Source organism: Streptomyces sp. NPDC048295 (assembly GCF_040652135.1).
Lineage (GTDB): Bacteria > Actinomycetota > Actinomycetes > Streptomycetales > Streptomycetaceae > Streptomyces.
This window is the reverse complement of record NZ_JBEZLL010000001.1, coordinates 517090-557935: the sequence shown is the minus strand read 5'-3', so window position 1 is coordinate 557935 and position 40846 is coordinate 517090. Positions and strand designations below refer to the sequence as shown.

Here is a 40846-nt window from a genome sequence, read left to right as displayed (position 1 = left end):
TCACCGTGCACGGCAGCGAATGTGGGCCGCGCCGCCCCGGTCTCGCGCTCCGCCTCCACATAACTCGCCAGCCGGGCCAGGTCATTGGCCGGGCACCCCCTCCACCACCGCCCCGTCACTCCGTACGCAGGCCCTCCGGGCGCATCATGCGCCACAGCGGCGGCAGCGACACCAGCGTGACCAGCAGGATCAGTGCCGCGCCCGCTCCGGTCATCGGCAGGAACAGCCACCAGTCGGTGACCTCCTTGCCGAGCATGGCGATCAGCGCGGCGCCCAGGCCGAGCCCGCCCGCCACGGCCACCGCCAGTCCGATGACCACCGGCACGGCGGTCTGCCAGAGCACCGACCAGGCGAGGGTGGAGCGCCGGGTACCGAAGGCGACCAGCACCGAGAGCAGCCGCTTGCGCTCGCGCAACTGCTCCAGCTGGGCGACCAGCATCGCGGCGGCGATCAGCAGCAGCGTCGCGGTCGCACCGACCTGGAGGCCGCGCTGCACACTGGCGTACTTCTCGTCACGCGCCACCGACTTGAGGGACGAGACCCGCATCGCGGGGTCGAGCCTGGCCGCGGTGTTGCGTACGTACTCCGCGACGTCCTCGACGCTCTCGTCGACCCGGATCTGCGACTGGGTGGTCGCGCCCGGCAGCGTGCTCGGGTCGATCGCGCCGGTGGTGGCCATGATGCCCCAGGAGTCCTCGCCCAGCGGATCGTGGCGGGCGACCACCGTCGGGGAGTCCGCGGGCAGGGTCCACCGCATCGTCTTCCCGCCGGGAGCGCTGCTGATCTCGACCTCCTTCCCCTTGCGGGCCGTCTGGTCGACCCAGTCGGACAGCTCCTTGTCCTTCCTGGGGTGGACCACGAAGGTGTCGCCGTCCGTGCAGGAATCGATCCGGGCCAGCTCGCGCAGGGTCCCGCAGTCGCCGACGATCAGACTGGTGGTGGGCTGGACGTCGTTCTCCGCGTACTTGCCCGGCCGGGTGACGTACACCTCGACCTTGCCGATGACGGCCTCGACCCCCTTGGTGGCCTTGAACTCCTTGATGGTCCGGGCGGCCGCCTCCGGGGTGACCTGCGCGGAGAACGTGTAGAACTGGGCCCGCGACGGGTCCTGCCCGGTCATCCTGTTGAACTCGTCGCCCACCGCCGCGAACAGCATCTGCAACGCCACCGCGCCCGCGACCGCGACCGTGATGCCGCTGACCGCGCGGGAGGCCGCGCCGCTGCTCAGCTGGAGCCTGCGGGTGGCCAGCTGCCAGGGCACCGGACCGCCGTGCAGCCGGTTCACGCACGCCTCGACCAGCCACGGCAGCAGCAGTGCGAGCCCGACCAGGACCAGCACGGCACCGGCCGCGATCGGGTACGGATCGACCGGGGTGAACTCGTCGACCCTGCCGGTCATGCCGAGCACCACCAGGCCCGCGACCGGCATCACCAGCCGCCACCAGAACCGGCGCCTGCGGTTGCGGCCGCCCCGTACGACGCCGAGCGGCTCGATCACCACCGAGCGCAGGGCGCCCAGCGTGACCACCAGCGCGGTCAGCGGTACGGCGACCACCACCAGCGCCGTCAGCCGGAGGTCGGGCACCAGGTCGGACGGGAAGACGCTGACGTCCCACATCTCGATGCGACCGACGAACCGACGCCCCACCAGGAAGAGCACCACACCGGTCAGCAGCCCGAGGAGCGCCCCGAACACGGCCTCGCCGGCCGCGATCCGGCGGGTCATCCGGATGTCCGTGCCGACCAGGCGCAGCGCGGCGAGCCGGCGGTCGCGGCGGTCGCCGCCGAACCGCACCGCCGTCACGATGAAGATCGCGACCGGCACCAGCAGCACCACGCAGATCATGATGATCAGCACGATGAGGACGGGCGGCATCTCCTCGCCCTCGCCCGGATTCCCGTAACCGGCGATCCGGTGACCGCCGTTGGCGGGGGTCAGGGTGTCGCTGCCCGCGTAGTAGACCAGGTCCCCCGGCGAGACCAGGCCGGAGTCGGCGATCGTGCCGGTGATCCGGAACGGCAGCCGTTCCCTGAGAAGGCTGCCCTCGGAGGAGTCCAGCAGCTCCTTCAGAGCGGGGGAGACCACCATCTCGTCCGCGCCGGGGAAGCGCGCGATGCCCGGCGGGACGACCGGACGCGCACCGTCCGGGCGCATCAGCCAGCCCTCGACAGTGCGGCCGCGGTACTCGGTCTCCGCATTGACCCGGAGCACCGAGGTGTCGGACTTCTTCGCCTGCGCGTCCGGCCCGCCCGGGACGGCGCTCTCGGCGCGGGCCTGGCTGCGCGCGGACCGCTCCTGGAGCAGATGCGGCGCGGAGGCGGCGGTCAGGAGCAGCGCCACACCGAGACCGACGCCGACGGCGGTCAGCACGGTGCGGATCCAGCCCTCGCGCCCGCCGCCCGCGGCGAACCGGATGCCGAGGCCGAGGTCGCGGAGCCAGGCGGCGACACCGGTGGGCGGAGCGGGCCGCGGCGGGGTCTCGGCCGGTGCGTTCTTCTGGTCGAGCAGGGTCATACCGCGTGCTCCAGGTCGCGGGTCCGGCCGTCGCGCACGGTGACGTCGCGGTCGGAGTACGCGGCGACCCGTGCCTCGTGGGTCACCAGGACCACGGCGACATTGGTGGACCGGGCGGCCTCGGTGAGCAGCTCCATGACCCGCTCGCCGTTGAGGGAGTCCAGGGCGCCGGTCGGCTCGTCCGCGAAGATCACCTTCGGGGAGGCGGCCAGCGCGCGGGCCACGGCGACGCGCTGGCCCTGGCCGCCGGAGACCTCGCCGGGGCGCTTGGAGGTCACGTTGTCGACCTCCAGGCGTTCCAGCCAGTGGCGGGCGGTGCGCTCGGCCTCCTTGCGCCTGGCGCCGGCCAGGCGGAGCGGCAGGGCGACGTTCTCGACACAGGTCAGCTCCGGGACGAGCTGGCCGAACTGGAAGACGAAGCCGAACTCGGTGCGGCGCAGGGCGCTGCGCTCGGCGTCCGACATGGCGGAGAGCTCGCGGCCCGCGTACGTGATCGTGCCCCGGTCGGGCGTGACGATTCCGGCGAGGCAGTGCAGCAGGGTCGACTTGCCGGAGCCGGAGGGGCCCATCACGGCGACGACCTCACCGGGGTGGATGGAGAACGAGGCGCCGTCGAGGGCGGGCGTCTGACCGTACGTCTTGTGCAGGCTGTCGGCGCTGAGCAGGGAACCGGCGAGGATCATGCGCCCACCTCCGCGGCGAGACGGTCGAGCCGTGCGGCGGTCAGTTCCAGCCAGCGCAGATCGGCTTCGAGGTGGAAGAGCGCGTGGTCGCAGATCAGCTGATCGGCGAGGTCGCCCTTGCGCTTGCGGTCGGTGAGGATGCGCATGAGGCGCAGGTGCTCGGTGCGCTGGGTGTCCAGCAGGGCCTCGGCGCTGCGGCCGGTGAGCAGGGCCAGGACGACCTTGGTGTAGAGCGTCGACTGCAGGTACGGCTCGGGCTTCTCCGGCTGCGCCAGCCAGGCGCCGACATCGGTGATCCCGGCCTCGGTGATCGCGTACCGCTTGCGCTCGGGGCCGCCGCCGCTCTCCACGCCGTCGACCTCGACGAGGCCGTTCTTGAGCAGCCGGGACATGGTCGAGTAGACCTGGCCGTAGTGCAGGGGGCGGTCGTGGCCGAACTTCTCGTCGAACGCGCGCTTGAGGTCGTAGCCGTGGCGGGGGCCGGACTCCAGGAGTCCGAGCAGGGTGTGGCCGATAGACATGCCGAGCACTGTACACGGCGTGTATACCTCTGGTGTATACCGGGCTCTCGCCCCCGGAATCCCCGGTGCTCAGCCGTCGGACGGGCCCGACGCGTCCTTCGGCGGCCGCCCCCGGCGGGGGATCGGCCGCGCCGTACCCGGTAGGCGGCCCGCCTCCGCCAGCGCCCTGCGCAGCAGGAACTCGATCTGGGCGTTCGCGCTGCGCAGCTCGTCGGAGGCCCAGCGGGCCAGCGCGTCGTGCACCGCCGGATCCAGCCGCAGCAGCATCTGCTTGCGCTGCGGCGGGGTCCGGCGGGCCGGGGTCTGTTCGGTCACTGGTAAAGAGTGCCCGTGTTCAGGACCGGCTGCGCCGCGCGGTCACCGCACAGCACCACCATCAGATTGCTGACCATGGACGCCTTGCGCTCCGCGTCGAGCTCGACGATGTCCTGCTCGGCGATCCGGGTGAGCGCCATCTCGACCATGCCGACCGCGCCCTCGACGATCTGCTGCCGGGCCGCGACCACCGCGCCGGCCTGCTGGCGCTGGAGCATCGCGGAGGCGATCTCGGGGGCGTACGCGAGATGGCTGAAGCGCGATTCGATGATCCGAACGCCGGCCGCCTGCACCCGGGCGGTGAGCTCCACGGCCAGCTTCTCGGTGATCTCCTCCGCGTTGCCGCGCAGTGAGAGGCCGCCCTCCTCGTGGGCGTCGTACGGGTACTCGATCGCGATGTGCCGGACGGCCGCCTCGGTCTGGGTGGCGACGAACTCCAGGAAGTCGTCGACCTCGAAGAGCGCCTGCGCGGTGTCCTCGACCTTCCAGACGACGATCGCCGCGAGCTCGATCGGATTGCCGTAGGCGTCGTTGACCTTCAGGACCGCGGTCTCGTGGTTGCGGACCCGGGTGGAGATCTTCCGGCTGCTGGTGAGCGGGTTGATCCAGCGCAGCCCGTCGGTGCGGATCGTGCCGACGTAGCGGCCGAAGAGCTGGATCACCCGGGCCTCGCCCGGTGCGACCATCTTCACACCCGTCATGCAGAAGAACGAGGCGATGACGAGCAGGACGCCGAAGATGCAGACCGGGATGCCCAGGCCGTTGTTCCCGTTGGAGCCGACGACGCCGCCGACGATCGCGAGACCGATGCCGGCGATCACCCCCAGCACGGTCAGCAGCAGGCCGAGGCCGCCGGGGATGCTGTGCGCCGTCACCTCTCTCACCTGCGGTTCGGGCATCTGCGGGGCGTCGGGTGCGAGGTCGGCCGCAAGGGTGGCCACATCGTGCGGATTGCCGTGGTCGGGCATGGGATCCCCCGTTTCGAAAGACTGACTCGGTGCTAGCAATGTGATTACACATTACCTGGGTTCGCAACCTTGGGCACCTGTCATGAGTCGGTTCCCTTGGGAACGGGTGCTGATTGTCACGTCCGCAAAAGACCGCATCGCTCGCTTTTTGTCCTTGCCGACGGTGTTAGCTGGTTCGGCTGAGCGGATCTGGTCGAGCAGAGAAACAGGAGCGAAACAGCGATGGGTCGAGCGGATGCGCGACGAGCCCAGCGGCGCGGAGCGCGGCGGGCCGCGAAGAGCGGCGGCATACGCAGACTCTTCACCTGGAAGAAGATGGTGGGCGCCTTCTTCGGACTCTGCCTGCTGATCATGGGCGCCTTCGTCGCGCTCTACATGTACGTGGACATCCCGAAGGCCAACGCCCTGGCCGAGCGGCAGAGCAACGTCTACCAGTACAGCGACGGGTCACTGCTGACCCGCACCGGCAACGGGGTCAACCGCCAGAACGTGGACCTGGCCGAGGTGCCCAAGGATGTGCAGCACACCTTCGTCGCCGCCGAGAACAAGTCCTTCTACGACGACAAGGGCGTCGACCTGAAGGGCACCGCGCGCGGCCTGATCAACACCCTCAGCGGCAAGGGCAAGCAGGGTGGCTCGACCATCACCCAGCAGTACGTCAAGAACTACTACCTGACGCAGGACCCGACGATCAGCCGGAAGCTCAAGGAACTGGTGATCTCGCTCAAGATCGAGAACAAGAAGGGCAAGGACTACATCCTCGCCGGGTACATCAACACCAGTTACTACGGGCGGGGCGCCAGCGGTATCCAGGCCGCAGCACAGGCCTACTACGGGGTCGACGCCAAGGACCTCAACGTCTCCCAGGGCGCCTACCTGGCCTCGGTGCTCCAGGCCCCCAGCCAGTACGACTGGCAGACCGCGAGCGAAACCGGCAAGAAGCTGGTCAAGGCGCGCTGGGGCTACACGCTCGACAACATGGTCGAGATGCACTGGCTCGGCAAGGCCGAGCGCGACAAGCTCACGTTCCCGTACCCGGACAAGGCCAAGCCCGCCAAGGGCATGGAGGGCCAGACCGGCTACCTCGTCGAGGCGGCCAACAAGGAGCTGGAGAAGCAGGGCATCACCGCGGAGATGCGGCAGGCCGGCGGCTGGACCTTCACGCTCAACATCGACAAGAAGCGGCAGAAGCAGCTGGAGCAGTCCGTCGACCGCCAGCTGGAGTCGAAGCTGGACCGCAAGAACAACAAGGTCGACGCGACCGTCCAGGCCGGCGCCACCTCGGTGGACCCGAAGACCGGCGCCGTCGTCGCGCTCTACGGCGGCGTGGACTACGTCAAGCACTACTACTCCAACGCCACCCGCCGGGACTACCAGCCCGCCTCCACCTTCAAGCCGCTGGTGCTCGCCTCCGCGCTGGAGAACGGGTCGAAGACCCAGGACGGCGACCTGATCGGCGTCAACACCCGCTACGACGGCACCAGCAAGCGGCCCGTGGTGGGCAGCGACACCCCGTTCGCCCCGGAGAACGAGGACAACCAGAGCTACGGCAGCGTCACCGTGCAGAAGGCGATGAACGCGTCGGTCAACTCGGTCTTCGCGCAGATGGTCGTCGACGTCGGCCCGCCCGCGGTGAAGAGGACCGCGCTCTCCCTCGGCGTACCGGACGAGAACTTCCCCGAGCGCCCCGCCATCACGCTCGGCACCATGAACGCCTCGACCTGGGACATGGCGGGCGCGTACGCCACGCTCGACAACCACGGCAAGAAGGTCACCCCGTTCATCGTGAAGTCGGCCAAGCACCGCGACCGGACGGTCGAGCCGGTCAAGGGCATCGGCAGCCAGGTGATCAGCCGCAAGTCCGCCGACACCGTGACCTCCGTCCTGACCGGCGTGGTGGACAGCGGCTCCGGCCGGGCGGCCAACACCTCGGCGTACGAGGCGGCGGGCAAGACGGGCACGTCGGAGAACAACAAGTCGGCCTGGTTCGCCGGCTACACCCCGGAGCTCACCACGGTCGTCGCGCTCTTCGGCGAATCGCCCAAGGACGGCGGCGGCCAGGTCAGCCTGACCGGTACGGCCAACTCCGGCCGGGCCAACGGTGGTGGCTTCCCGGCGCAGATCTGGGCGGACTACACCCTCGGCGCCCTGGGCGGCGGCTCCAGCGCCCGGTTCGACCTGGAGGACGTCGAGCGCGGCGAGGTGACCATGCCGACCACCCCGCCGACCACCCCCTCGCAGTCGGCGAGCACCGAAACCAGCCCGTCCCAGTCGCCGGACGTGCCCTCGCAGAGCCCGAGCCAGTCGCCCGACGTGCCGCCGAGCCAGTCCCCGGACGTGCCGCCGCCGAGCCAGTCCCCGGATGTGCCGCCGAGCCAGTCCCCGGGCCAGCCGGGCGGCGGCGTCCCCGGCAAACCGGCCGACGGCAACGAGAACAACATCGTCAACAACGCTCCCGCGCGGTGAGCGCCTGAGCCGGCGGTGAACACATGAGTCAGGGGCGGTGCCGGCCGGCACCGCCCCTGATCTCTGTCCCGCGTGTCAGCCGCCGTTGACCTTCTTGGCGATCCGGTCGCCGAGATCCTTGTCCACGTTGCGCCAGTACTGCAGCGCACGCTCCAGGACCGGAGCGCTCACACCGTCCAGCAGATGGCCGGAAATGTTCCCCACCATCCGCTCGCGGGCCGCGTCGTCGAGCACCTTGCGCACCATCGTGCCCGCCTGGCCCCAGTCGTCGTCCTCGCTGTGCAGCTTGTACGCCTCGTGGACCATCTCGCCCGCCGTGGCCCAGCCCGCCGGGTCGCCGTAGCGCGCGGTGTCCGCCGCCGGGCCGCCGTAGGAGTTCGGCGCGTAGACCGCTCCGGTACGGCTCGGCTCGTACCGCATCGGGCCGTCCTTCGCGTACGAGTTCCGGCCGAACCGCGGGCGGTTCGGCGGCAGCTGCGCGTAGTTCGGGCCGATCCGGTACCGGTGGGTGTCCGGGTACGAGAAGAGCCGGCCGAGCAGCATCTTGTCGGGCGACGGACCGATGCCGGGCACCAGGTTCGACGGCTCGAAGGACGCCTGCTCGATGTGGACGAAGAAGTCCTCCGGATTCTCGTTCAGCGTCATCCGGCCGACTTCGATCTCCGGGTAGTCGCCGTGCGGCCACACCTTCGTGAGGTCGAACGGGTTGAACCGGTAGTCCGGCGCGTCGTCGAACGGCATCACCTGGACATACAGCGTCCAGCTCGGGTGGTCACCGCGCCTGATCGCCTCGAACAGGTCGCGGCGGTGGACGTCGCCGTCCACACCGGCCATCCGGTCGGCCTCGTCCTGCGTGTAGAAGTCGATGCCCTGGTCGGTCTTGAAGCGGTACTTCACCCAGAACCGCTCGCCGCCCGCGTTGACCCACATGTAGGTGTGCGAGCTGTAGCCGTTCATGTTGCGGTACGTCTTCGGGATGCCCCGGTCGCCCATCAGCCACGTCACCATGTGCGCGGACTCGGGGGACAGGGTCCAGAAGTCCCACTGCATGTCGTGGTCGCGCACCGCGCTGTCCGGACGGCGCTTCTGCGAGCGGATGAAGTCCTGGAACTTCATCGGGTCACGTACGAAGAAGACCGGCGTGTTGTTGCCGACCATGTCGTAGTTGCCGTGCTCCGTGTAGAACTTCAGGGCGAAACCGCGGGGGTCCCGCCAGGTGTCCGGGGATCCCTGCTCACCGGCGACCGTGGAGAAGCGGGCGAGCATGGCGGTCTGCTTGCCCGGCTGGAACATGTCGGCCTTGGTGAACTGGCTGACGTCATTGGTCACCTTGAAGGTGCCGTACGCGCCGGATCCCTTGGCGTGGACCACTCGTTCGGGGACCCGTTCACGGTTGAACTGGGCCATCTTCTCGATGAGGTAGTGGTCCTGGAGCAGGATCGGTCCGTCGGCCCCGACAGTGAGCGAGTGTTCATCGCTCTCCACCGGGATTCCGGCGTTGTTCGTGGTGTAGGGGGTGTTTCTGGTCTTGGGTTCCTCGGACACGAGCGTCCTCCCGTCGGTGGGGGTTTCGGTCAGGTCGTCTCGTTCACGACTGAAGTCAAACCCGCCGACAGGAGGTCGGCAACATTTCGCTACCCTGCGTACAGGGCTCTGCCCCGTGCCCGTTCCGGACCCGCTCGCCCGGCCCTGTTACTGGCCCCGCGTCGGCATCTCGAACCAGACCACCTTGCCGGTGGAAAGGCGCGTCGCCCCCCACCGCCTGGCGAGCCGGTTCACCAGGAACAGTCCGCGACCGCCCTCGTCCATGTCACGCGCCCGGCGCTGCCGGGGCAGCTGCGGGGAGTCGTCACCGACCTCGCAGCGCAGGGTGTCGGTACGCAGCAGCCGCAGCGTCACCGGTCGCTCCGCGTACCGCACCGCATTGGTCACCACCTCGCTGACCAGCAGTTCCACCGAATCGGAGAGATCGTCGAGGCCCCAGCGGCCGAGCGCGCGGCGGGCCAGCCTGCGGGCCCGGCCCGGTGCGGTCTCCTCCGGTTCGAGGTGCCAGTACGCGACGTCGCTCGGCGCGATCCCGTCGAACCGGGCGGCGAGCAGTGCGATGTCGTCGTCCCGGTCGCCCGGACCGAGCATGTCCAGGACGTCGTCGCACAGCGCCTCCAGCGGCGGCGAGTGGTCCGGGCCGGTCAGCCGGGCGGTGGCGGCGAGCCGCTCGCGCAGCTGCTCGATCCCGGTCCAGACGTCCCGCAGCCGGGACTCCACCAGACCGTCGGTGTACAGCAGCAGCGTGGCGCCCGCGGGCGCGTCCAGCTCGACGGCCTCGAAGTCCACCCCGCCGACACCGATGGGGGCGCCCGGCGGCACCCGCAGCACCTCCGCACGGCCGCCCAGGTGGAGCAGGACGGGCGGCGGATGTCCGGCGTTGGCGATGGTGATCCGGTGCGCGACCGGGTCGTACACCGCGTACAGGCAGGTCGCCATGCGGTCGCTGCCGAGCCGCTGCGCCTGCTCGTCGAGGTGGTGCAGCACCTCCTGCGGCGGCAGGTCGAGCCCGGCGAGGGTCTGCGCGGTGGTGCGCAGCTGCCCCATGATCGCCGCGGACGTCATGGAGTGGCCCATGACGTCGCCGACGACCAGGGCGACCCTGCTCCCGGGCAGCGGGATCGCGTCGTACCAGTCGCCGCCGACCCGGGCCGTCTCGGCGGCCGGCAGATAGCGGGAGGCGAGCCGGACGCCGGTCGGCTGCGGCAGCGAGTCGGGCAGCATGGTGCGCTGGAGCTCGTCGGCGATGTACGCCTCGCGTCCGTACAGCACGGCCTTGTCGATGCCGAGCGCGGTGTGCGTCGCCAACTGGGCCGCGACCAGGAGGTCGTTGGACTCGAAGGGCGGCCGTTCCGTCCCGCGCAGGAAGACCGCGGCGCCGATCACCCGCCGCCGGCCTCGCAGCGGGGCGAGGATCGCGCGGTGTCCGGTGGGCACGGTCCGGCCGTTGCCGAGCAGCTCGGGCAGCGCGGCCCGGGCCGCCGCGGAGTCCCCGAAGACCGGCCGCACCCCGCGCAGCACCTCGGCCAGCGCGCCGCCCGAACGGACCTCGCACAGCTCGGCCGCGGGCGTCAGGTCGCCGTGCGGGTCGATGACCGGCAGCCGCAGGCGCTCGGTGTCCGGCGCGCTCTCCGTCTCCTCCTCGCTCAGCCGCAGCCGGTCGGACCGGCGCAGCCGCAGCACGAAGGGGGAGACCGGCCGCTCGTCGCCGACCGGGAGCGGGTCGCGGAGGTAGACCAGTATGGCGTCGGAGAACGTGGGCACGCTGGCCCGGCACAGGCCCAGCACGATCTCGTCCAGGTCTATGCCGCGGGCGATCCGCCGGGTGGCTGCCCCGACGAAGCGCAGCCGGTCGCCCTCGCGACGGGCCGCGGCCTGTGGATCGAGTCCTGCGGGGGCGACGCTCGCCGCCGGGCCGGCTCCCGCTCCCGGCGCCACGGCCGGGTTGGGGATCGCGGCGGAGGCAGGGGAAGCGGCCGGCGCGGCGTCCTGCTGCCGCGGCCGGGTGCGTTCCTGCGACCGGGCGGCGAGAGGCTGCCGGCCTTCGTGGGAGGTGGGGTGCTCCGTCACGCGTGGGGTTCCGTCCGTCCGGGCCGGTTGTATGAGGCAATCACCTGTTGGGGCGTTACTGTGCCCCGGCAGGAGCGGCGATAACAACGGCTGTCACCGGATGCCCCGGAACGAGGGGCTGAAACCGGATGCTTGCGGGGCGGGTCGGTGACAACGTTTCCGGCGACGGGGCGGGCAACAGCGAGCACGTCTCCACCCCCTGGTAGTGGTTCATACGATTCATACGACTGACGCGGCTCATACAGCTCATTCAGTGCGTGGTGCTCGTGCGGTGACTTGTGGTCAGGTCCGGTGCCGCGCATTCCGGTTGGAGTGGAGCGGCACTCCGGAGGACGATCCTACGTTTGTCCCCCTGGGGTGCATCAAGGGTCTCACGACGGCATACGCGCGGGGGTGCGGTCCCAGTCATCCGGAAGCGCGGGAACCCGCCATTGTGGATCGGGCCGCCAGTTCTCCCAGCCGTCGCGGAACGGGGCGCCCCAGTCCTGGATCACCTCGACGGCGGCCCGGCCCGCCTCCCGCACCCGCTGCGCGGTCCGCGGGGCCATCAGACCGGCGCGCTGCGCCATGGCGAACTCGTCCTCGTCGTGCCAGACCCAGCTGTGGTCGGGGCGGACGGAGATGTCGAGAAAGTGATCCTCGGAGTCGACGCCGCCCTGCCAGCGGGCGTGCGGTTCCTCCAGATTCACGTACCAGTTGCGGAACTGCCAGACCGGATCCCAGAACAGCCAGACGGACCAGGGCTCGCCGGGCCGGGCGAGCTTCAGCACGCCGTTCCCCAGCCAGGTGGAGCGGGCGGTGGTGCGCGGGGCGGTGTAGCGGGTGGCCAGCGGCTCGGCGTGCACGTCCCCGCCGTCCGCCAGCACCGGCTTCACGCACTCGGTGCCGGGCGCCACCCACACCGCGAGCAGTTCGTCGGTGTCCTGGACCACGGTGACGGGGCGGCAGATGTGGAACGGGTCCGGAGCACGCTCCGGCGCCCCGGCCCCGTCCGACACGCCGTTGCGGCGGTAGCGCCACAGGATCTGATCACCCGGCGCCCAGTGCTCGATGTCTCCCTTGCCTGCCATGGACGGATCTTAGAGGCCCCCGGAACCCCGCTGCCGCGCCGCAGGTCACGGGTGGGTCATGCGCAGCACGTCCAGGGCCTCGTCGAGCTGTTCCACGGTGAGGTCGCCGCGCTCGACGTATCCCGAGTCCAGGACCACCTCGCGGATGGTCCGGCGCTCGGCGAGGGACTTCTTGGCGACCTTCGCGGCCTCCTCGTAGCCGATGTACTTGTTCAGCGGGGTGACGACGGAGGGCGAGGACTCGGCGTACTCCCTGGCCCGTTCCGCGTTGGCCGTGATCCCGTCGACCGTGCGGTCCGCGAGCAGCCGGGAGACGTTGGCCAGCAGCCGGACCGACTCCAGCAGGTTCTTCGCGATGACCGGAAGCATCACGTTCAGCTCGAAGTTGCCCGCCGCGCCCGCCGTGGCGACCGTCGCGTCGTTCCCCGTCACCTGGGCGGCGACCATCAGCACGGCCTCGGGGACGACCGGGTTCACCTTTCCCGGCATGATCGACGAGCCCGGCTGGAGGTCGGGGAGGCTGATCTCGGCCAGTCCGGTGCGCGGTCCGGACGCCATCCAGCGCAGATCGTTGGAGATCTTGGTGAGCGAGACGGCGATGGTGCGCAGCTGGCCCGAGGTCTCCACGAGCCCGTCCCGCGCGCCCTGCGCCTCGAAGTGGTCGCGGGCCTCCGTCAGCGGCAGCCCGGTGGTGCGGGCGACCTCGGCGATCACGGCGGCGGAGAAGCCGGGCGGGGTGTTGATGCCGGTGCCCACGGCCGTGCCGCCCAGGGGCAGCTCGGCGAGGCGGGGGAGGGAGGCGCGCAGCCGCTCGACCCCGTATCTGATCTGTGCCGCGTAGCCGCCGAACTCCTGGCCGAGGGTGACGGGCGTGGCGTCCATCAGATGGGTACGCCCCGACTTCACGACCGTCGCGAACTCGGCGGACTTGCGCTCCAGGGCGGTGGCGAGATGCTCCAGCGCCGGGATCAGGTCGCCGGTGACGGCCGCCGTCGCGGCGATGTGGATGGAGGACGGGAAGACGTCGTTGGACGACTGCGAGGCGTTGACGTGATCGTTCGGATGGACCTCGCGGCCCAGGCGCTCGGTGGCGAGCGTGGCCACCACCTCGTTGGTGTTCATGTTGGACGAGGTGCCCGAGCCGGTCTGGAAGACGTCGACCGGGAAGTGGTCGTCCCAGCGCCCCTCGGCGACCTCGGCGGCGGCCTCCTGGATGGCCGCGGCGATCTCCGGGTCGAGCACCTTCAGCTCGGCGTTCACCTTGGCGGCGGCGGCCTTGATCCTGGCCAGGGCCTCGATGTGGGCCCGCTCCAGGCGCTGCCCGGAGACCGGGAAGTTCTCCACCGCGCGCTGTGTCTGGGCCCGCCACTTGGCGTGCGCGGGCACCCTCACCTCACCCATCGAATCGTGTTCGACACGGAAATCCGCGGAGCCCGCGGGGGTTCGTGCGCCGGCCTGTGACTCGTCCATCTCGTTCAACCTCCTGAAAAAGTTGAGCACTTGTCTTGTTCTGTCTATTCCCAAGTCGCCTACCGACCAGTAAATACCGGGGGTAACCACAACCCGGGGAGGCGCAATGAGGCGCACCAGGCACAGACTCCGCTGTACGGTCGCGGCCGCCGCGGCCATGGCGGCGGCACTGGGCGGCATGGCCGCCGCCGGACCGGCCGGCGCGACGGACCGGTCCGGTTCCAGCACTACCGCATCCACCCCCCTGTCGCCCGAACTGGAGGCCGTCCGCGCGGCGGAAGCCACCAAGCTGTACGGCGACCCGGCCGAGCGGCCGCTCGCGGAGCGCAAGACCGGGCTGATCTCGCTCGGCGACAGCGAGATCTCCGGCGAGGGCGTCGGCACGTACGAGGCCGGCACCAACGGCCCCGACAACTGGTGCCACCGCTCGCCCGACTCGGCCATCCACCGCACCGGCATCCCGGCGGACGTCACGTACAACGTCTCCTGCTCCGGCGCGTACACCGGCAACATCGTGATCGGCGGCTCGAAGCAGTACGCCGACGAGCTGGTGCAGAGCGACAACCTCGCCATCAAGGCCCGCAACACCCGCATCAAGATGATCGTGCTCGTCGCGGGTGCCAACGACGACCTCCAGTTCGGCCCGGTCATGACGGACTGCGTCACGCGCTGGGTGCTCTCCCAGGGCACCTGCGAGCCCAAGTACGACGGCGGCTGGCAGGCGCGCGTCGACGGGCTCGTCCCCAAGGTCGAGAAGACGGTGCGCGACCTGAAGACCGTCATGTCCGGGGCCGGCTACGCCGACAGCGACTACAAGCTCGTGGTCATGGGCTACCCGAGCCCCATCGGCCCGGACTTCTACGACAACCCGAACTTCCCCGGGAAGCTTCCCGGGGGCTGCGCCGGATACGACTCCGACGCCGCCTGGGGCCGCAACACCGCCGTGCCCGCCTTCGAGCGCGGCATGCGCAGGGCCGCCGCGGACACCGGGGCCGTCTACCTCGACAACTCCCGGCTCTTCCACGGCCACGAGGTCTGCAGCGAGTCCACCTGGGCCCGCGGTCTCTACATCGACCTCGGGCACTTCCCGCCGGACTCCAACTCCCTGCGGCAGTCCTACCACCCGAACGCCAGCGGCCACGGTGCCTTCGCGTCCTGCCTCACCCAGATCTACAACTCGAACCTGCGCGAGGCCGGCTGCGCCGACCCGGCGAGCACCGGAAAGCCGGTCCTGCAGGCCGGGGCGTGGGACGACCTGTTCAAGCCCCTGAAGAACGAGGCCACGGGCACCTGCCTGGACGCTCCCGGCTCGGTGACCCGCAATGACACGAAGGTCGGCGGCTGGGACTGCCACGGCGGCCGCAACCAGGGCTGGTGGTACGACTCCGGCACCAGGACCCTCCGTACGGCGCTGAGCCACGACCGGTGCCTGGACGTACCGGGTGCCGACTACAAGGCGGGCGCCACGCTCATCCTGTACAACTGCTCGGGCGCGGCCAACCAGCAGTTCGTGATGCAGTCGGGCACCGTGCGCCCGGCGGCCTCGACCGGGCTGTGCCTGACGCTGGCCGGTGCGAAGGAGCCGCTGAAGCTGCAGAGCTGCGACGGCGGCGCGCAGCAGCGGTTCGCGTGACGGGACCGTTCCACCGGCGTGTGGAGGGGCGGGGCGGCCGAGGCCGCTCCGCCCCTCCGGCCGTTCGGCGCGGATCAGCCGGACGTCATGAACGCGCCCAGCGCGGCGGCCAGATGACCGGGGTCGTCCGCCCCGCACAGCTCGCGCGCCGAGTGCATGGACAGCCCCGGCACCCCCACGTCGACCGTCGGCACACCCAGCCGGGCCCCGGTGATCGGGCCGATCGACGTGCCGCACGGCATCGCGTTGTTGGAGACGAAGGGCTGCCACGGTACGTCCGCCCGCTCGCACGCCGCCGCGAACACCGCCATGCCGGTGCTGTCGGTGGCGTACCGCTGGTTGACGTTGACCTTGAGCGCGGGGCCGCCGTTCGGCAGCGGACGGTGCTCCGGGTCGTGCCGCTCCGCGTAGTTGGGGTGCACCGCGTGGGACATGTCGGCGGAGACGCAGAAGGCACCGGCCAGGGCCCGCGACCAGTCCTCCGGGCTGCCGCCGCGGGCGGTGACCGAGCGGCTGAGGACCCGCTCCAGCAGCGGTCCCTGCGCGCCCGTCTCCGAACCGCTGCCGACCTCCTCGTGGTCGAAGGCGGCCAGCACGGGGATGTGCGCGGTCGCCCCGGCAGCGGTCGCCGCAGCCGTCAGGGCCGTGACGCCCGCGTGCACGGACACCAGGTTGTCCAGCCGCGCCGACACCACGAACTCCCGGTCCGCGCCCAGGTATCCGGGCGGCTGGATGTCGTGCAGCATCAGGTCCCAGCCGAGCACCTCGTCCGGCTCCGCCTCGGCGGCCGCCGCGACCCGGCGCAGCAGCGCACCCTCCTCGCGCTCGCCGAGCGCCCACACCGGGGCGAGGTGGCGCTGCCGGTCCAGCGCGAGCCCCTCGTTGACCGAATGGTCCAGATGGATGGCCAACTGGGGCACCCGCATCAGGGGTTCGTCGATCCGGACGAGCCGGGAGCCGGTGCCGCCGCCCGGGGTGCGCAGCGCGAGCCGCCCGGAGATGCCGAGGTCGCGGTCGAGCCAGGTGTTCAGCGGAACGCCGCCGTAGATCTCCACACCGATCTGCCGCCAGCCCGCGGAGGAGGTGTCGGGGGCGGGCTTGACCCGCAGGTTCGGGGAGTCGGTGTGGGCGCCGGCGATCCGGAAAGGGGTGTGCGCCGGGGCGCCCTCGGGGACGTACCAGGCGATCAGCGCACCACCGCGGGCGACGAAACTGCCGCCGGTCGTGCCCGTCCAGTCGTCCGTGCCCCGCAGTTCGCGGAAGCCGGCCTTCTCCAGGCGCTGGGCGGCACTGGCCACCGCGTGGTACGGGGAAGGGCTGGTGCTGATGAAGGACAGCAGGTCGTCGCTGTGGCTGCGGTGGGGAAGCGGCGTCATCGGGCGTCCGCCTTTCCGGTGATTCGACGGTGAGGGTGGAGGTGCCCGTGCCGGGCCGCCGGGTGCGGCGCGGTGCGGGTGGTGTTCGAGGCGGGGGCGGAGCGCTCCAGGAACGTCCGACAACCCACCAAAGCCGCCTGGTACGCCGCAAGTCCGCCGCGCGGTCCGCTGCGTGAAAGCGGCGGTGGCCCACCGGCCGCGCCGCGGGCGGGCTCCGAGGCGGGCGGGGGCGCGCCGGGAGTGTGCGGGGCGGCGTGACGGGCGCCCGGCCCCGCGCCGATCGCCCCAAGATTGGCTGAATAACGTCGTACCTGAATCCGGTGAATCCCGTGAATCCCGTGAGCCGTCACGGCACCGGCCCGTCCTGACCGGCGGCGGGTACACCGGCCCGCCCGCGCGGCCCGGACACCCTGATGAGGAACATCACCGCGACCACGACGGCCGCCCCGTGCGACCAGGCGACGACGGTCAGCGGGCTGTATCTGTCGAGTGCCGCCGCGACCAGGATCATGCCGACACCGAAGCCCAGGTTCTCGACGGTCGCGGAGAGCCCGAAGGCATGGGAGCGCAGACCGGCGGGGAGCGTCTGCAGATGGGAGGTGTACGAGACCTCCGTGAGCCCGTCGGCCGCCCCCGCCACCAGCGCGATCACCACGGTCGCCGCCCACGGGAACCCGGCGAACGCCAGGATGAACGCCCCCGACATCAGACAGGTGCCGTATCCGAAGCCCGGCGCGCCCACCGTCCGCCCGGTGCGCTTGACGTACCGCTGGATCACCTGCTGCGCGGCGACGTTCCCCAGCGCCCACAGACACCAGAACCCGCTGACGAACACGGCGGGGTGTGCGGCGTCGAGCGCGGCGGAGTGGACCGGCAGCGCGGCGTTGTGGGAGGACGAGCCGAAGGCGTCCACACTCCGCAGCACCACCATCAGACCGAGACCGGGCGCGGCGGCCGACGCGAGGAACGCGCCGGGCCGCCGCCACCGGCCCGGCCGCCCCTTCCGCGTACCCCGGCCGGAATCCCCCTGTGAATCCGGCCGGGTGTCCTTTCCGCCGCCCCCGCCCGGGACCGGCAGCAGTGCCACCGTCACGGCGCAGACCACGAAGGTGGCCATGTCGACCACGAACGCGGCGGTGTATCCGACGAGCGAGACCACCACGCCCGCGGAGGCGAAGCCGGCCACCATCGCCAGCGAACGCCCGGTGATGGAAAGGGAGTTGGCCCAGGATCGCCGGTCCTCGCCGACCATCTCCGGAATGGAGCTGCGCAGCGCCACCATGAAAAGCGTTCCGCAGCCGCCGACCACCACGGAAACGGCCGTCAACGCGGCCGTCCGCATCCCCTCCGGTGCGAAGACCAGCAGGAGCATCACCGCCGCCTGCGCCGCATTCGTCCACAGCATCACGCTCTTCGCGCGGAACCGTGCGAGAAGACCGCCCGCGATCAGTCCGGCGACAAAGCCGGACGCCAGACGCACGGCCATGAACAGGCCCAACGCGAGCGCCCTGCCCGTCGTCTCGTAGACGAACAGATTGAGCGCCACCATATTCAGGAAGGTGCCGTACGAGGACAGCGCGTATCCCGCGACGAGGAATCGATAGCGGCGCTCCGCGCGCGCCCGGCCGGCCTGATCGTTGTCGGGTGCCTGATTCGGTCGGCCGTCCGCCTGTTCGATGTCGTGCGTCACCGGGACATACTCACCGGGCATTCGCGTTCGCCCACGGCCGCGCGATTGCACGAATGTAATCTGCATGCTTGTGAAGGACGATCATTCCGGCCCACGGGCGTGCGATTGCCGCGAATCGTCGCCGGAGCGCGTCTGTGACCCGGCCCTCGCGGCCTACCGGCGCGCGCTCGCGGACGGAAGCCTTCCGGCGGGTGAGGTGCCCGGCTGTCTGAGCGCCCTGCATCTGATGGTGGCCGACCGCGACGTGCCGGGACGCCTCGTCCCCGTACCGCCCGAGACCGCTTCGTTCGACGTGCTCGGGCCCATCGAGGCGGCGATCGCCCGGCAGCGCCGCTCGCTGCGTTCGGCCCGCGCCGCCCTGTCCGTGTTCGAGGGCCTGTACGCCGACGTGCACCGGCTCGAACCGTCCGCCCTCACCCGGCTCTCCGGCGAGGCGGTCATCGGCAAGGCGCTCGAAGCGGGCGTCGCGGGCTGCCGCGAGGAGGTCCGCACCGCCCACCCGGGCGGCGGCCGTCCCGTGCACGTGCTGGAGGAGTCGCTGCCCAGGGATCTGCGCAATCTGCGGCGGGGCATCCGGCAGCGGACCATCTACCAGCACACTGTCCGCTCGGACCGTACGACGCTCGCCTACATCGAGCGGGTCACGACCGAGGGCGCCGAGGTCAGAACGCTCGCCGAGGTCGCCGACCGGATCATCGTCTTCGACCGGAACCTCGCGTTCGTCCCGTTCTCCGACGAGCCGCACCGGGCCCTGCGCATCCGGCACCCCTCCCTGGTCCGCTTCCTGGCCAGGCACTTCGACGAGGCCTGGGCCCGCGCGGTCCCGGTCCGCCCGGAACGGGTGCCGCTGCGCACCCCGGTCGTCACCTCCGACCTGCAACGGACCATCCTGCAGGGGGTCGTGGGCGGCGAGACGGACGAGTCGATCGCCCGCCGCCTCGGCATGAGCCGCCGCAGCGTCGCCGAGCACGTGCGCAGGGTCTCCGAGCAGCTGGGCAGCAACAGCCGGGCCCAACTCGGCTATCTGGTCGCGACGTCGGGCCTGCTGGAGGCATGAGAACGGCCCCGCGGGAGCGCTCCGGCCGGAACGCCCCCCGCGGGGCCGTGACGTCATGCGCGCCCCGTACGGCGCGGCGCGTCAGGCGAGACCCGGACCCCGCACCGGAATGCTGGTGAACGTCGGTGCCGGGGCGGGCTCGGTGAAGAAGTCGTTGCCCTTGTCGTCGACGACGACGAACGCGGGGAAGTCCTCGACCTCGATCCTCCAGACCGCCTCCATGCCGAGCTCCTCGTACTCGACGACCTCGACCTTCTTGATGCAGTCCTGCGCGAGCCGGGCCGCCGGGCCGCCGATCGAGCCGAGGTAGAAACCGCCGTGCGCGTCGCACGCGTCGGTGACCTGCTTGGACCGGTTGCCCTTGGCGAGCATCACCTTGGAACCGCCCGCCGCCTGGAACTGCGCGACGTAGCTGTCCATGCGGCCGGCCGTCGTCGGGCCGAAGGAGCCGGAGGCGTAGCCCTCGGGCGTCTTCGCCGGACCCGCGTAGTAGACCGGGTGGTCCTTCAGGTACTGCGGCATCTCCTCGCCCGCGTCCAGCCGCTCCTTGATCTTGGCGTGCGCGATGTCGCGGGCCACGACCAGCGGGCCGGTCAGCGAGAGCCGGGTCTTGACCGGGTACTTGGTCAGCTCGGCGAGGATCTCGTCCATCGGCCGGCTGAGGTCGATCCGCACGACGTCGCCCGACTCGTCCAGGTGCTCGTCGGTGGTGTCCGGGAGGAAGCGGGCCGGGTCCTTCTCCAGCTGCTCCAGGAAGACGCCCTCGGCGGTGATCTTCGCGGTGGCCTGGCGGTCCGCCGAGCAGGAGACGGCGATCGCGACGGGCAGCGAGGCGCCGTGCCGGGGAAGGCGGACGACGCGCACGTCGTGGCAGAAGTACTTGCCGCCGAACTGGGCGCCGATGCCGATCTTCTGTGTCAGCTCGAAGACCTTCTCCTCCAGCTCCTTGTCCCGGAAGCCGTGGCCGGTGGGGGAGCCCTCGGCCGGCAGCTCGTCGAGGTAGTGCGCGGAGGCGTACTTCGCGGTCTTGAGCGCGAACTCGGCCGACGTACCGCCGACGACGATCGCCAGGTGGTACGGCGGGCAGGCGGCCGTACCCAGCGAACGGATCTTCTCCTCCAGGAACTTCATCATGGAGGCCTCGTTCAGCACGGCCTTCGTCTCCTGGAAGAGGAACGACTTGTTGGCCGAGCCGCCGCCCTTCGCCATGAAGAGGAACTTGTACGCGCCGCCGTCGGTGGCGTACAGCTCGACCTGGGCGGGCAGGTTCGAGCCGGTGTTCTTCTCCTCCCACATGGTGAGCGGAGCCATCTGCGAATAGCGCAGGTTGAGCTTGGTGTAGGCGTCGAAGATGCCGTGCGACAGAGCCTCCTCGTCACCGCCCTCGGTCAGGACGTTCTGCCCGCGCTTGCCCATCACGATCGCGGTGCCGGTGTCCTGGCACATCGGCAGCACGCCGGCCGCGGCGATGTTCGCGTTCTTCAGCAGGTCGAGCGCGACGAACTTGTCGTTCGACGACGCCTCGGGGTCGTCCACGATCCGCCGCAGCTGCGCCAGGTGGGCGGGGCGCAGATAGTGCGAGATGTCGTGCATGGCCTCGGCGGCCAGGGTGCGCAGCGCCTCCGGGGCCACCTTGAGGAACGTACGACCGTCGGCCTCGAAGGTGGAGACACCCTCGGAGGTCACCAGGCGGTACGGCGTGGTGTCCTCGCCCAGGGGGAGCAGATCGGAGTACGCAAACTCTGGCATTACGGCCATTCCTCACTCGGCAGACAGCGGCTGACCTCCCTTGGGCAGCGCACCCACCAGGGTAGAACGCCGCACGGGTGCCGAAGTTGTGAGGTAAGGCTCAGTTCGACCGCCCGTGGAGCCGCCGACGCGGCGGGTAGGGACAGCCACTAGTCGCGATCTATCGCGTTTGGGTACGCTGGGCCGGTGGACCTCGAAAAGCAGCCCCAGCAGCAGGCGGCCCCGATGGAGCCGGCCGGTATCCGTGCCTCCGACGCGGACCGCGACCGGATCGCGGACATCCTGCGGGAAGCCATGGCCGAGGGCCGGCTCACCGCCGACGAGCACGCCGAGCGGGTCGACGCGGTCTACCGCGCCAAGACCGTCGGCGAGCTGGAGCCGCTGGTGCGGGACCTGCCCGCCCCGGGGGGCGCCGCCCGCACGGCCGCCCCGGGTGTCCACGGCCAGGAGGGCCCCACGGGCCCCGCCGAGAACCTGGTGGCGATCTTCAGCAGCTCGACCCGCAAGGGCCGCTGGCGGGTCGGCGGCCGTACGAACGCCTTCGCACTCTTCGGCAGCGTGGAGGTGGATCTGACCGAGGCGCTTTTCGGTCAGAGACTCACCGTCATCAACGCGACCTCCGTCTTCGGGAGTGTGGACGTCAAGGTCCCCGAGAACATCTCGCTGCGGGGCAGCGGCACGGGCATCTTCGGTAATTTCGAAGTCGCCACGCTGGAATCCGCGGACCCCGAAGCGCCGGTGGTCGTCGTCAACGGCTATTCCGTGTTCGGCAGCGTCGAGGCGAAGCCCAAGCGTGGGAAGTTCATCGCGGATCTCCAGGACCGGCTGCGCAAATACCTCGGATAGGGGCGCCGTTCCCCGGCGTGCTCCTCGCCTCATCTCCACTGCGTTCTTCGTCGCGTTCGTGACAACTGCGAGAACTCACGGAAACTCCTGCGAAACCGGACCGGCCCCGGCTATCCCCTTCGAAAACAAGCCAAATTCCCTGCCGACGGTAATTGCACCCCTGGAACCAGGTGCCACTCAGTGCATGGGCACGCGCACAGCGGGTAGGGAATGCTGCGTCGTCTCTCGCTCGCGAAGCCGTCGTCAGGAGTAGACCGTGCTGCAACTGCCGCATCAGCCCCTGCAGGTCGCCGTCGTCCCTTCCCAGCGCACCCCCGCGCGGGAGGACCAGTCCGGCCCCTGGCACTCGGAGGCGGTGTGCCGCCGGGACGAGGCCGGGCTGTTCTTCGCCCCGTCGAAGGAGCCGACTGCTGCCAGACTCGCGCGCGAGGAGTCCGCGAAGCGGGTCTGCGCGCGCTGCCCGGTGATGATCGAATGCCAGGAGCACGCGCTCATACAGCCGGAGCCGTACGGGGTGTGGGGCGGACTCACCGCCGCCGAGCGCCGTGTGGTGCTCGCCCGCCGCAGACGGCGCGAGGTGGAGCTCAAGGCCTCCTCCGCGTCCGCCTCCGCGGCGGGCCGCATCGCCGCGGCGGGCTGACCGCCCCCGGTGGCCCCGGGTGCGGCCCGGACCCGTACGGCCCCTTCATCGCGCGCACTGCCTCGACGGCGGCTACGTGAAGAGGCGCCCCCACCGCACACGGGGGGCGCCTCTTCGTGTTCCGCCTCTTCTGCCGCCGGACCTACTTCGCGCGGTCGAAGTCGATCGCGCTGTAGGCACGCAGCTTCGAGAGCCGGTGCGTGGAGTCGATCTTCCGGATGGTGCCGGACTTGGACCGCATGACGATCGACTCGGTGGTCGCCGTCTCCGCGCGGTACCGCACACCGCGCATCAGCTCACCGTCCGTGATGCCGGTCGCGACGAAGAACACGTTGTCGCCGCTGACCAGGTCGTCGGTGGACAGCACCCGGTCCAGGTCGTGCCCGGCGTCCAGCGCGCGCTGCCGCTCGGCCTCGTCCTTGGGCCAGAGCTTGCCCTGGATGACACCGCCGAGGCACTTTATGGCGCAGGCCGAGATGATGCCCTCGGGAGTGCCGCCGATGCCCATCAGCAGGTCGACGCCGGTCCCTTCGCGGGCGGCCATGATCGAGCCCGCGACATCGCCGTCGGAGATGAACTTGATCCGGGCGCCGGTCTCGCGGATCTCCTTGACGATGCCCTCGTGGCGCGGGCGGTCGAGGACGACGACGGTGACGTCCTCGGGGGCGGAGTTCTTCGCCTTCGCGACACGGCGGATGTTCACCGAGACGGGGGCGTTGATGTCGACGAAGTCGGCGGCCTCGGGGCCGGTGACCAGCTTGTCCATGTAGAAGACGGCCGACGGGTCGAACATGGCGCCGCGGTCCGCGGCCGCCAGTACGGCGATCGCGTTCGGCATGCCCTTGGCGTTCAGGGTCGTGCCGTCGATCGGGTCCACGGCGATGTCGACCTCGGGGCCGGTGCCGTCACCGACGCGCTCGCCGTTGAACAGCATGGGGGCTTCGTCCTTCTCGCCCTCGCCGATGACGACGACGCCGTTCATCGAGACGGTGGAGACGAGGGTCCGCATGGCCTTCACGGCGGCACCGTCGGCGCCGATCTTGTCGCCGCGGCCCACCCAGCGCCCCGCCGCCATGGCGGCGGCCTCGGTGACCCGGACCAGCTCCAGGGCGAGGTTGCGGTCGGGGGCCTCGGGGGAGACCTCTAGCTGGGACGGCAGATGATGCTCGGACATCGGAGCGCACCTTTCTGTACGGCGACGACCGGAAGAGGGTGCTGTGACTCTATCGTCAGGTCGACAAAATGAGCAGACCGGGTCACTTATGAGCGGCTGCCCCCGGGTCGGGCCCATCGGAGCCAATGCGACCATGGACCCGTGGCTAGCAAGCGAGGCAAGCAGACGGTGCGGGACATGTTCCTGTCGATGGCGGTCATCTCCGCTGCGGCAGGGGTTGTTTACATCTTCGTTCCGCACGACGAGAACGCCAACCCGGTCAAGGCGGTCGACTACCGGGTGGAGCTCCTGACGGCCCGGCGCGCGGCGCCGTACCCCGTGGCGGCGCCGGACGGACTGACCGAGAAGTGGAAGCCGACCTCGGTCAGCTACGACCGCAAGGCGGGCAACAGCTGGCACCTCGGTTTCCTCGACCCGGAGGGCAAGTACGTCGCGGTCGAGCAGTCCACGTCCCCGGCGAAGAAGTACGTGACCGAGGTCAGCCAGGACGCCAAGGACACCGGGCGTACGCAGCAGGTCGCGGGTGAGGCCTGGCAGCACTGGAAGGGCCCGAAGTACGACGCTCTCGTGCGCCACGACAAGGACTCGACCACGGTGGTCACGGGTTCCGCCTCGCCGGAGCGGCTGGCGGAGATGGCCGCCGCCCTCAAGACGTCCTGAGGCAGTCGCCGGGGCGTGCCGTCCCGGCGGCGGCGCGGTCCGTACGCGCGGGGCTCCGGAGTGCGGGCGAAGGCCCGGGAGTGTGCGCGCAGGTCCTGGAGCACGGGTGAAGGTCCGGGGGTGTGCGCGAAGGTCCTGGAGCAGGGGCGAAGGCCCCGGGGCACCGAGTGCTCCAGGGCCTTCCGCATGCGCGTGGCGACGGTCAGACGGTCGTGACGACCTCGTCGTAGGCGAGGCGCGGCAGACGCGGGAACCAGGCGTCCTCGCCCGGCTTGCCGATGTTGACGACCATCAGCACGTTGTGGTCGCCGTCCAGGAACTCCTTCTCGATGCCCGCGGCGTCGTAGCCGGTCATCGGGCCCGCGGCCAGGCCGGCCGCGCGGACGCCGATGATGAAGTAGGCGGCCTGCAGCGCGCCGTTCAGCGCGGCGGCCGACTCGCGGACCGGGCGCTCGGAGAAGAACGCGTCCTTGGCCTGCGGGAAGTGCGGCAGCAGGGCCGGGAGCTCCTCGTGGAACTCGTTGTCGGTGGCCAGGATGGCGACCAGCGGGGCGGTCGAGGTCTTCGGCTGGTTGCCCTCGGCCATGTGCTTCACGAGACGCGCGCGGGCGTCGTCGGAGCGGACCAGGACGACGCGCAGCGGCGACTGGTTGAACGCGGTCGGTCCGTACTTGACCAGGTCGTAGATCGCCTGGACCTGCTCATCGGTCACCGGCTCGTCGGAGAAGGTGTTGGCGGTGCGGGCCTCACGGAAGAGGAGGTCCTGGGCGGCGGGGTCAAGAGCGAGGGACATCGGTGCGTATTACCTTCCGGACGTACACGTGGATCGAGCAACGCGGACCACGGTAACGGAGAGGTAGGTTAACTTTCAACTAAAGTGGGGCGGAGTGATTCGTTCCACAGCGCTCCCGATCGTCGCCCTGATCGTTGTGGCAACGTCCGCGGCGACTGCCGGCGGAAGTCTCAGCCGTTGTCGGCCGCCGTGCCGCCGCTCTCCCGTGAGCCGTCCGGGCCCGCCAGGGCCGCGTCCAGCCGGGCGCGCGCGCCTTCCAGCCAGTGCCGGCACACCTTCGCCAGCTCCTCGCCCCGCTCCCAGAGCGCGAGCGACTCCTCCAGCGTCGTACCGCCCGCCTCCAGGCGGCGCACCACCTCGATCAGCTCGTCACGGGCCTGCTCGTAGCCGAGCGTGCCCGTGGCACCGGCCGCCGTAGTCGCGTCGTCCGTCATGCGTCCCACCCTACGTTCCGGCCCACCGGGGGCCATTGACCTCGTCCGCCCGCACCTTCGGGGGCGGTCACTCGCCGACCCGTACGGCGAACTCGCCGCCCGAGACCCGGGCCCGGAGCACCTCGCCCGGCGCCCCCGCGTCCTCGGGATCCCGTACGACATGGCCGTCGGCCCGCTGCAGCACCGCGTAGCCGCGCTCCAGCGTCGCCGCAGGTGACAGGGCGACCACCCGCGCCCGGGTGTGGGCCAGCTCCGAGTCCGCCCGGTCCAGCAGATGCCCCAGCACCCGCCGGCTCCGGCCGGTCAGCGCGTCGATCTCCGACGCCCGCTCGTCCACCATCCGCTGGGGGCGCTCCATGGACGGCCGGCCCAGCGCGTGCGCCAGCCCCCGCTCCTCGCGGTCCAGCAGCCCCCGTACCGTCCGCAGCGCACGGTCACGCAGCTGCCCCACCCGGTCCAGCTCCTCGCCCACGTCCGGCACGACCTTCTTCGCCGCGTCCGTCGGCGTGGAGGCGCGCAGGTCCGCGACCAGGTCGAGCAGCGGGGAGTCCGGCTCGTGCCCGATCGCCGACACCACCGGTGTGCGGCAGGCGGCCACCGTCCGGATCAGCTGCTCGTCCGAGAACGGCAGCAGATCCTCCACACTGCCGCCGCCCCGCGCCACCACGATCACGTCGACGTCCGGGAGGTCGTCCAGCTCCTTCACCGCCTGGACCACCTGATTCACCGCGTGCACACCCTGCACCGCCGCGTTGCGCACCTCGAAGCGGACCGCGGGCCACCGCCGCCGGGCGTTCTCCAGCACATCGCGCTCGGCCGCCGACGCCCGCCCGCAGACCAGACCGATCAGCTGCGGCAGGAACGGCAGCGGCTTCTTCCGGTCGAGCGCGAAGAGCCCTTCGGAGGCCAGCGACTTCTTCAGCTGCTCCAGCCGGACCAGCAGCTCGCCGATGCCGACCGGCCGTATCTCCGTGGCCCGCAGGGACAGCTGGCCGCGCGGCGCGTACCACTCGGGCTTCGCCAGGACGACGACCCGCGCCCCCTCCGTCACCACGTCGGCGATCCGGTCGAAGACCTGCCGGAAGCACGTCACGCTCACCGAGATGTCCTGCGACGGGTCGCGCAGCGTCAGGAACACCACCCCGGCGCCCGGCCGCCGCGACAGCTGGGTGATCTGCCCCTCGACCCAGACCGCACCGAGCCGGTCGATCCAGCCCCCGATGAGCCGCGACACATCGCCTACGGGCAGCGGAGCTTCCGCGGATGTCTGAAGAGCCATGCGAGCGAGCGTATCCGCCCCCGCCGACAATCAGGCCGCCATGAGGAAGGCCGGTCCGGTCCCTTCCTTCTCGGGCCGTACGCCGTCCCCGCCAACAATCGGGCCGCCATGACGAAGCACGGTCCGGCCGCTCCCCGAGCTCAGGCCGTACGCCGTCCCCACTGCAACGCCAGCACCACCAGCCCCACCCCGAACCAGCACACCCCCACCACCTGGGCGCTCCGGGTCGCCTCCACGATCACCGCGATCAGCACCCCCGCACCCACCACCGGCACCAGCACGTGCCGCCACCAGCTCGGCGGCCCCGCCATCCGGCGTACGGCGAACCAGCCGACCACCGACGCGTGCAGCAGCACGAAGGCCGTCAGCGCCCCGATGTCGACGACCGACACCAGACGGTCCAGCCCGTCGGCGCGCCGGGCCGCCCACACCGCGGCGATCAGCGTCACCGTCGCGGCCAGCAGGATCGCGAGCCGCGGCACCCCGGACCCCGGGTCGACCCGGGCGAGCACCCGGGGCAGCCGCCGTTCCCTGGCCATCGCGAAGAGCAGCCGGCCCGCGGCGGCCTGCCCGGCCAGCGCCGCGAAGGCCGCCCCGATCGCCTTGCTCACCGCCACCAGATCGTGCAGCCAGCCCCCGACCGCCGAGTCCACCGTGTCGTAGAACGCCGACCCCTGCGCGGCCGGATCGGCGGCCAGCTCCGCCGATGTCATCGGTTCGAGCAGCGCCGCCAGATACGCCTGCGCCACGAACAGCACACCCGCGAGCACCAGACAGAACAGCAGCGCCCGCGCCACCTTCGCCGAGCCCCCGGTCACCTCCTCCGCGAACGTGGCGATCGCGTCGAAGCCCAGATACGACAGCACCGCCACCGACACCGCCCCCAGCACCGCCGACGTGGAGAAACCGGAATCACCGGTGAGCGGAGTCAGCCAGCCGCGCTGCGCCCCGTCCTGTACGAGCACCACCACCGCCGACACCAGGAACACCAGCAGCACCACGATCTCCATCGCCAGCACCGCGAAACCGACCCGGGCGGCGGCCCGCACACCCCAGAGGTTGAGCAGCGTGGTGACGACGACGGCGAGCGCCGTCCACACCCACTGCGACACCGACGGCACCAGTGCGTTCAGCGCGATCCCGGAGAAGAGATAGGCGACCGCGGGGATCAGCAGATAGTCGAGCATCGCCATCCACCCGGCGATGAACCCCGCCCCCTCCCCGAGCCCCTTGCGCGCGTACGCGAAGACCGAACCCGCCAGCGGGACGACCCGCACCATCTGGGCGTAGCTGAACGCCGTGAACGCCATCACCACCGTCGCCGCCACATAGACCAGCGCGACGGCGCCGTCCGACTTCGCGTCGAGCGTGCCGAACACCCCGACGGGCGCCATCGGCGCGATGAACAGCAGCCCGTAGACCACCAGATCCCGGAAACCGAGCGTCCGCCGCAGCCTCCCGCTCTCCTGGTGCGCCCCCGTAGCCCCCGCCGTCTCCGCCGTCTCCGCGCCCCCACCGCTGCCGCTCTCCGACATGAGCCCTCCCTGGGAGTCGCGTACGGATCAGTCCCGCCGGACCGGATACGGAACAGTCGCGCCGGACCGCGTGCGAATCAGTTCCGCCGGACCGCGTCCGGATCAGTCTCGCCACCCGGCCGATCTTCCGCGCGTTCGACTCGGCCTTACGATGGGGCGCATGACTGCTACGACACCTCGCCGCGTCCTGCTCGCCGCTCCCCGTGGCTACTGCGCGGGCGTGGACCGTGCCGTGATCGCCGTGGAGAAAGCCCTGGAGCAGTACGGCTCCCCGGTCTACGTACGCCACGAGATCGTCCACAACAAGTACGTCGTACAGACCCTGGAGAAGAAGGGCGCGATCTTCGTCGAGGAGACGGCGGAGGTCCCCGAGGGCTCGATCGTGATGTTCTCCGCACACGGCGTCGCGCCGACCGTGCACCAGGAGGCGGCCGAGCGGAAGCTCGCCACGATCGACGCGACCTGCCCCCTGGTCACCAAGGTCCACAAGGAAGCCGTCCGCTTCGCGCAGGACGACTTCGACATCCTCCTGATCGGCCACGAGGGCCACGAGGAGGTCATCGGCACCTCCGGCGAGGCCCCCGACCACATCACGCTGGTCGACGGCCCCGAGGACGTCGCCGGGGTCGAGGTGCGCGACCCGTCCAAGGTCGTCTGGCTCTCCCAGACCACGCTCTCCGTCGACGAGACGATGGAGACGGTCGGCGCGCTCAAGAAGAAGTTCCCGCTCCTGATCTCGCCGCCCAGCGACGACATCTGCTACGCCACGCAGAACCGCCAGATCGCGGTGAAGCAGATGGGCGAGGACGCCGACCTCGTGATCGTCGTCGGCTCCAAGAACTCCTCCAACTCCGTCCGCCTGGTCGAGGTCGCCCTCGGCGCCGGCGCGAACGACGCCCATCTGGTCGACTTCGCCGAAGAGATCGACGAGGCCTGGCTGGAGGGTGTCTCCACGGTCGGCGTCACCTCCGGGGCGTCGGTTCCCGAGGTGCTGGTCGACGGCGTCCTCGCCTGGCTGGCCGAGCGCGGTTTCGAGGACGTGGAGATCGTGAAGGCGGCCGAGGAGTCCATCATCTTCTCGCTGCCCAAGGAGCTCCGCCGCGATCTGCGCGCCGAGGCCGCCGCGCTCTCGGAGCAGTAGCCCCGGGCGCAGGGACGTTCCGCTTTCGGGAAGTGGGCCGGGCGGCCTGCCCGTACCGTGGACTGCATGCAGATCTTCGGCGTGGACATCGGCGGATCCGGGATCAAGGGCGCTCCCGTGGACCTGGACCGCGGAGACCTGGCGCAGGAGCGCCACAAAGTACTGACACCGCACCCGGCCACGCCCAAGGACGTGGTCGAGTGCGTGGCCGAGGTCGTCGGCCATTTCGACTGGTCCGGCCCGGTCGGCGTCACCTTCCCGGGCGTCGTCACCGGCGGCGTCACCCGTACCGCGGCCAATGTCGACAAGGGCTGGGTCGACACGGACGCCCGGGGCCTCCTCGGCGACCGGCTGAACCTCCCCGTCACCGTGCTGAACGACGCGGACGCGGCCGGTGTCGCCGAGATGACGTTCGGCGCGGGCCGGGGCCGCAAGGGCACCGTGATCATGCTGACGCTCGGTACGGGCATCGGCAGCGCCGTCTTCGTCGACGGCCGGCTCGTCCCCAACACCGAGCTGGGCCATTTGGAGCTGAACGGCCACGACGCGGAGAAGCACGCCTCCACCAAGGCCAAGGAGGACGAGGAGCTGAGCTGGCACCACTGGGCGCACCGGGTGCAGAAGTACCTGACCCATGTGGAGATGCTGTTCTCGCCCGAGCTCTTCATCATCGGCGGCGGGGTCAGCCGCAAGGCCGACAAGTTCCTGCCCCTGATCGAGCACGTACGGGCCGAGATGGTGCCGGCGGAGCTGCAGAACAACGCGGGAATCGTGGGCGCCGCGATGGCGGCCGCGAGCCGCTGAGGGCCGTCGCCGCACGCGCCCCGGGTGTCACGGGACAGCCCCGGGGATCACGGGACAGCACCGGGGACCGCTCTTCACCGCCGCGGGCGGCGCGGTCCCCGCGAGGAGGGGCGCGCCGACTGCCCGGCGAGCGGTGTGCGGCGCTGACGCTGACGCATCAGCCGTACCTTCCGTACGGTCGCGATGAGCCCGGCGATCAGCGTCCCGCCGTACAGCCACCCGGCGTGCACGGCGAGCGCGGTGACGACCGCCATGGTCCGGCCGCCGAAGCCGCCCGTACCACCGGCGATCGGTACGACCCCGACGGCGAACGCGATCGGCACGATGATCGGCGCGGTCACCAGGTCCGCGGGCCGCACCCACAGCGCGGTCAGCGCGCAGACCGGCAGGAACAGCACGCCGAAGACCACCGGCGAACCGTCCAGGGCCACCAGGTCGAGGCAGGCGATCACGAACATGGTCGCCGCGGCGAAGAGCCCGGCCCCGACGCCGGTCAGCCGGGGATTGGGCAGCCTGCGCAGCGCGAGCACGACGGGCGGCACCGGACGGGAGCGGCCTTCCGGCGCGCTCACCACCCGGTAGACGGCCGCGGTCTCCTCGATGGTGCCCTGCGGGGACAGCGGGGCCTGGCGTGACTGCCTGCGCTGCGGGGGACGTGTCCTGTGCTGCTCCACCGGGACAACGTAGGTCGCCGGGCGGCAGGAAACAGGTGCGGGACACGCCCTTTGGTCGACCTAGGGGATGAGTTCGATGCCACACGGCCGAACGGGAACCGGACCGGCGCCCGACCGGACCCGTGGGTACCCGGTTGCACCCGCCCGTAAACTGGAGAATCGGCCCACCCGGGCCCGCAGCGTTCCCGCCCACCGCCTCACTCCTCAGGAAGTCGCCAACGTGTCGCTCACGATCGGAATCGTCGGCCTGCCGAATGTCGGCAAGTCGACCCTGTTCAACGCCCTGACCAAGAACGACGTGCTGGCGGCCAACTACCCGTTCGCCACGATCGAGCCGAACGTCGGCGTCGTCGGCGTTCCGGACGCCCGCCTGAACAAGCTGGCCGAGATCTTCGGCTCCCAGCGGCTGCTCCCCGCGACGGTCGACTTCGTCGACATCGCCGGCATCGTCCGCGGCGCCTCGGAGGGCGAGGGCCTGGGCAACAAGTTCCTCGCGAACATCCGCGAGTCCGACGCGATCTGCCAGGTCATCCGTGCCTTCAAGGACGAGAACGTCGTCCACGTCGACGGCAAGGTCTCGCCCAAGGACGACATCGAGACGATCAACACCGAGCTGATCCTCGCCGACCTCCAGTCCGTCGAGAAGGCCGTCCCGCGCCTCACCAAGGAGTCCCGCCTCCAGAAGGAGAAGGTCGCGGTCCTCGCCGCGGTCGAGGAGGCCCAGAAGATCCTGGAGTCGGGCCAGACCCTCTTCGCCGCGGGCATCACCGCGGGCACCGAGAAGGGCAGGCTCCTCCACGAGCTGCACCTCCTGACCACCAAGCCCTTCCTCTACGTCTTCAACGTCGACGAGGACGAGCTGGTCGACGAGGACTTCAAGGACGAGCAGCGCGCCCTGGTCGCCCCCGCCGAGGCGATCTTCCTCAACGCCAAGATCGAGTCCGAACTGATCGAGCTCGACGACGACGAGGCCCTCGAACTCCTCCAGTCCATGGGCCAGGAGGAGCCGGGCCTCGCCACCCTCGGCCGCGTCGGCTTCGACACCCTGGGCCTGCAGACCTACCTCACCGCAGGCCCCAAGGAAGCCCGCGCCTGGACGATCAAGAAGGGCGCCACGGCCCCCGAGGCGGCCGGTGTGATCCACACCGACTTCCAGAAGGGCTTCATCAAGGCGGAGATCGTCTCCTTCGAGGACCTGGTCGAAACCGGCTCGGTCGCCGAGGCCCGCGCCAAGGGCAAGGCCCGCATGGAGGGCAAGGACTATGTGATGCAGGACGGGGACGTGGTGGAGTTCCGCTTCAACGTGTGACCGGAGGAAATAACACCACGTTGGCGGTCTGGTAGACGTGCAGGCCAGAAGGGGTCCGATTCCTTGGAGTCGGACCCCTGGTTTTTCCCGTACTGGGATGGTGCTGGGAGCCTGCGCCCCTTCACCTCCCATCACTCCAGCTCCCCCTTCCGTGCTGGGTTTTCGGTAGGACTCATATGCTGGGCGGCTGCCGCTTCATAGACGGCTTTGACCAGCCTGGCCTTTATGCTCCGCTGCCGGAGATCTCATTGCCGTCCCCTGTGTCGAGGCCCATTCCTGGACTGTCAGGACGTGGGCCGCCGTAAGGCCGACGTACGGATCCGGTTGGACAAGTAGCGTCGGGTGGCCGCGAGTGGTCCGTTCGGCGGCCCAGGTGTGGTCGAGCTCGGAGAAGTCGTCGTCGACCCAGGCGACCGCCGATTCCTCCAGCCACGGTTCGACGTGGTCGCGCTTCCACAGGCAGCCGTTGGGGTGGCTGGTGGTGATTCGGGGGCGGGGAAGATCGAGGTACTGGAACTCCGGCAGTCCGAGGAGCGGCCCGACGATGGTGCTGGCGTCCTTGCGCCAGCTCGTGCACCACGCGGGGGCGACGAGACCGCTGGCCAGAAAGCTGGTGAGCAGCGGGCCATGGGCGGGGTCGAGCCAGATGGGCACTGGGTCGTCGGGGCCGCGGCCCGCGGGCCGGACGGTGTGGCGGACGTGGGTGGGCGGGGTGCTGCCGTCAGCCGCCGGGAACGGTATGAGGACGCCGTCAATGTCCAGTAGGAGGTAGGGCAGGGGCATCGTTGCCTCCATTGGTCAGCGTTTGCGGGCGATGATCAGCAGGGTGGTGGGCCACGGGTCGCGGCGCGGGTGCTGCAGCTCCAACACCGAGGTGATGCGCAGGCCGGTCCGGGAGAGGTGGGCTCCCCAGCGGCGGGCGTCGAACTCCCATCGGGCGAGGGGCAGTCGGGTGCGGTCGGGCATGGTGACGTAGTCCTCGCGCGGACGGTCGTCCGCGGATGGATGTCTTCCGGCCCGTGCCGGGTGGGGGACGGAGAAGGCCAGGACACCGCCAGGCTTCAGGCGTCGGGAAACGGCGGTAAGGAGGAGCTCGGGGGCGACGAGGCCGACGGCGCCGAAGACGGAGTAGATCGCGTCGAAGGTCTGGTCGGTGGCCTGCAGGTGGTGCAGTGCGTGGCCGGCGGCGAACGTGGCGCCGTCGATGTGGCCGTAGTGAGAGCGGGCCCGGCGTACCTGGAGGCCGACCAGGTCCACGCCGGTGACGCGGGCCTGGTGGTGCTTCGCGAGGTGGGCCACGTTGTGGCCGGGTCCGCAGCCCAGCTCCAGGACACGTTTGCCGCACAGGTCCCGTCCCAGGACCTCGGCACCGGGTCCGATGCCCGCGTGGGTGCTCCATTCCATCCGGGCAGGCGCGGTGATGGCGTGCGCGGGGGCAGAGGCTGTGCGCTGGGCTGCGTGGGCGTACCAGGGGGAGACCTGGGCGAGCACCTAGACCTCCAGGAGTTGGACCACGTCGTTCAGGTGGCGGCGGACGACGGGGATGTACGCGGGGTCCTTGGCCGGGTCGTCGATCCAGCGGATGGCCTGCTCCATGAACCACTCCACGGCCCACATGCGGTGCCAGCCCAGTGCCCACGCCTCGGCGGCCAGGCCGCCCCGGGCGGCGAGGGCGTCCTCATGACCGCCTGCGGTGACGTACTGCTCCAGGAGCACCCGCATTCGGAATAGGCTCGGCACGTCGGTGGTGCCATGGTAGGAGGCGAGGTCGATCAGGCCGGGGCCGGTGAAGGCGCGGGCGAAGTCGAGGAGGTGCCAGCCGTGTTCCCCGATGTGGATGCTCGTGGGGTGGAACTCGGAGTGGACCCAGCCGAACGGGTCGAGTGTCGCCCCTTGGACGCGAGTCTCGGCCGCGGCAGAGATCTTCCCCAGCGTGGTCTCGATGTCGTCGCAGTCTGTCCATCGGTCGGCTTTCCACAGCTGCTGGAGGTGATCGAGGGCTCGGCCGGGCAGGGCTGCGAGGCCCGCCCCGTCGAGGAGGGGTAGACCGCCCGCAGGGCGGGCGGCATGGAGCATGACGGCGGCGGCGACACCGTCGAGGTCGTCGGCGTCCCGTACAGGGGTGCCGAGGTCGTCCATGAGCATCCCGAGCCACTTGTCCTGCATCGCGGTGGCGTGGAGCGCGGGGACCGGGAGCCCGCGCTGGTATGCCACCCGCAGGGCCTGGGCCTCGCGGTCGAAGGGCTCCTTGGCGTACTTGAAAACGGCCGTGGTGCCGTCGGGGAAGGTGACGCGTTCGACGCCGGACATGCCCCAGACACGAATCTCGGCACGGTCGGGGAAGGGCTTGCCGACGAGGGTGCACAGGTCGTCCAGCAGGGTGGCGGACAGGCTCTGGTCCATGGAGGGCTCCAGGGGCTGGTGGGCTCCGGGGCGGGAGTGCGCGAGCTGGCCCGCCCCGGAGCCGTACGGGGACGGGGTTACTCGGCTGCGGTCACGCGGTGGGCGAAGACCTGCTCGATCCAGCCAGCCTTGAACTCGGCCAGGTCGTCTCGGAAGTTGGCCATCGAGGCACCGTAGGGTGCGACGACGCCGCCGGACTGGTCCGGCACGGACTGGCAGCCGTGCACGAGCCGGGCGCCGAGCGCGGCGTGGGCCTTGATGGACTCGATCCGCCGGTGCTCGTTGAACCAGCCGCCGTGGTAGACCTCGTCCAGCATTCCGCCCATCGCCTCGTCCAAGTCGAAGACGACGGAGGTGGCGGCGGGGAAGAACCAGCACGGGCCGACGTTGGAGACGTGCCCGTCCAGCTCGACCTTGTTGAGCGCCATCAGCGTGGCCGCCTCACGGAGGATCCGCAGGTGGTCGGCGGTGATCTGCGGGAGGCTGAGGCCGGCCAGGTGCTCCTCGCGGAAGAGGTACGAGTACACCCCGTACGCCGTCGCCAGCACACGGGCCGCGTCGGAGGTGGACTCGCCGTGGTTCTTGATGAAGTCGAGCGAGAGCTGCTCGACCGCGCTCTCGGTCGTCTCGTCCACGTCCAGGAGCTGGGCCTTGACCAGCTCCCAGTCGGCGACGAGCCAGGTGTTGGACTCGAAGCGGAAGAAGTACTCGGCCGGGGCGATCGTGATGCGCCGGCCGTCGACCTGGATGCCGGGCAGGCGGCTCCAGCGCGGGTCGAACGCCTCGGGCAGCTCGACCGTGATGGCCGTGGTGTCGATGGTGGTCACCGTGTCTCCGTCTCTGATCGTCCGGGCCGGGGCACAGGAATGCCCGAGCCCGTTAGGGCGTACGGAATTTGGGGGCCGCCCGGCCCGGAGGCGGGGCGGCTGTCGATAAGTGAACCGCCCGCTACGCAGAGTGGGTACGGTGTGACCGAGGTCAAGCGGTATACACGGTTTACAGATCCGGAGCGGAGGCGATCGTGCCGACACCGACCAGCGCCAACTCCCGCCTGCGCGAGACGATCAGCGCCGCCGGGTGCACGTACGACGTGCTCGCCAAGGACGTAGGCCGCATCGCCGCCGAGAATGGCGAACTGCTCCAGACCAACAAGTCGGCCATCTCCCACTGGGTGGGTGGTGCCCGCGCGCCGTCCGGCCGAACAGGGCAGTACCTTGCGGAAGCCCTCTCCCGACGGCTGGGCCGCGTCGTCACCCGAACCGAGCTCGGCCTCCACTCACCCGACGCGGAGTCTCTACCGGACACCGATCCCGTCACTGCGGTCACCGACCTCGGCCGTGCAGACGTCGAGCGCCGCCGCTTCCTTGCCATCGCCGCCTTCACCACGGCCGGCGTGGCCATGCCGCTCCTGCACGACCACGAAGCCACCTCGCGGATGCTGCGCGCCCGCACCGCCCGCTCCCTCGTCGGCGGCGACGACATCGACGTCGTACGGCAGATCACGGCAGCCTTCAGCACCGCCGACGAACGGCTCGGTGGCGGGCACGGCCTGACCACGGTCACCGCGTACCTTGCCGACACGGCAGCCCCCATGCTGCGCGGCCGCTTCCCTGCAGAAGCCTTACGCCAGGCCGCCTTCGGCGTCGTCGCAGAACTCGCCTACCTTGCAGGGTGGAAGCACCACGACCTTGGACACGAAGGCGCTGCCCAGCGCTATTACCAGGTTGGCTACCAACTCGCCTGCGAAGCCGACCCTCACGGCCATGCCGCCTGGATGATGCGCGCCCTCGCCCACCAGTCCCTCAGCCTCAAGCAACCCCGCCACTGCGTGGACCTCGTCGAAGGCGCGCTCAACCGGGGCCTCGGCCACGTAGACGGCCAGACGGAAGCGCTCCTCCACATCACACACGCCCGTGCCTACGCAGCGGTCGGCGAGAACCCATTGGCCGCCCGCGCTCTCCTCGCCGCCGAAGATGCACTCCTGCGGGAGGACGTTCCCCAGCCCAGCTTCTCCCGCGTCAGCGGCCCCGCTGCTGGCACCGTGGCCAGCCACACCGCACGCACGCTGACCGACCTCGGCGACCACATCGGTACGGAACAGCAGCACCGCGACGCGCTCACCCGCTGGGACCCGGAGAAGTACAAGCGCGTCCACGCCCTCACCCACGCCGACCTCGGTGACAGCCTCGCCGCCCAGGTCCGTGCCGACGAAGCGGTCGCGGCCTGGACCCAGGCCCTCGCCCTCATGGAGGGCATGACCTCCGACCGCACCCGCGAGGCGATCACCTCGATCCGCTCCACGCTCGCGATCTACCAGCGCCGCCGCGTTCCCGGCGCCGCCGATCTCGCCCGCCGCGCCCGCGAGGCCCTCGCCTGACATGCCCAACAACCCGCTCGACGAAGGGAACACCGTGACCCAGCAGACCGACGACCAGCCGAAGGCCCTCAAGCCGGCGCTCGAATCGATGACCCTGCTGGTCGCCGCCGTGATCGTCCACGACAAGGCCACCAACCGCGTCGTCCTCCTCCAGCGCAGCGAGAACGCCAAGTTCGCCCAGGGCCTGTGGGACCTCCCTGTCGGCAAGAGCGAGCCGGGCGAGCCCATCACGGAGACCGCGGTCCGCGAGCTCTACGAGGAGACCGGCCTCACGGTGAAGCCCGAGTCCCTCAAGGTCGCCCACATCATCCACGGCGCCTGGGGCGTCGAAGCCCCCAACGGCTTCCTCACGGTCGTCTTCGCCGCCCACGAATGGACCGGCGAACCCGAAAACCGCGAACCCCGCAAGCACTCCCAGGTCCGCTGGATCGACGCCAACGCCATCCCCGAGGCGTTTGTGGATACCACTGCCAGCGCCCTCCACCACTACCTGAATGACGGCTTGGAGGTCTCGCTGGACGGCTGGTCGGCAGCGTGAGCATCACGCTGCTTCACCTCATACCCAAGGATCCGCACTTTTCGCCTGCGTCGGCCGCGAGCGAGGCTGCGCAGGCCCAGCTACAGCAACTGGTTCCTGAAGCGCTGGGCGGTTATGACGTCTGGGACATCCCCGGCGCAGCCTTCATCGACCCCGGGGAGAACTGGTGCGGTGTTCGGTGCCCCGTGTGCGGCTCCGACATCGAAGACTGGTGGGGCAACGCGATGGACACGGCAGCCCTTCCGGACGGCTATTTCGACTCGCTTGCCGTTACGGTGCCCTGTTGCTCTGCCCAGACGGACTTGAACGCCCTCGACTACGTCTGGGCTGCGGGTTTTGCCAGGTACAGCCTCGTAACCACAGATCCAGAATGCGAGCTGCCGCTACCGCAAGCCAGCGTCCACGCGCTGGAGGACCTCCTGGGCACGGACCTGCGGCAGGTCATCGCCCGGTACTGACGTAGCGCTGGCTTCGTTATGCAGGGCCACTCGGAAACAGAAGCTTGTAAGGCAGGTAATCGTCGTCCGGTACGCGCGGCACGTAGTCCGGGGCCGTGCGTGCAGCCACCGCCAGCAGGCGAGCGGCAGCCTCCTCCTCGGAGATGGAGGCAAGCCCGAGGGCGTGCAGAAGGCGGTCGCGCTCGGCGTCGAAGTCCGGGTGGTCGGCCCGAAGGTCCGAGCCGAGCTCGCTGATCGCGAAGCCCTTCGCCAGATCGCGCCAGAAGGGCAGCACCACGATGAGTGTGATGGCCTCGACGAGGTCGGCGCCGATCAGTGTGGCCTGGCCCTCCGAGTCGGCGTACAGGACGGGCCTCTCCTCGGCCCCGGCTTCCCCGCACAGGAAGTACGTGCCGCCGGCGCCGCAGCTGGCTATCGGGTGTAGGGGGATACCGGTGGGAAGGGCAAGGTCCTCAATGGGGTCCCGGCGTTCGACGTCGAAATCGCCAGGCCAGGCGAGCGCGGCAGCAAGGGAAGGCTCCTGCTCGATCCGGCGGAGTAGATCGTCTGATGCGGTCATGGGACGGAACGTAAGGGCCTTCGCTGGCACTGCACAAGAATGGAGGTCGCGGCGACCTGCACCTGAGCGCTCAGGCTGCTGCTTCGCCCGGGTACTCGTCCTCCGGGGAATCATCCGCACCCGGGGCCTCGCCTTCCGGGGAATCGTCCGCATCGGACTTTGGAGAGACCCAGGTGGTGCCGGGAGGCAGATCTTCCCCTGTCTCCTCCTTGTACTGCGCCTTCTTCTCCTCGCTGGCGTTCCAGCCGTGGTGGAGATTCCGCAGGTGGTTCTTGACGGAGTCGCGAGGACTGCTCGTCCTTTCGGAGGCGAAGGGCTGCTCTTGGCCAGCGACACCCTCGACTTCCGCGGCACCCTCAGCATCCTCAACGTCCTCGGCGTTTGCGGAACCCTCGGCATAGCTGGGGAACTCGTCTGCGTCTTCCTCCATGCTGCGCGGCGCGAGGACCACAACAGTGACCATGCCCGCAGCCACGCCCGCGACTTTGACGAAGCGGATCGTCCTCGGGTGCTTCTCGGCCCAGCCCTTGCCCTTCTCGACCCAGTCCTTGGCCTTCTCGCAGAGGGAAGTGGGCTCGCCGTCATCGGGGGGCATGGAGTCAGTCACGGGCACAGATCTACCGGACCCATCCCTCGCCTGTCAGGCAATCGCCTGACATCGCCCGATGCGTTACGGCGGCGCTCGCCAGACTGAAGTACGTCTTCGCGTCTTCACGAAGGGGCGGCCGCCACAGCCGCTTGCCGTCATCGCTCTGCCCGCCCTCCAGGCGGCCTCTGTGCTGGTGGTGCCGGGCACGACGACCCTCATCGAGCTCGGCCGCTTCAGACGCGGTTTACAGCTCCAGGGATTTTGCTGCCTCGGATCCCCCGGCAAGTCCGCAGCCAGTCCGCAGGACACCCGTAAATGGTCGTCGGGAGCCAACGCATGCCAACCAGGAAATACCAGGTCAGGGGCATGCAGGAGGCTCCGCCGCAGGTCAGGTTCGGGCCGCAGACATTCCGCTTCAACGTGTAGTTGATCTAGTGAAAGGTCGTCTGACCTGCGGTGGAGTGGGTTGGGCGGCCTTTGGGGTCGGCGCAGAGTCCGCAGCGCGCTGGATGAGTCCGGCACGCGGGAACCGGCGGGACGGGCGGGAAGGAGTAGCCGGGCTACCCTCTGGGGGCTGCAGGGCGAGCCGGGACTCCAGCCGGTCGACCCGAACGGCGGCTGGTGCGCGGCTCGGCGCATCGGCTGAATTGGAGCCGATCGACCCCCTCCCAAGCCTCTCTACGATGCTCAAATGGGAGGGGCCTCTTTCTTTCCGGGATGCTAGTGAGGTCGAGCCTGTCCGTGGGGGAGTAGGTCGCGCTCCTGAACCGCCGTGGCCTCGTCATCGACGACGAGGCCGTCTGTGCGGCGTTCTTTGGCCCGAACAACTACTACCGATTCTCCGGCGACGCTCGCTACTTCCAGCGAGCGTCACGCTGTGCCCTCCGGCAACACCAGTGACCATGAGGTCCGAGAGCGCAGTCGGCATCGCTGACCGAGGCAGATGCTCTCGCCACGTTTCGTGGTTTCCTCACGAGGGAGTGAAGTAAGATTCAATCTACGTAAGAATCTATCTACGTTAATTGTCCTCAGGGGTGCGTCGTGGAGTTTCAAGGTCGGGCCGGAGATCTTGAGCTGCTGGCTGAGCAGTACCGGACAGTGGCAGAGGCGGTTGGAGCCACTCGGGGGCGGGCTGTGATCATGACGGGCCGGCGCCGAGTAGGGAAGTCGCGACTGGTCCAGGAGTTCTGCGACCGCTCGGGAGCGCCGTACGTGGTGTTTCAGGCCACCCGTGGGCGCAACCCTGTGACGGAGCGCGCCGACTTTGCCGCGACGCTCGCGCAGTCGCTACTGCCTGGGGCGGAGCTGGTCGCCGGCCTCCAGGCGCAGGACTGGAACCAGGCCCTGCGCTCTCTGGCGCTCGCGGTACCCGATGACTCGCCCAGCATCGCGGTGATCGACGAGGTGCCGTGGCTGGTCGAGCAGGATCAGGAATTCGAGGGCGCACTCCAGACTGTCTGGGACCGTCACTTGTCCTCCAAGCCCGTGCTTCTGCTGCTGGTTGG

At 70.2% G+C, this 40846-nt stretch carries 37 protein-coding genes (1 of these 37 cut by a window edge); 13 read left to right on the top strand and 24 right to left on the bottom strand.

Annotated elements, in window-relative coordinates:
* Positions 1–115 precede the first annotated feature (115 nt).
* From AB0D53_RS02420 to AB0D53_RS02400, 5 genes are all read right to left on the bottom strand, one after another.
* Positions 116–2515: an FtsX-like permease family protein gene (locus AB0D53_RS02420; protein ID WP_362438770.1), complete on the bottom strand. Its 2400-nt coding sequence runs from the start codon at positions 2513–2515 to the stop codon at positions 116–118.
* Positions 2512–3198, bottom strand: a complete 687-nt coding sequence (locus AB0D53_RS02415; protein WP_362438767.1) for an ABC transporter ATP-binding protein — start codon at positions 3196–3198, stop codon at positions 2512–2514. The genes AB0D53_RS02420 and AB0D53_RS02415 overlap by 4 nt, the downstream gene beginning before the upstream one ends.
* Positions 3195–3719, bottom strand: a complete 525-nt coding sequence (locus AB0D53_RS02410) for a PadR family transcriptional regulator (protein WP_124716644.1) — start codon at positions 3717–3719, stop codon at positions 3195–3197. Before AB0D53_RS02410 ends, AB0D53_RS02415 begins: the two co-directional genes overlap by 4 nt.
* A 69-nt stretch (positions 3720–3788) precedes the next feature.
* The gene (locus AB0D53_RS02405) at positions 3789–4034 is read right to left on the bottom strand and encodes a hypothetical protein (RefSeq protein WP_329818131.1); all 246 of its coding nucleotides are present in this window, start codon (positions 4032–4034) and stop codon (positions 3789–3791) included.
* Positions 4031–5002: an SPFH domain-containing protein gene (locus AB0D53_RS02400; RefSeq protein WP_362438763.1), complete on the bottom strand. Its 972-nt coding sequence runs from the start codon at positions 5000–5002 to the stop codon at positions 4031–4033. Before AB0D53_RS02400 ends, AB0D53_RS02405 begins: the two co-directional genes overlap by 4 nt.
* A gap of 222 nt (positions 5003–5224) precedes the next feature.
* On the opposite strand from AB0D53_RS02400, the gene AB0D53_RS02395 reads away from it, so the two are divergent.
* Positions 5225–7468, top strand: coding sequence for a transglycosylase domain-containing protein (locus AB0D53_RS02395; RefSeq protein WP_362438760.1), 2244 nt, complete (start codon positions 5225–5227; stop codon positions 7466–7468).
* A gap of 75 nt (positions 7469–7543) precedes the next feature.
* Here AB0D53_RS02395 and AB0D53_RS02390 read toward each other — a convergent pair whose 3' ends face one another.
* The 4 genes from AB0D53_RS02390 to AB0D53_RS02375 all read right to left on the bottom strand — a co-directional run bounded on the left by AB0D53_RS02390 (position 7544) and on the right by AB0D53_RS02375 (position 13623).
* Positions 7544–9013, bottom strand: coding sequence for a catalase (locus tag AB0D53_RS02390; RefSeq protein ID WP_362438757.1), 1470 nt, complete (start codon positions 9011–9013; stop codon positions 7544–7546).
* 147 nt (positions 9014–9160) lie between these two features.
* The gene (locus AB0D53_RS02385; RefSeq protein WP_362438754.1) at positions 9161–11083 is read right to left on the bottom strand and encodes an ATP-binding SpoIIE family protein phosphatase; all 1923 of its coding nucleotides are present in this window, start codon (positions 11081–11083) and stop codon (positions 9161–9163) included.
* A 371-nt stretch (positions 11084–11454) separates the two neighbouring features.
* Positions 11455–12153 (bottom strand): DUF402 domain-containing protein, encoded by a 699-nt coding sequence (locus AB0D53_RS02380; RefSeq protein ID WP_362438751.1) that lies wholly within the window; start codon positions 12151–12153, stop codon positions 11455–11457.
* Between the two features lie 45 nt (positions 12154–12198).
* Positions 12199–13623, bottom strand: coding sequence for a class II fumarate hydratase (locus tag AB0D53_RS02375; RefSeq protein WP_362438748.1), 1425 nt, complete (start codon positions 13621–13623; stop codon positions 12199–12201).
* 106 nt (positions 13624–13729) lie between these two features.
* Here AB0D53_RS02375 and AB0D53_RS02370 point away from each other — a divergent pair, with 106 nt between their 5' ends.
* The gene (locus AB0D53_RS02370; protein WP_362438745.1) at positions 13730–15256 is read left to right on the top strand and encodes a ricin-type beta-trefoil lectin domain protein; all 1527 of its coding nucleotides are present in this window, start codon (positions 13730–13732) and stop codon (positions 15254–15256) included.
* Positions 15257–15330: 74 nt separating this feature from the next.
* Here AB0D53_RS02370 and AB0D53_RS02365 read toward each other — a convergent pair whose 3' ends face one another.
* Together AB0D53_RS02365 and AB0D53_RS02360 are read right to left on the bottom strand one after the other, a co-directional pair.
* A complete protein-coding gene (locus AB0D53_RS02365) occupies positions 15331–16632 on the bottom strand; it encodes a M18 family aminopeptidase (RefSeq protein ID WP_362438742.1) in 1302 nt (433 codons plus the stop codon).
* A 346-nt stretch (positions 16633–16978) separates the two neighbouring features.
* Positions 16979–18322 (bottom strand): MFS transporter, encoded by a 1344-nt coding sequence (locus AB0D53_RS02360; RefSeq protein ID WP_362438739.1) that lies wholly within the window; start codon positions 18320–18322, stop codon positions 16979–16981.
* A gap of 70 nt (positions 18323–18392) precedes the next feature.
* Between AB0D53_RS02360 and AB0D53_RS02355 the strand changes: the two genes are divergently transcribed.
* On the top strand, positions 18393–19379 hold the full coding sequence (locus AB0D53_RS02355; protein WP_362438843.1) for a LuxR C-terminal-related transcriptional regulator: 987 nt from the start codon (positions 18393–18395) through the stop codon (positions 19377–19379).
* Positions 19380–19460: 81 nt separating this feature from the next.
* On the opposite strand, the gene AB0D53_RS02350 is transcribed toward AB0D53_RS02355, so the two are convergent.
* The gene (locus AB0D53_RS02350; protein WP_362438736.1) at positions 19461–21128 is read right to left on the bottom strand and encodes a fumarate hydratase; all 1668 of its coding nucleotides are present in this window, start codon (positions 21126–21128) and stop codon (positions 19461–19463) included.
* Positions 21129–21314: 186 nt separating this feature from the next.
* Between AB0D53_RS02350 and AB0D53_RS02345 the strand changes: the two genes are divergently transcribed.
* Positions 21315–21974 carry a DUF1707 domain-containing protein gene (locus AB0D53_RS02345; protein WP_362438733.1) on the top strand — a complete coding sequence of 220 codons (660 nt, stop codon included), beginning with the start codon at positions 21315–21317 and terminating at the stop codon, positions 21972–21974.
* A gap of 256 nt (positions 21975–22230) precedes the next feature.
* Positions 22231–22614, top strand: a complete 384-nt coding sequence (locus AB0D53_RS02340; protein ID WP_362438730.1) for a WhiB family transcriptional regulator — start codon at positions 22231–22233, stop codon at positions 22612–22614.
* Positions 22615–22756: 142 nt separating this feature from the next.
* Here the strand turns inward: AB0D53_RS02340 and glpX are convergent, their stop codons facing one another.
* Positions 22757–23788 (bottom strand): class II fructose-bisphosphatase, encoded by a 1032-nt coding sequence (gene glpX / locus AB0D53_RS02335; protein WP_124716631.1) that lies wholly within the window; start codon positions 23786–23788, stop codon positions 22757–22759.
* Positions 23789–23929: 141 nt separating this feature from the next.
* On the opposite strand from glpX, the gene AB0D53_RS02330 reads away from it, so the two are divergent.
* The gene (locus AB0D53_RS02330) at positions 23930–24448 is read left to right on the top strand and encodes a DUF4245 domain-containing protein (RefSeq protein ID WP_362438727.1); all 519 of its coding nucleotides are present in this window, start codon (positions 23930–23932) and stop codon (positions 24446–24448) included.
* Between the two features lie 202 nt (positions 24449–24650).
* Here AB0D53_RS02330 and AB0D53_RS02325 read toward each other — a convergent pair whose 3' ends face one another.
* The 4 genes from AB0D53_RS02325 to AB0D53_RS02310 form a co-directional block, all read right to left on the bottom strand.
* Complete coding sequence (locus tag AB0D53_RS02325; protein WP_329818117.1) at positions 24651–25241, bottom strand: malonic semialdehyde reductase; 591 nt, start codon at positions 25239–25241, stop codon at positions 24651–24653.
* Between the two features lie 170 nt (positions 25242–25411).
* Positions 25412–25675 (bottom strand): exodeoxyribonuclease VII small subunit, encoded by a 264-nt coding sequence (locus AB0D53_RS02320; protein ID WP_329818116.1) that lies wholly within the window; start codon positions 25673–25675, stop codon positions 25412–25414.
* A gap of 67 nt (positions 25676–25742) precedes the next feature.
* Complete coding sequence (gene xseA / locus AB0D53_RS02315; RefSeq protein ID WP_329818115.1) at positions 25743–26954, bottom strand: exodeoxyribonuclease VII large subunit; 1212 nt, start codon at positions 26952–26954, stop codon at positions 25743–25745.
* A gap of 140 nt (positions 26955–27094) precedes the next feature.
* The gene (locus tag AB0D53_RS02310; RefSeq protein ID WP_362438722.1) at positions 27095–28489 is read right to left on the bottom strand and encodes an APC family permease; all 1395 of its coding nucleotides are present in this window, start codon (positions 28487–28489) and stop codon (positions 27095–27097) included.
* Positions 28490–28649: 160 nt separating this feature from the next.
* On the opposite strand from AB0D53_RS02310, the gene AB0D53_RS02305 reads away from it, so the two are divergent.
* Positions 28650–29630 (top strand): 4-hydroxy-3-methylbut-2-enyl diphosphate reductase, encoded by a 981-nt coding sequence (locus AB0D53_RS02305; RefSeq protein WP_362438719.1) that lies wholly within the window; start codon positions 28650–28652, stop codon positions 29628–29630.
* Positions 29631–29696: 66 nt separating this feature from the next.
* Positions 29697–30434 carry a polyphosphate--glucose phosphotransferase gene (gene ppgK, locus AB0D53_RS02300; protein WP_362438716.1) on the top strand — a complete coding sequence of 246 codons (738 nt, stop codon included), beginning with the start codon at positions 29697–29699 and terminating at the stop codon, positions 30432–30434.
* 74 nt (positions 30435–30508) lie between these two features.
* Here ppgK and AB0D53_RS02295 read toward each other — a convergent pair whose 3' ends face one another.
* On the bottom strand, positions 30509–31006 hold the full coding sequence (locus AB0D53_RS02295; RefSeq protein ID WP_362438840.1) for a DUF6542 domain-containing protein: 498 nt from the start codon (positions 31004–31006) through the stop codon (positions 30509–30511).
* 322 nt (positions 31007–31328) lie between these two features.
* On the opposite strand from AB0D53_RS02295, the gene ychF reads away from it, so the two are divergent.
* Positions 31329–32417, top strand: coding sequence for a redox-regulated ATPase YchF (ychF, locus tag AB0D53_RS02290; protein ID WP_362438713.1), 1089 nt, complete (start codon positions 31329–31331; stop codon positions 32415–32417).
* Positions 32418–32612: 195 nt separating this feature from the next.
* Here the strand turns inward: ychF and AB0D53_RS02285 are convergent, their stop codons facing one another.
* From AB0D53_RS02285 to AB0D53_RS02270, 4 genes are all read right to left on the bottom strand, one after another.
* Positions 32613–33200 carry an HAD domain-containing protein gene (locus AB0D53_RS02285; RefSeq protein ID WP_362438710.1) on the bottom strand — a complete coding sequence of 196 codons (588 nt, stop codon included), beginning with the start codon at positions 33198–33200 and terminating at the stop codon, positions 32613–32615.
* Positions 33201–33215: 15 nt separating this feature from the next.
* The gene (locus AB0D53_RS02280) at positions 33216–33908 is read right to left on the bottom strand and encodes a class I SAM-dependent methyltransferase (RefSeq protein ID WP_362438707.1); all 693 of its coding nucleotides are present in this window, start codon (positions 33906–33908) and stop codon (positions 33216–33218) included.
* Positions 33909–34820, bottom strand: coding sequence for an aminoglycoside phosphotransferase family protein (locus AB0D53_RS02275; RefSeq protein WP_362438704.1), 912 nt, complete (start codon positions 34818–34820; stop codon positions 33909–33911).
* A 77-nt stretch (positions 34821–34897) separates the two neighbouring features.
* On the bottom strand, positions 34898–35647 hold the full coding sequence (locus AB0D53_RS02270) for a hypothetical protein (protein ID WP_362438701.1): 750 nt from the start codon (positions 35645–35647) through the stop codon (positions 34898–34900).
* 194 nt (positions 35648–35841) lie between these two features.
* Here AB0D53_RS02270 and AB0D53_RS02265 point away from each other — a divergent pair, with 194 nt between their 5' ends.
* From AB0D53_RS02265 to AB0D53_RS02255, 3 genes are read left to right on the top strand one after another with little or no spacing between them, the layout of a single operon-like run.
* Positions 35842–37197: a tetratricopeptide repeat protein gene (locus AB0D53_RS02265; RefSeq protein ID WP_362438698.1), complete on the top strand. Its 1356-nt coding sequence runs from the start codon at positions 35842–35844 to the stop codon at positions 37195–37197.
* A gap of 1 nt (position 37198) precedes the next feature.
* Complete coding sequence (locus AB0D53_RS02260; RefSeq protein ID WP_362438695.1) at positions 37199–37735, top strand: NUDIX domain-containing protein; 537 nt, start codon at positions 37199–37201, stop codon at positions 37733–37735.
* The gene (locus AB0D53_RS02255) at positions 37732–38193 is read left to right on the top strand and encodes a hypothetical protein (protein ID WP_362438692.1); all 462 of its coding nucleotides are present in this window, start codon (positions 37732–37734) and stop codon (positions 38191–38193) included. Before AB0D53_RS02260 ends, AB0D53_RS02255 begins: the two co-directional genes overlap by 4 nt.
* Before the next feature lie 16 nt (positions 38194–38209).
* Here AB0D53_RS02255 and AB0D53_RS02250 read toward each other — a convergent pair whose 3' ends face one another.
* Positions 38210–38752 carry a hypothetical protein gene (locus AB0D53_RS02250; protein WP_362438689.1) on the bottom strand — a complete coding sequence of 181 codons (543 nt, stop codon included), beginning with the start codon at positions 38750–38752 and terminating at the stop codon, positions 38210–38212.
* 70 nt (positions 38753–38822) lie between these two features.
* The gene (locus AB0D53_RS02245) at positions 38823–39359 is read right to left on the bottom strand and encodes a hypothetical protein (RefSeq protein ID WP_362438686.1); all 537 of its coding nucleotides are present in this window, start codon (positions 39357–39359) and stop codon (positions 38823–38825) included.
* Between the two features lie 1023 nt (positions 39360–40382).
* Between AB0D53_RS02245 and AB0D53_RS02240 the strand changes: the two genes are divergently transcribed.
* Positions 40383–40846: the 5' portion of an ATP-binding protein gene (locus tag AB0D53_RS02240; protein WP_362438683.1), read on the top strand. 976 nt of this gene lie beyond the right edge of the window; the window shows 464 of its 1440 coding nt (coding positions 1–464); it begins with the start codon at positions 40383–40385; its stop codon lies off the right edge, out of view.

What these genes read in the sequence shown, in the direction of transcription:
- AB0D53_RS02420 (WP_362438770.1), bottom strand. Translation starts at nt 2,515, where the DNA reads ATGACCCTGCTCGACCAGAAGAACGCACCGGCCGAGACCCCGCCGCGG.
- AB0D53_RS02415 (WP_362438767.1), bottom strand. Translation starts at nt 3,198, where the DNA reads ATGATCCTCGCCGGTTCCCTGCTCAGCGCCGACAGCCTGCACAAGACG.
- AB0D53_RS02410 (WP_124716644.1), bottom strand. Translation starts at nt 3,719, where the DNA reads ATGTCTATCGGCCACACCCTGCTCGGACTCCTGGAGTCCGGCCCCCGC.
- AB0D53_RS02400 (WP_362438763.1), bottom strand. Translation starts at nt 5,002, where the DNA reads ATGCCCGACCACGGCAATCCGCACGATGTGGCCACCCTTGCGGCCGAC.
- AB0D53_RS02395 (WP_362438760.1), top strand. Translation starts at nt 5,225, where the DNA reads ATGGGTCGAGCGGATGCGCGACGAGCCCAGCGGCGCGGAGCGCGGCGG.
- AB0D53_RS02380 (WP_362438751.1), bottom strand. Translation starts at nt 12,153, where the DNA reads ATGGCAGGCAAGGGAGACATCGAGCACTGGGCGCCGGGTGATCAGATC.
- AB0D53_RS02375 (WP_362438748.1), bottom strand. Translation starts at nt 13,623, where the DNA reads ATGGACGAGTCACAGGCCGGCGCACGAACCCCCGCGGGCTCCGCGGAT.
- AB0D53_RS02370 (WP_362438745.1), top strand. Translation starts at nt 13,730, where the DNA reads ATGAGGCGCACCAGGCACAGACTCCGCTGTACGGTCGCGGCCGCCGCG.
- AB0D53_RS02365 (WP_362438742.1), bottom strand. Translation starts at nt 16,632, where the DNA reads ATGACGCCGCTTCCCCACCGCAGCCACAGCGACGACCTGCTGTCCTTC.
- AB0D53_RS02350 (WP_362438736.1), bottom strand. Translation starts at nt 21,128, where the DNA reads ATGCCAGAGTTTGCGTACTCCGATCTGCTCCCCCTGGGCGAGGACACC.
- glpX (WP_124716631.1), bottom strand. Translation starts at nt 23,788, where the DNA reads ATGTCCGAGCATCATCTGCCGTCCCAGCTAGAGGTCTCCCCCGAGGCC.
- AB0D53_RS02325 (WP_329818117.1), bottom strand. Translation starts at nt 25,241, where the DNA reads ATGTCCCTCGCTCTTGACCCCGCCGCCCAGGACCTCCTCTTCCGTGAG.
- AB0D53_RS02320 (WP_329818116.1), bottom strand. Translation starts at nt 25,675, where the DNA reads ATGACGGACGACGCGACTACGGCGGCCGGTGCCACGGGCACGCTCGGC.
- xseA (WP_329818115.1), bottom strand. Translation starts at nt 26,954, where the DNA reads ATGGCTCTTCAGACATCCGCGGAAGCTCCGCTGCCCGTAGGCGATGTG.
- AB0D53_RS02310 (WP_362438722.1), bottom strand. Translation starts at nt 28,489, where the DNA reads ATGTCGGAGAGCGGCAGCGGTGGGGGCGCGGAGACGGCGGAGACGGCG.
- AB0D53_RS02305 (WP_362438719.1), top strand. Translation starts at nt 28,650, where the DNA reads ATGACTGCTACGACACCTCGCCGCGTCCTGCTCGCCGCTCCCCGTGGC.
- ppgK (WP_362438716.1), top strand. Translation starts at nt 29,697, where the DNA reads ATGCAGATCTTCGGCGTGGACATCGGCGGATCCGGGATCAAGGGCGCT.
- AB0D53_RS02285 (WP_362438710.1), bottom strand. Translation starts at nt 33,200, where the DNA reads ATGCCCCTGCCCTACCTCCTACTGGACATTGACGGCGTCCTCATACCG.
- AB0D53_RS02275 (WP_362438704.1), bottom strand. Translation starts at nt 34,820, where the DNA reads ATGGACCAGAGCCTGTCCGCCACCCTGCTGGACGACCTGTGCACCCTC.
- AB0D53_RS02260 (WP_362438695.1), top strand. Translation starts at nt 37,199, where the DNA reads ATGCCCAACAACCCGCTCGACGAAGGGAACACCGTGACCCAGCAGACC.
- AB0D53_RS02250 (WP_362438689.1), bottom strand. Translation starts at nt 38,752, where the DNA reads ATGACCGCATCAGACGATCTACTCCGCCGGATCGAGCAGGAGCCTTCC.